Raw genomic sequence first — 55,264 nt, forward strand, 5'->3', positions numbered from 1 at the left:
TAAAGGGCAGCTGGTAGTAATCGCCGGCGCCCGACACGCCATAATCGACCAGCGGCGTGTGCTGGATTTTGTCGCCACTGCGGACCCAGTAGGGCACGTAGCGGCCGGTCGTGTCGTGGCCTTCCTTGCCGACAAAATCCTTGTCCTTGCCGTCGAAGGCATTCGGCTCCCAGCCGGTCCAAACACCGAGCGCCATCGGATTATCCTGCAGCATGTTCTTCAGCAAGTCGTCGGCAGTCGCACGATTGGCGTTTCCGCCGTCCTTCATCGTCGACAGCGACGTTTCCAGCGTATTGACGATGCCGAGTGCCACGCTCATAGATTTCTCGACGTTGAGCGCATTGGTGGCGGCGATCTGGAGCATCTGATCGAGGCTCGATTTGCGCATATCGTTGTAGGCGATGTAAAAAAGAACGCCCGATGCCGCGATCGTGGCGATGACACCGCAGGCCGCCACGGAAAAAATGTTGCGTCCGGTAGCCGATTTGAACTGCATGCGCTTAACCTCCTCAAGCGGGCAGGTCGTCGATCGCGCACCGATCTATTCCGTCCCGGCTTCCCCCAGACCGAGAACTGATTTCAGGACGTGGCTGCACGTCACGGAAATCGTTCGCAATTTAAAGAAAATACGGAGCGGCTGTTAATTTACGGTGTATTGCGGCAGCTTTCACTGCTGCGCCTCTTTTAAGACGCGCAGATGCGGTGCGGCTGCCGTTGGCGAAACTGTCACATCAAGACGCTATAAGAATTTTCGCCCGGCGCCTCTTGCGTCGGCACTGTTTCACCGTCAAAATTGCGACATGCCTGACAGCGACCCATCCAGTACAAGCTCCGCCCCTTCCAACCGGGATCTCCCGGCCGAGGAAGCAGGCGACCCTTGTAGACGGTGCGATGACCTCCGCCTCGCCTCAAGCATATCACGGCTCCCGCAGAGAGCAGCCGCTTTCCACATCATTGAGAATGACGGGCGGCCACATGCCGGCCCGCTTGTACCGACGGCATATGACTTTCACTTCAGAGGAGCGGTCCGCCATGACGACGACCGCCTTTGATGATTGATGTTCTCCGACTGGATTTCGACCCTTCCGCATGGGTCGGCGTTGTCACTCACGGATTTCTGAAAACTGATGGAACCTACACTGATGTAACGCGATGATAGAAAGACGATAGGCGATGGGTCTATAGTAGCGTCCCTTCGAATGCCTCGCCGCGTCGCCTGATGAATTCGGTATGACAACCTCAACGAATAGGGTCCCTGTGTTTCTGGAAATTGGAATTGTGGCGTTTCTCACCATCCTGAATGGTGTGCTCGCCATGTCGGAGCTGGCCGTTGTGTATTCTCGAACAGCTCGCCTAAAGGTTCTCTCCGACAATGGAAGCAAGGGTGCAGCTCAAGCGATCAAACTTGCCGAAAACCCCGGTCGTTTTCTCTCTACGGTGCAGATCGGCATCACGCTGGTCGGCGTTCTATCCGGCGCTTTCTCCGGGGCCACGCTCGGCGGCCGCCTGAGCGGATGGCTAGAAGCCCAGGGAATGTCATCGACGGCCGCTGATGCCATTGGCGTAGGTTCAGTCGTCGTGGCAATCACATATCTTTCGTTGATCGTCGGCGAACTTGTTCCAAAGCAGATCGCATTGCGGGAACCCGAAGCGGTTGCGGCCAGGGTCGCACCCGCTATGGCGGTACTTTCAAAAATTGCGCTGCCGCTCGTGTGGCTTCTGAACGCCTCCGGAAATCTTGTGCTTAAGCTCTTGGGCCAAACAGGAAAAGGTGGCGACAATGTCTCCGACGCAGAGATCAAAACTGTTCTGGCCGAGGCGCAGTCGGCTGGAGTGATCGAAAGCGAAGAGTCCGCGATGATATCAGGTGTCATGCGGCTGGCCGACCGCACTGCCCGAGCGCTTATGACGCCCCGGCGGGACGTTGAAATCATCGATATCGACGACAGCCTTGATGAAATTCGGACCCAGTTGCACAGGACGAAGCGGTCGCGGTTGCCGGTTCGAAAAGGCAGTTCGGACGAGGTGATCGGCATCCTTCCGGTCAAGGACTTCTACGACGCGATGTCCGAACACGGCAGTGCCGACATTACGGCTCTGACGCAAGACGTCCCGGTGGTTTCAGACCTTTCAACTGCCATCAATGTGATTGAAGCAATCAGGAAATCGCCCGTTCACATGGTGCTGGTTTTCGACGAGTACGGCCACTTCGAGGGGGTTGTCTCGTCAGGTGACATTTTGGAAGCAATCATGGGGGCTCTGCAGGAGGGACCGGTCGATGAACAGGCCATCGCTCGTCGAGACGACGGCTCTTATCTCGTGTCGGGCTGGACGCCAATTGACGAGTTCGCTGAATTCTTAAACCTCAAGCTCGATGGCGACTTGGAATATCAGACTGTCGCCGGCCTGGTGTTGGAAGAGTTGAAACATCTGCCGGAATTGGGCGAGAGCTTCACGAGAGATGGATGGCGCTTCGAAGTCGTCGATCTCGACGGGAGGCGCGTGGACAAAATACTTGTGTCGGCTGAGTGAAGACCGGCGGGCGCCCTCTTCGCCAGCGACTTCGCCGATGAGGTCGTCAATCTCGACGGCCGCAACATCGACAAGATCCGCATCCACCACTTGGACGATGTGGCCTGACAGCAGGAGTGAACGCCATGGCATGGTCCGCCAATCAATATGTGAAATTCGAGGATGAGCGCACGCGACCGGCGCGCGACCTGTTGGCACAGGTGCCGCTGCAAAACATTCGTCATGCCATCGATCTCGGCTGCGGCCCGGGCAATTCGACCGAGCTGATCATCGAGCGCTACGGGGCGCAGGGCGTCTCGGGCGTCGACAGCGACATGAACATGCTGGAGGCGGCGCGCAAGCGGCTTCCGGGCACTGCCTTCGTCGAGGCCGATCTCACCCGCTGGCAGCCGGCCGAACCCGCCGACCTGCTGTTTGCCAATGCCGTCTTCCAATGGCTGCCCGATCATCTCGATATCTTCGACCGGCTGATGGACGGGCTTTCCGAAGGCGGCGTGCTGGCCGTGCAGATGCCCGACAATCTCGGCGAACCCTCGCATCTGGCGATGGAGGAGACGGCGCATGCCGGCCCGTGGAAATCCGCCTTCGAGGCGAAGAGCGTGCGCCGCAAGGGGCTGCCCCCGCCGTCCACTTATTACAGCCGGCTGATCGCCAAATCCTCTCGCGTCGATATCTGGCACACCATCTACAATCACCCGATGGCGGATGCTGCAGCGATCGTCGAATGGGTGAAGGGAACCGGGCTGATGCCCTATCTCGCCCATGCCGGCGAGGAGCATCGCGAGGCATTCCTGGCCGATTACCTCAAGCAGGTGGAAAAGGCCTATCCCAAGATGTCGGACGGGCGGGTGCTGCTGCGGTTTCCGAGAATTTTCATGGTGGCGGTGAAACGGTAAAGCCCGCCGCGCCAAGCAAGGTGACGCGAGCTCGGGCGCCCCGGATGGTGTCAAATGCTTGTTATCCCTCGCCCGCATGGTGCTTGCGGCGAGACCGGCACGCAGTATAGTCGGCCGGAAAATCCAAGGAGATGACACATGGACGCTGTCCCTACCCCGCCGGTCACCCTCGTCATCTTCGGCGCCACGGGAGACCTGACGCGCCGCCTGCTGGTGCCGGCGATCATCAATCTGACGCGCAGTCGCCTTGTCGGCGAGGATCTCCACATTCTCGGCATCGGCATCGAGCCGGGTGACGACGAGTTCCTGCGCGGGCGGCTCGACCAATTCCTCAGCCATCTGAGCGGTGAAGAGCCGCCGGTGAAGGACGAGACCTGGGAAAGCCTGCGCCGGCGCATTTCCTACACGTCTGGGGATTTCACCAAGGACGATATTTTCGTCGAGATCGGCAAGCGGCTGGGGCCGCATGCCAATGCCGCCTTCTATCTCGCGGTGCCGCCATCCTTTTTCGGGACGATCGTCGAGAAGCTCGCCGCCCATGGTCTGACCAATGAAAGCGACGGCGTCTTCCGCCGCGTCGCGATCGAAAAACCGTTCGGCACCGATCTCGCCTCGGCGCAGGCGCTCAATGCACAGATCCTCGCGCAGGTCGGGGAAGGCCAAGTCTACCGGCTCGACCATTTCCTCGGCAAGGAGACGGTGCAGAACCTGATGACGGCGCGTTTCGCCAACATGATGATCGAGTCCTTGTGGAACAGCCGCTACATCGACCATGTACAGATCACCGCCGCCGAAATCGTCGATGTCGGCAGCCGCGGCAAATTCTACGATGCTACCGGCGCGCTGCGCGACATGGTGCCGAACCATCTCTTCCAGCTGCTGGCGATGATCGCCATGGAACCGCCGAACAGCTTCGATGCCGAGGCAATCCGCAACGAAAAGAGCAAGGTGCTGAAGGCGCTGCGCGTCTATACACCTGATGAGGCCAAGACGCATGGCGTGCGCGGCGCCTATGCTGCGGGCCCGCTCAATGGGGCTCAGCTTCCGGCCTATCGCGATACCAAGGACGTCTCGCCCGACAGCAGGACCGAGACCTTCGTGGCGCTGAAGCTCTATGCCGATACTTGGCGCTGGGCCGGCGTGCCCTTCTATCTCAGGACCGGCAAGGCGCTGACGGCGCGCGACACCGAGATCGTCATCACCTTCCAGCCGGTGCCCTTCGCGCAGTTTCGCGAGACCGACGTCAAGCGCCGCCTACCGCCGAACCGGCTGGTGATCCAAGTGCAGCCGGACGAGGGCATGAGCATGGAAATCTCGATCAAATCGCCGGGGCTTTCGGTCGACACCGTGCCGGTCTCGCTCGATTTCCGCTATTCCGACAAATTCGATATTGCCAAGACGACCGGCTATGAATCATTGCTCTACGATCTCTTCATCGGCGACCAGACCCTGTTCCAGCGCGCCGACGGCATCGAGGCCGGATGGGCGGCGGTGCAACCCTTCCTCGATATCTGGGCCAAGGATGAGAGCGTGCCTGACGCCTACGCGCCGGGCAGCATGGGACCGGCCTCAGCCGACGAACTGATCCAGCGCGACAGACGGCAGTGGCATGAACTCGGCGTCATACTGCACGGAAACGACAAATAGCCGGTCCTGCTTGCTGATCTGGGCCTATCCCGTCAGCGGCAGGCGTCGCCTAGCGTACCGTCGCGCTCGGCCGCGCGGTACTGACGCGTTCCGGGCCGCGGGCAGACGGTCCGATCGGACGGAATGACGACGGTGATATCACCGGTTTCGACTGGATCCAGCGGAATCATGAGTCCGCCATTGGATTCCGCCCCCGGCACCGTGCCGGGTGGCATGCCGCCGAAGCGGCCGCTAGAATCCATATCAGCAAGGGCCTGGGAGAAAGCCGGAGCGGCGAAGCCGAGGAGAATGATCGAGGCTGCTGCAAGAAACACACGCATGATGCTATTTCCTATGTTTTCAGCGATGCGACAGAAACAGCAGGACGACCTCATTGTTCCCCCGGAAGCGGGGGCGAACGATCAAAGTTTAGCGATCGGAATATGGCGCCTCAGAGCGGGCGATCTCCGGCTCAATCGCGCCAGCGCGACAGCAGCCTGTCGAGACCTGTCGGATAGAGATCGATGCCGGCGTCCCGCAGCCTGTCGCGGCCGAACCAGCGCGCCGTCGCCGCCGTCTCGTCGAGTTCGCAGTAGCGGATTTCATCGCGCTCATAGAGAGATGCATCGGCCAGTTCGATGTCGGCGGCGAAGATGTATTCGTGACCGATTGCGCCATGATGCTCGTAGATGTTTTCAAGCAGATGCCAGGGACCGACGATGCGGATATCGGTCTCGAGCTCCTCGCCGAATTCGCGGTGCAGCGCCTCTTCGCGGCTTTCGCCGAATTCGATCGCGCCGCCGAGCGGGCGAACGCCCTTGATGCGACCGCTGTCATCCTCCACTTCGGCGGCAAGCAACTGGTCTTTCCGCCAAGCGAGGCCGATCACCTTCACCCTGATCTGCTGCGATGGGCGCCAGATGGTCATAAGACTCTCCTTCCTTCCAATGGGGCAGCCGTTAACTAGTGAGCAGAGGCTGCGATGCAAGGGCGATCAAAGCCAGCGCGCCGATGATCATGTTAGGTCAATCTTTGACATCTATTGCCATAGGGGGCCGACTGCCCCATATTCGTGACAACGAAAGGAAAACCATGCCCAACGTCGCGCTCGGAAACCACTACGAGGAATTTGTCCGGAAGCAGTTGGACTCCGGCCGCTATAACAATGCCAGCGAAGTTGTTCGGGCAGGACTGCGGCTGCTGGAGGATCATGAGGCGGCCCGCGAACGCTGGCTCAATGAGGAGATCCCGGCGCGCTACGACGACCTAGTGAACAACCCGAGCCTTGGCATCCCGGCCGAGACAGTACGCGCCCGCTTTGAAACCAAGCGCCGGATTGATGCGGCGAAAGCCAAGTAGGGCATGGCCTACCGCATTATTTATCATCCGAAGGCGGAAGCCGAACTCGACAAGCTCTATGCCGATATCGCCGTTGAGGCGGGAACGGGCATCGCCGGCGACTTCGTCCACACAGTGATCACTTTCATCGAGGCCCTGGAGATGTTCCCGGAACGGGGCACGGTGCGGGAAAGCCGGATTCCCGGCCTTCGTGTTATCGGCTACCGGTGCAGCGTCAGCGTGGCGTTCTCGGTCAGTGGCGGTGACGTCAACATATTGGGCGTGTTTGCGCGTGGGCGTGATATCACTGACGAGATTCTGGAAGAGCGACAAGGGGTAAGCCGACAGGCGAGCCTCCTCCGCATGGACGGTAGGTTGCGGGCCCCTTCGGTTCAGCTCGCCTGCCGCCGACCGGCCATTTCTTCAAGTTGGACGGGCCTTTGTCCCGGCGATTTCAGGACAAGATATAATGAGCCCCGCAACGACGCGAGGCTCTTGCCGATCCCTCGTCTCAGACGAACTGGCTGAGGCCCGGGACGGAAGCGACGACCTCGTCGACGACCCCTTCGCCGGCATATTGCTTGGCGATCGCGATGGTTTCCTTGGCAAGCGAGGTGATCTCGCCCATGCCGAGGCCTTCGCCCATCAGTTGCTGGCCGAGCCCCATGATGCCACCGCCGCCGAGCGAACTCATCAGCCCGCCGAGCAGGCCGCCGCCGCCGGCGCCTGCGCCTGCGCCGTTGAACTGGGCAACGAGATCGGCGCCGCCAGGGATCGCTTCGATCATCTTGGCAACCGGACCATCGGCGGCCTCGCGCTGCAGAAAGCCGAGCATCATGCCGAGCGCCTTTTCGGCGAGGTCTGGCGCGATACCCACGCGATCGGCGATCTGGGTTACAATTTCATTCATGTCAGCCTCCTGTTTTTTGACGTTAACGTCAACGTTAATCGAGATTCGACCGCAACTCAAGCCGGCCCCTCCCCGGGCCGCACTTTGTCCGGTTTTGCTTTCAATGCAAACAGTTGTCGGCATGCACCTGCCTGCTTATAACAAGAAAACGATGGTTCGATGAAGGCGGCAGAAGCACGCCTTCTCATACAAATGGCGGCAGAGCCCCAAGGGAGCATTCCGAATGATCGAGGATGGCAAGATTTTCATCGGCGCGAGCCGCAATCCCGATGACAGCATCAACAAGCCGGAATATCTCGACCTGAAATTCGGTAATCGCCACGGCCTCGTCACCGGCGCCACCGGCACCGGCAAGACGGTGACGCTGCAGGTGCTGGCCGAAGGTTTCTCGCGGGCCGGCGTTCCGGTATTTGCGGCCGATATCAAGGGCGATCTTTCCGGCATCGCCGCCAAGGGCGAGCCGAAGGATTTCCTGACGAAGCGCGCCGAGCAGATCGGTTTCACCGACTATGAATTCGACCAGTTTCCGGTGATTTTCTGGGATCTGTTCGGCGAGAAGGGCCACCGGGTGCGCACCACCATCGCCGAGATGGGACCGCTGCTGCTCGCCCGCCTGATGGATGCCTCCGAACCGCAGGAAGGCGTCATCAACATCGCCTTCAAGATCGCCGACCAGGGCGGGCTGCCGTTGCTCGACCTCAAGGATTTCAGCTCGCTGCTCAACTATATGGGCGAGAACGCCAGCCAACTTTCCAACCAGTACGGGCTGATCTCCAAGGCTTCGGTCGGCTCGATCCAGCGGGCGCTGCTCGTTCTCGAACAGCAAGGCGCCGAGCATTTCTTCGGCGAACCAGCGCTGAAGATTTCCGACATCATGCGCACCAGCAACAACGGCTACGGCCAAATCTCGGTGCTGGCCGCCGACAAGCTGATGATGAACCCGCGGCTCTACGCCACTTTCCTGCTCTGGCTGCTTTCCGAGCTCTTCGAGGAATTGCCCGAGGTGGGCGACCCCGACAAGCCGAAGCTCGTTTTCTTCTTTGACGAGGCGCACCTGCTCTTCAACGATGCGCCGAAGGTGCTGACCGAACGTGTCGAGCAGGTGGTGCGGCTGATCCGTTCCAAGGGCGTCGGCGTCTATTTCGTGACGCAGAACCCGCTCGACGTGCCGGAAACGGTGCTCGCCCAGCTCGGCAACCGGGCGCAGCATGCGTTGCGCGCCTATTCGCCGCGCGAGCAGAAGGCGGTGCGGACGGCGGCCGATACCTTCCGTGCCAATCCGGCCTTCGATTGCGCCACCGTCATCACCAATCTCGGCACCGGCGAGGCGCTGGTCTCGACGCTGGAGGCCAAGGGCGCGCCTTCGATCGTCGAGCGCACGCTGATCCGCCCACCCTCCGGCCGCGTCGGCCCGGTGACCGATGACGAGCGCCGGCAGATCATGGACAGGAGCCCGGTTCTCGGCGTCTATGACGAGGATATCGACCGCGAATCCGCCTTCGAACTGCTGGCGGCGCGGGCGAAGAAGGCGGCCGATGCCGAGGCCGCCAAGCGAGCCCAGGAAGAAGCACCACAGCAACAGGGCAACACGACCTCCGGCTGGAGCCTCCCAGGCTTCGGCGGCGGCAATGACGACGACAACCAGGGCCGCGGCCAATCGCGCGGCCGGACGTCCGGCTATCAGCGCGAAACGGTGGTGGAAGCGGCGATGAAGAGCGTGGCGCGCACGGTGGCGACACAGGTCGGCCGGGCGCTGGTGCGCGGGATATTGGGGAGCTTGAAGCGGTAGGCGTTTCGCAGCAGAGTGCCACCTGCCCCTCATCCGCCTGCCGGCACCTTCTCCCCGCTCGCGGGGCGAAGGGGGAATAGCCGCAACCTCTCCTTTCCTCGCTCACCTCTCGTAGGGCACGTCCCCTCGCCCCGTTTACGGGGAGAGGGTTAGGGTGAGGGGCAACTTCCCACGGCCTTCCCCCGAAGAATGCAAGATCGTTCTCCTTCTTGAACCTGATGCCTTTATCTCCTAAATTACCTGCCATCGACCATTTCAACAGGATGTGTGCCGCAATGGATTTCAACCCGATCGCAACGCCAGTTCGCCTTGCCAACCGGGACATCCATATCCATGCCTGCATCCATCACTCTCTCCCAAGTTTCGTGGTCCGCTCCTGACGGGCGACCGCTTTTTTCCAGTCTCGACCTGAGTTTCGGGGCCGAGCGTACCGGTCTTGTCGGGCGCAACGGCGTCGGCAAGACGACGCTGCTCAAACTCGTCTTCGGTGAAATCCAGCCGCATTCGGGCACCGTATCCGTCAACGGCAGCCTCGGCGTGCTGCGGCAGAGCGTTCAGGTGGCGCCCGAGGAAACGGTCGCCGATCTCTTCGGCGTGACCGATGCGCTCGCTATTCTTCGCCGTGCCGAAGCCGGCGAGGCAACGGCCGACGAGCTTGCATCGGCGGACTGGATGCTGGAGGCGCGCGTCGCCGCAGCGCTCAATCGGACGGGGCTCGACGCACCGCCGGAGACGCCGCTTGCCGTGCTCTCTGGCGGGCAGCGCACCCGTGCCGGGCTTGCCGCGCTTGTTTTCACCGAGCCGGATTTTCTGCTGCTCGACGAACCGACCAACAATCTCGATCGCGAAGGCCGCGAGGCGGTGATCGCGCTGATGTCAGGCTGGCGGGCCGGCGCCATCATCGTCAGCCATGACCGCGAACTGCTCGAAAGCGTCGATGCGATCGTTGAACTGACGTCGCTCGGCGCCACGCGCTATGGCGGCAACTGGAGCCATTACCGCGAGCGCAAGGCTCTTGAGCTCGCGGCGGCACAGCATGATCTCACTGAAGCCGAAAAACGCATGGCCGAGGTAGCGCGGAAGGCGCAGGCGACGGTGGAGCGTCAGGCGCACAGAGACAGCGCGGGCCGGAAGACGGCCGCCAAAGGCGGCATTCCACGCATCATGCTCGGCGGCATGAAGGAGCGGAGCGAAACGACGGGTGGCGACAATGCCCGTATCGCTGAACGCCGGCGCGCCCAGACACGGGAAGAGGCAACAGCAGCGCGCGAGAAGATCGAGATCCTGCAGCCCTTGTCGGTCACCCTGCCGCCAACCGGGCTGCCTGCCAGCAAGATCGTGCTGAAGATGGATGGCGTGACATCGGGCTACCAGCCTGATGATCCCGTCATCCGCGATCTCTCCTTCGATGTGACGGGACCCGAGCGTATCGCCGTCACCGGCCGCAACGGCTCGGGCAAGACGACCTTGCTGGCGCTCGTTACCGGCGCACTGAAACCCTGGGCCGGCACGGTCGGCGTCATGACCGCTTTCTCTATGCTCGATCAGAAGGTGAGCCTGCTCGATCCTTCGGCCTCGATCCGCGACAATTTTCGCCGGATCAATCCGCAGGCCGATGAAAATACTTGCCGGGCGGCCCTTGCCCGCTTCATGTTCAGGGCGGACGCTGCGCTACAGACCGTATCGACGCTAAGCGGCGGGCAATTGCTGCGGGCGGGCCTTGCCTGCGTCCTCGGCTCGGCACCGCCGCCGCTGTTGATCCTCGACGAGCCGACCAACCATCTCGACATCGACTCGATCGCCGCGGTCGAGGCAGGACTGCGCGCCTACGACGGCGCGCTGCTGGTGGTCAGCCACGACGAGACATTCCTCAGGAGTATCGGGATCACGCGGCGGTTGGAACTGTCGCCAGCCGACCCGGGATAATTCCGGCTCATGCCTGCTGCCGGCCTCCGACGCGACGGTTCCGACAGACGGCGACGATCAACGCGGTGACGCAGATCAGGAGTTCAAGAGCGAAGGTCCAATGCAACATGAAACTCACGACCCAATTGCTGTAGGTCGCCGGCACCGTCGTCAGCTCGAATTTCGACCAATCGAATGGCGCGAGCCAAAGCATCGGCGCAGCGACGGTATCCATAACCATGTGAAGCATGACGGCTGCGAAAAAGACGGCGGCCGTGGGAAGCCAGTCCGACGCCAGTCGACCGATCGCCGGCAGGGCCGTGGCGGCGAAGCCGAGCCAAAAAAGCGGCCAGTGGGAGACATAGTCGTGATGGTGGACTTTGCCGCCGGTCAGGAAGAAATAGACCATGTCGAAATCCGGCAATACGCTGCCGATCAAGGCTGCGGTCATGATGCCGGGTGCGGCGGACCGCTGCCGCGCGGCGCTCCCGAGAAGGTAGCCTGCCGGCAAATGGGCAATGAGCATGCGTCTTATTCTCCCGGGCGGTCCCGAAGAATCCTCTATGCGCGGTTTATGGCTAGAATCGGCACAGGTCCGGCTCTCTTGCCTCTTTTTGCGGGCAATGTTATTGGAATCCCGCAAGCTTTCGAGAAAGGAGGATCACGCAATGCAATATTATTTTCGGTTTAATCGCCAGCGTGGTCCCGTCAACGCCCTGCAAATGCGTTTGCAGGGCTGACCAGAGACCGTTTCTCGACATCTCTTCCTGGTCTGCCCTTCGTGGCCAATGCGGCGCCGTAGCTGACAGCGCGCATTCCTCTCATTTCCCGGGTCCGAATCGCGCAATCCCGTGATGGCTGAACGCTCCGGATCGCACTCGAATACCCGGTCAAGACCAGAGAACGATCATGACACTCATCAATATCCGCAATCTCGGCGTGACGCTGGGCAATCCCTTGTTTTCCAAGCTCAATCTCGTCGTCAATGCCGGCGACCGCATCGGTCTCGTCGCCGCCAACGGGCGGGGGAAATCGACGCTGCTTGCCTGCATCACCGGCGCGCTGGAGCCGAGCGAGGGCGAGATCACCAAGGCGCGCGGGCTGACCGTCGGCCATGTCGCGCAGAATGTGCCACCTGCCCTTTTCGACACGCCGTTCTACGATGCGGTGCTGCAGGCGTTGCCGGCCGATCAGGCCGAAAGCGAGAGCTGGCGGGTCGACGTGGTGCTGGAATCGCTCGACGTGCCGGAGGCCATGCGCAGCCGGCCGCTGAAGCAGTTGAGCGGCGGATGGCAACGGCTTGCCATGCTTGCCCGCACCTGGGTGAGCGAACCCGACGTGCTTCTGCTCGACGAGCCGACCAACCATCTCGACCTTGAAAAGATCGCGCAGCTGGAGAACTGGCTGAATGCGCTGCCGCGCGACGTGCCGGTCATCCTCTCCAGCCACGATCGCGCCTTCCTCGATGCGACGACCAACCGGACGCTGTTCCTGCGGCCCGAGCAATCGCCGGTCTTCGCCCTGCCCTATACCCGGGCGCGCGCTGCCCTCGACGAGGCCGACGCTTCCGAAGCCCGGCGCTACGAGCGCGACATGAAGGTGGCGGAGCAATTACGCAAGCAGGCCGCCAAGCTCAACAATATCGGCATCAACTCCGGCAGCGATCTGCTCGTCGTCAAGACGAAGCAGCTCAAGCAGCGGGTGGAGAAGCTGGAGGATGCGGCAAAACCGGCGCATCTGGAGCGCTCGGCCGGCGCTATCCGGCTTGCCAATCGCGGCACGCATGCCAAGGTGCTGATGACGCTTGAGGATGCGGCGGTAACGACGCCGGATGGAACGCTGCTGTTCAAGACCGGCCGGCAATTCATCTGCCAGGGTGACCGCATCGTGCTGCTCGGCCTCAACGGCGCCGGCAAGTCGCGGCTGGTGTCGATGCTGAAGCAGGCAATCGAAAGGCCGGAGACGGCGCGCGACAGCATCAAGGCGACGCCTTCGCTGGTGCTCGGCTATGGCGATCAGGCACTTGCCGATCTTGCCGACACCGACACGCCGATCGGTACGATCATCCGCCGCTTCGATGTCGGCGATCAGCGAGCGCGGGGCTTGCTGGCAGGCGCCGGCATGACGATCGACATGCAGGCAAAACCGATCGGCCAGCTTTCCGGCGGCCAGAAGGCCAGGCTCGGCATGCTGGTGCTGCGGCTGACGGAGCCGAACTTTTACCTGCTCGACGAACCGACCAACCACCTCGACATCGACGGACAGGAGGCGCTGGAGAGCGAGCTGATGGCGCACGAAGCGAGCTGCCTGCTGGTCTCGCATGACCGCAGTTTCGTGCGGGCGGTGGGAAACCGGTTCTGGCTGATCGAGAGGAAGCGGCTGGTGGAGGTGGAGAGCCCGGAGGGGTTCTTTGCTTCGGTGGGATCAGGCGTGTAATGGGCGACGGGGCGTGCCGCGTCGCCCCGTCCTTTGCGAGGGTTCGCAACAAATCTCAATGTTAAAGGACACTCCGCAACATCGGCGCGGGGCATGGTTTCTTGAGAGCCGGGCGGTGTCGCGATCGCCTCTCGACTTTTCTTCCCATGAACACGAGGCATCTCCATGCATATCAGATTAGTCGCCTGCGCCGCCCTGACGCTTTCGGTTGCCGTTCCTGCCGTTGCCGCCGATCTTACCTATGAAACGCCGTCGGCACCGTCCGCCGAGCAAGTATCTTCGGCCTATGACTGGTCGGGCTTCTATCTCGGCGCCCAGGGCGGATATTCCTGGAGCCAGGCAAAGATCCTCGGCTCGGATCAGGATATCGACAGCGGCACATCCGGCCTGCATGCCGGCTATAATTTCCAATCCGGAAATATCGTCTACGGCATCGAGAACGACTTTAACTACAACTTCGAGAAAAATGACAATGCGAACCTCGAATGGGATGCTTCCGGCCGAGCCCGGGTAGGTTACGCCTGGGATCGAACCCTGTTCTTTGCAACGGCAGGCGTGGCAGCCGGCGGCGGCAAGGTCGACATTCCCGCTGCCGGAAAGAAGGATGGCATCCTGATCGGCTGGACGGCCGGCGGCGGCATCGAACATGCGGTCACCGACAATATCCTGGTGCGCGGCGAGTATCGTCATTCCGATTTCGGCAACAAGGACTTCGGCTCGACCATCGGCGATGTCGGCGCCACGCAGGACAAGGTCCTCTTCGGGACCAGCTACAAGTTCTGACGGAAAGGCGGCGGCAGCCGTATGAGGGTCCTGCCGCACGCTGCCACGCCTAAAAACCTACCGCTTCGGTGCGACCAGGCAGAAGAAGGCGCCTTGCGGGTCGGTGGCCTGGATGATCCAGCTGCCGCCGGGGACTTCCATCGGGCCGTTGACGACCTTGCCGCCGCCTGAGGTGACGCGTTCGATCGCGGCGTCGAGGGTCGGCACGATGAAATAATAGCACCAGAAGGTCATCGGCATGTTTTCCGGCTTGGTCATCATGCCGCCGATCTGCCGACCGTTATGGGCGAAGAGGTAGTAGACGCCCATCGGACCCATGTCCATTTCGCTGTCCTTCGTCCAGCCGAACAGCTTGGAATAGAAGGAAACAGCGTCTTTGCCGTTGCCGGCATAGAGTTCGCGCCAGCCGATATTGCCGGGCGCGTCGAAGGCCAGTTCCGGCATGGGCTTCTCCATCGGCGCCGGCGTCATGATGCAGAGCACCGCGCCATGCGGATCGGCAACGACGGCGAAGCGGCCGATGGTCGGGATGTCTTCCGGCGGACGGCGGACCGAACCGCCATTGGCGGCAAAATCCTTGGCAGTCTGGTCGACATCGTCGACGTCGACATAACCCGTCCAGTTCGGCGGAATGCCCTTGCCTTCGAGTTCGGCCGGAAATTCCATCAGGCCGGCGACGCCGATGCCGTTCGCTTCGAAGATCGTGTAGGTGGGCATGCCCTCCATTTTCATTTCGGAGGTGGTCCAGCCGACGACCGAGCTGTAGAATTTCGCGGCAGCCGATGTGTCGGGGGTCATCAACTCGCACCAGATGAACTTTCCATGCGTCTCAGACATCATACTCTCCCTTTTTCGACGCCCCTCTTCGGAGGCCTCTTTGCGAGGCCCCTTTCTCGAGGTTGAACGCCGTGATTGTCAGATCTTGCGGGCGTAATGTGCTTCCATGAACTGCTTCCAGGAGCCGTCCGGCTGCTTGGCGCTGGAGACGAAGGTGCGGTGATCGGCGTCGACGAAGATGATCTGCTCGCGGTAGTCGGCAAGCCCCTCGCCATTGAAGTCGGGGCCTGTGGTATAGAGGTCCAGCACATTGCCTGACGCGTCGACCGCACCCTCATAGACCCACATATAGTCCATCATGCTGCCGATCCAGCTGCCGACATACTTGCCTTTTGCGTCGTTGTAACCGAGCGTCAGGATGCTGGTCGCCTCCTTACCATCAGGCATACGGCCGGTCCCTTCGGCGACGAACCAGATGCCGTGCAGCGAGCGGACGGTCTCCGTCCAGGGCTCGCCGCCACTCATGTCGGGTGCGGTGACGGTCCAGTCGCCGACCAGTCTTTCCAGGAAGGAATGTTCCTTCAGCACTTCAGCGGTCTTCATCATCCTCTTCTCCCTTGAGTGATGGTGGTGTTTGTTTTCCGCATTCCGGACGCAAAACCGCTTACACTTTTCGGCATCATGCTCCGGCTCAGTGACAGCAGGATGGCGCCTTGGCGGCCTCCTCATATTCGTCGTGGCGGCGCACGAAATTCATCGTGCTGTCCTCGTTGCGGCCCTTCGGCGCGCGGTCGAGGATCATCAGGGTGCCGATCAGTTCTTCCGGCCCGCGGGCATAACTCGAATAGGTATGGAAGACCTCGCCCTTGTCGTTGCGGTAGAAAGCGCTGAGGCCCGGCAGTTCGTCATTGGCATCAGCCGGCTGCATCGGTGTGAAATTGTAAAAGACCTTGTCTTTGGCAAGATCCTCGGGGCTGAAAGAAACGTGATAATCGAAATTGAAATCGCTGCCGAAGGAAGAGACCCAGGGAAATTGCCAACCCATGCGCTGTTTGTAGGCGGCGATCTTGTCGAGCGGCGCGCGTGAAACGGCGACCCAGGTGACGTCGTGATGGTTCAGATGCGGCAAGGCGCCATCGACATGATCGGACAGGAAGGAGCAGCCGGTGCAGCCGGCATCCCAATCCGGGCCAAGCATGAAATGGTAGATCAGCAACTGGCTGCGGCCGTCGAAGAGATCGGCGAGCGACTTCCTGCCCTCCGGCGTTTCGAAGACATAATCCTTGTCGACCTTCACCCAGGGCAGCGCCAGACGGGCGGCGTTGACACTGTCGCGCAGCCGCGTCTCCTCCTTCTCCTTTGCCAGCAGGGCACGGCGGGCTTCGAGCCACTCTTCGCGGGAAACAACCTCGTTCTGCATGAAATGCGCCCTCCTCCGGCGCCTGCCGGTGAAGCCGGCTCATCTCCTTCTCCTTGACTAAATACATTGATATCAATAGAAATGGAGCATGTCAAATTCGATCGAGATTCCCTTTTCCACGACGCTGATGGTGCGAGACACCTGCCTATGCCTGCATGTGCAGCGGGCAGCACGCGCGCTTGCCCGACTGTTCGACGATGCGCTGAGGCCGGCCGGCCTGACCAATGGGCAGTTTTCGCTGATGATGTCGCTGAACCGGCCGGAGCCGCCGCCGATGGGGCCGGTCGCAGCCCTGCTCGCCATGGATCAAACGACGCTGACGGCGGCGCTGAAGCCGCTGCAGCGCAAGGGCTGGGTAACGGTGATGGAGAACCCCAGAGACAGGCGCGGCCGGCTGCTGAGCCTCACCCCTGAGGGCAAGGCGGTGCTGGCAAAAGCGCTGCCGATCTGGAAAAGCACACATGCGATGATCGACGGAAAGCTGCCGGAAGGCGGCTCCGCCCGGCTGCGACAGGATCTGCAGGCGCTGTCATGAATGACGATAGAAACGCCGAGGCCGGCCGGGCTGAACGCCGCCCGGCCGGCAGATGACGGCAGCCGATACGGCTACCAAGTTTTAAGCCGATCAGGCGACGGTGACCGGGACCTCGGTCGAGGTGCGCATCGCGTGGCTGTAGGGGCAGACGATGTGGGCTGCGGCTGCGAGCTTTTCAGCGGTTTCGCGGTCGAGACCCGGGATGTTGACCGTCAGCGCCACTTCGATGCCGAAGCCGCCGCCATCTTCACGCGGGCCGATGCCGACCTTGGCGGAGACCGTCGTGTCCTCGGGAATCTTGACCTTCTGCTGGCCCGCGACAAATTTCAATGCACCGAGGAAGCAGGCGGAGTAGCCGGCAGCGAAAAGCTGTTCGGGATTGGTGCCGGTCGCGCCGTCGCCGCCGAGTTCCTTGGGAACGGTCAGCGTCACGTCCAGAACGCCATTTTCGGAAACGGCGCGGCCCGCGCGGCCGCCGGTGGCAGAGGCTTTGGTCGTATAGAGAATAGGCATGACGATCTCCTTTGGTTGGCCCTTCGATCGGGTTGGATTTTTATTATCGCACAATTAAATTGTACGCAAGTGAATTTTGCAAATTGCATTTCGGATTCGAAAAGAGGACAATCGGGCTTCAGGGATAATAGATATGAAAGCGCAAACGACGAAGACGATGGAGATACCGCAAGAGGAGAAGCGGCTGGAAAAGCAGTTGTGCTTCGCGGTCTACGCGACGGCGCATGCTTTCACCCGCGCCTACAAGCCGATCCTCGACAGGGTCGGCCTGACCTATCCGCAATATCTGGTGATGCTGGTGCTGTGGGAACGCGGCGAACTGCCGGTCAAGACGATCGGCGAGCAGCTGGATCTCGATTCCGGCACGCTATCGCCGCTGTTGAAACGGCTCGAACAGAGCGGGCTGCTCAAGCGCATCCGCGACCTGCGCGACGAACGGCAGGTGATCGTGTCGCTGACCCCGCAAGGTCAGGCAATGAAGGGGGAGATCGATACGATCATGACGGCGATCGGGCAAGCCGCAGGCTGCACGCTTGAGGAAATGGCCGAGATGCGCGACATGCTGCATCGGCTGCGGGGCAATCTCGGGCGGGCCGGCGCGGGCGGCTGAACGCACTCACCCGGTAGAGCGGGCACCCGGTAGAGCCGGCGTACGCGCCGAGAGATCAGGACCGCGGCTTAGCGGGCGACCGGCGCTTCTTTGCAGGCGCCGCCTTAGGTTCGGCCTCGGCCTCCTGCTGCAAACGCAGCGCCTTCAGCTTCTCCGTCTTCTTGTCACGGGCCGTTGCCTCGGCGGCGATAATGGCGCGCGCCGTGTGATCGGTCGCTTCCGCCTTGTCGCGAGACGAAAGCTTGGCGGGATTGAAGAATTCTCCCTTGGTGGCGGTCATGTGCCCCTTTCCCAGGTGATGGCGGCGTTACCGCATAGTTCCTCAAATCGAAATCGGTTCAAGGAATTATGCTGAAATACAAGTGTTACAGCCCCCTTGCGCGTCTGGAATAGGCGCGCGGCGCTGTAAGCCATGGCTCCACGGCAGAAACCATGATTCACGGCTGAACCGTGATTCCACGGTAGGCCGTGATGCCACGCCCGGGATTAGCGGGTGGGACGGAGAACCTTCTTCGGTGCCGGCAGCAGACCTTCGCGCTGCAGCTTCTTGCGAGCGAGCTTGCGCTGGCGGCGAATGGCCTCGGCCTTTTCGCGGGCGCGCTTCTCGGACGGCTTTTCAAAGGCGCTGCGAGCCTTCATTTCCCGGAACAGACCTTCCCGCTGCATCTTTTTCTTGAGCACGCGGAGCGCCTGATCGACATTGTTATCTCTGACGAGTACCTGCAAAACGATATCCTTCCTGTTGCGGCGGCGAAGCCGCACTGTCCAAAATTAAAAACCCGGGCCAAAATAAAAAACCCGGAACTACTTCCCGATTTTGATGCTCGAAAACTTCAGCCAGGGCTCGGCGCCGTCGGACTTGGCCACCGCCTCGGGGGAAGCCCTCGACGGCGATTCACCGGTATCGATGTCGGCCTCAGTGATGCGGCGCTCGAAATTCTCCGCGTCGAACTGGACGCGATATTGCACATGCCCGTGGTCGTTGGGCAGGATGCTGGAGATCCGGCACCGCTTGTCGGCTTTCGCCGTGCGGGTGAGGCCGGATTTCAGCACGATCATGTCGCCGACTTTATAGTTTGGTCTGCCCATTTCAGCGTCCCTTCGACTCTTCGGCTGCTCAATCGGTCAATCAGAACGACCGGGGGTCATTCAGGACCGACCGGGGCATTCCGGAAAAGCCTGCGATCAAAGCAAAAAGGCCGGGCTGGTACCCGACCTCTTCCAGTCACTCAGCCCGCCGCCGGTATCGGTAGCTCGCTGCCAGTACATCCGTGGTCAGCTTGCTGCCAGCACATGGCCAGCCCGCTGCCATATTCATGGTCAGCAGAGGCGAATGACAAATCATGCGGCCTGAAGGTTGTCGGCCGAATTCTTGCCGGACTTCTTGTCGCGGACGAGATCGTAGCGGATCTTCTGACCTTCAACGAGTTCGCGCATTCCGGCGCGTTCAACCGCTGAGATATGGACAAAAACGTCCGTAGAACCATCATCAGGCTGAATGAAGCCAAAACCCTTGGTGCCATTGAACCACTTTACGACGCCTGAATTCATAACGATCTCCTTTTCAACCGTTTGTGTTCGCCTGCGGAAAGATATCCGACAAGCCGTATCGATGTTGAGAGGATATCTGACGGAGCGCTCAAGCGCGTGGACAAAGGTCGCAAGCAATTCGATACGCACCATGTAGGATATTTACCGAATTAAGCAATGGTATTTCGGAAAATAATTCTCTCGCGGGCACAAAATGAAGCTCTTGCCCCAGGGGCAAAGCACCCTTTTCCCCGGGGCAAAGCACTCGCTCGCCCGGGGCAAAGCAACCGCTTGCCCGAGGCAAAGCGCCAGCTTGCCTGGGAAAAGCGATCGATCCGAGGCGGCCGGATTGCGGCCGCCTCGATGACGATTACTGCCAGACGACGATGGGCGCCTTGGTGGGAACGCGGTCGTAGAGATCGATGATATCCTGGTTCATCAGCCGCACGCAGCCTGACGAGACGGCCTTGCCGATCGAGCGCCAATCGGGATTTCCGTGCAGGCGGTAGAGCGTGTCCTCTCCATTCGAGAAGATATAGAGCGCGCGGGCGCCGAGCGGGTTCTTCAGACCCGGCTCCATGCCGCCGTTCTCGATCGAATATTTGACGAGTTCGGGCTGGCGGGCGACCATCTCGTTCGGCGGCTTCCAGCGCGGCCATCTCTGACGCCACTGGATGACGCCCGACCCCTGCCAGGCGAAACCCTCGCGGCCGATGCCGACGCCGTAGCGCATCGCCATGCCGTCACCCTGGACGAGATAGAGGAAGCGCGACGGCGTATCGACGACAATGGTGCCGGGAGGCTGACCGGTGGGATCGACGACGCGCTGGCGATAATAGCGCGGATCGATCTGCTCGTAGGGAACGGCTGGAATGAGAAAGCCGCCGTCTTCGATGGGGCCATACATGACGGCAAGCTCAGCCCCACTCGGCACGCTCGACGCACCCGGGGACTGGAACAGGCGCATTGGCGAACGGTAGGTGATCGTCGTATCGCCTGATGTCACGGTGTTGGCTGAGGAGGCGCAGCCGGCGAGCGCGGAGGCTGCGGTCAACGCCGAAAAGGAAAGAAAGCTGCGGCGGGAAAGATGTCTATCGAAGCTCATGACGCGGGACTGATTTCCTCTGATGCGGGAAGCCGGACGGGACGCCGGATAAACCGGTGATTCGTCCAATGCCGATAACAACATCAAAAGATCTATCGGCTTGCGCCAAATAAACCATAGCTTCACGCAGACGTGTCCAGCTCGGAGCGGACGATATGGGAAGCGCTGTTGCAGCGCTACATCACAACGATCTCGGCCTTGGCAGAAACGCGGTCGTAAAGATCGATGACGTCCTGGTTCAGCATGCGCACGCAGCCCGACGAGGTGGCCTTGCCGACCGACTGCCAGTCGGGTGTGCCGTGGATGCGATAGAGCGTATCCTGCCCGTCCTTGAAGATATACATGGCGCGGGCGCCGAGCGGGTTCATCAGCCCTGGATTCATGCCTCCATTCTCCGCTCCGAACGGGCGGACTTCAGGCTGGCGCGAGACCATTTCGACCGACGGCGTCCAGCGCGGCCATTTCTGCTTCCACTGGATGACGCCCCGGCCGGACCAGGCGTAACCGTCGCGGCCGAGGCCGACGCCGTAACGCATCGCCTTGCCGTTGCCCTCGACGAAATAGAGGAAATGCGCCTTGGTATCGATGACCACGGTGCCGGCACGCTCGGTCGTCTGATAATCGACCTCCTGGCGCAAGAACTGCGGCTGCACGCGGCTGACCGGGATCGCCGGCAGGGTGAAATCTTCGTCACGCTGCTGTCCGTACATCGCCATGTGCACGGGGTTGGTGACCGGCAGGCCATAGGTCTGGTGGAACTGGGTCTTGTAGAGCTCGCGCGTCTGCGGCACCGGCTGATCGGGGATCGGCCGCACCCGGCGCGGATCGACGCCGGGCGGCTGATAGAAGACCGGCGAGGTTTCCTGGACGAAGCGGGCGGGCGAATCGGCGGCGACATCGGGAATGAGGATGTTGCAGCCGCTCAGCGACGCAACCGCAATCACGAGCCCGGCAAGCGGGAAGACCCGGCGCAGAAAATTCATGGAACCACCCTTATCAACGATCGGCAGACAGCGATATCTGCCGGAACGATGGCATTCGCGGCTGGCGCGAGGCTGGCGTTGGGGTGGAAAATCAGGAAACGAGCAGGACGCCATTGCCATAGGCGGCGGCCAGATCGCGGATCAGCTGCGTCTCCCGCTCGGTCAGCTTGCCAGATCGACGAAACGCCAGTTGCGCTCATAAAGCGCGAAGGCCTCGCCGGCGGGCATGGCGCGCACGGGATCGCGATTCCAGGCGAGCGATTTCAGCTCGGGGAAGTCGTTCGGCACAATCATGCTCTCTGGCATGCTCTTAGCGTTCGTCGTCATTCCAGCAATATAGGGCTAATGGCCCTCATTTGAAGCGGCTGGAATTCAGGCCGCCACTCCGTGAAAGAAGCGGATGCTCTGTTCGATCTCGGCCGGCAGCGCCGAGGTGTGATTGCCGGCGACGGTTTCCGTTTCGATATGAACGCCGGCGCCGCGGGCGCGGCGGGCCAGCAGATCGGCGCGGTCGTTGAAATGCGGCTCCTCGGTGCCGTGGACGACACGGACCGGGCATTTGAAGCTGTGGGCGTAACACAGCGCCGAACGCACCTCGAATTCATGCGCGTTGCTATCGTCGAAACGGATGTCCTGGGGATAGCGGTTGAAGAAGCGGAAGGCATCGGGGTTGCCTGAAATCGGCGCGGCGGCGCGGAATTTGTGGGTGGTCATCGCCGTCAGCATGGTCAGCGTGCCGCCGATGCTATGGCCGGCGATGAAGAGGCGCTCGGGATCGACACCCGGCAGATGCGCCAGGCGCTCGGTGGCGGCGAGAACGTCGTCGACCTCGTCGTAGAAGCCGGAGAAATTGCCCATCTGGCCGTTTTCGCCACGCAACGACGGCATCATCACGACATAACCGGCATCCATATAGGGCTTCATCAGCTGCCAGTGGCCGATGCCCATGGCATTGCCGCCGTGCAGGAAGAGCACGGCCGGCCTCGCGGCGCGCTCGCGCTTGTATTTCGAGACCCAGGCCGCCAGCTCCAGCTCGCCGTAACCGGAGCGGTAGAAGATCTTGTCGGCATCGGCAGGCGCATTCAGCGGTTCGTATTTGTCGGGCGCCGGCCCCTTCTGCAGCAGCTTGGTGCGGAAATGGTGGCGGACCTTGGCGTAGTCGTGCTTGGCAAGGCGTGGCTCGTCCGGGACATCGAACGCGGCCGCCATGCGCGGCAGGATAAGTGCACCGGCGAGACCCGCCAGCACGGCACGGCGCTGGAGGAAAAGGGAATTTCGTTCACGCGAGCTCATAACGCAGCATCCATCATTTCCCCGGCCAGTCCAAATTAAACAGAGCATGATGTCGTCCGAAAACCGCTTACACTTTTCGACACCATGCTCGGGAAAATCTGCACCGGAAGATCGTTGCCGCCAATACACATGCTGTTGAAAAAATTGCCCTGCGTCATTGTTGCGCAGGGTATGCAACTTCACGCCGGCTTGGCCTCGATCATGGCGATCAGCGTACGCAGCCGGTCGGCCTCGTAGGAGGGTTTGTCGGGGCGAAGGCGGGCGATGCGGGGGAAACGCATGGCGACCCCCGATTTGTGCCGGGTCGAGCGGTTGATGCCTTCGAAGGCCACTTCGACGACGAAGCCGAAATCCTTGTCGGCGCGCACGGCGCGCACCGGGCCGAAACGCTCGGTGGTATTGTTGCGCACGAATTTGTCGAGCACCTCGAGCTCGGCATCGGTGAAGCCGAAATAGGCCTTGCCGACGGGCACCAGCTGTTCGCCGTCCTCGTCATCGGCCCAGACGCCGAAGGTGAAATCGGAATAATAGCTGGAGCGCTTGCCGTGGCCGCGCTGGGCATACATCAGCACCGCATCGACATTATAGGGGTTGCGCTTCCACTTGAACCAAGGCCCCTTCATGCGGCCGGCCTGGTAGACGCTGTCGCGGCGCTTGATCATCACGCCTTCGATGACCGGATCGGGCGGCGCGGCGCGCAGAGTATCGAGCTCTTCCCACGACGAGAACGGCACGAGCGGCGAGAGGTCGAAACGGTCGTGCGGGGCGCGGTCGATGATCTCGGTCAGCCGGTCGCGGCGATCGACATAGGTGCGGCCGCGGACGTCGTCGTCGCCATCGAAGAGCAGGTCATAGGTGCGGATGAAGGCGGGGTAATCGCCAAGCATCTTCGCCGTTACCGTCTTGCGGTTCAGGCGCTGCTGCAGGTCGGAGAAGGTGCGGGGCGGGCTGTTGGAGCGGGCGGTGCCGCCGACCAGCAGCTCGCCGTCGACGACGCCAGAAAAATTGATCGCGTCGAGAATATCGGGAAAGGCGCCTGATATGTCGTCGCCGGAGCGGGAATAGATCTTGCGCCTGTCGCCGGAGCGGGAGAGCTGGACGCGGATGCCGTCCCACTTCCATTCGGCGGCATAATTCACCGGATCGAGACTGGTCAGATCGCCCTCCTCCACCGCATTGGCGAGCATGACGGAATGGAAGATCGCCGGTGTGGCCAACACCGGCTTTTCGCCGCCACTCGCCAGCCATTCGAACAGCGTCTCATAGGGCGGCTGCAGGCCATGCCAGAGGGTTTCGATCTCGGTGACGTCCTTGTCGCCGAGATCGGCGAGCGCCTGCTTGGCAAGGCGGGCGGAAACGCCGATGCGCATGGCGCCGGTGGCAAGCTTGATGAAGGCGAAACGGCCGGACGAATCCAGCCGGTCGAGAAGATCGCGGACATAGCTGCGTACTTCAGTTCGGCCGAGCGCATTCATGCTGGTGACGACCTCGCCGAGACGCGGCTGGGCAAGGGCCGAGCGGTCGATATCCCTCTCATTGTCCCAGACGAGCGAGATGGTTTCGGCAAGATCGCCGACATAGTCGTAGGAATAGCGAAACAGCACCTCGTCCATGCGCTCCAGCACCAGCTCGCGCAGCATTGCGGGCTTGACGTTGCGCACCTCCAGCGTGCCGGCGATGGCGGCAAGGCCGTAGCCGCGGTCCGGATCCGGCGTGTCGCGGAAATAGTCGGTCAGCAGCTTCAGCTTGCCGTTGCGGCTGGGGGTGAGCACCAGGCGGTCGAGGAGATCGGCGAAGGCTTTCATGGGTGCCTCCCGACTCTTGAGGAAGACCCCTCCCCAACGGCATATGGAAAAGACCCCTCCCCAACCCCTCCCCACAAGGGGGAGGGACTAAGCCGTGGCACCGCCTCGCAAACCAACAAGCCGGCCGCATACTCTGCGCTGAAAGAGGAATGCAGCGAGGGCCGCGGGTTAAGCCCCTCCCCCTTGTGGGGAGGGGTTGGGGAGGGGTTTGGACGCAGGATGCTGCTCATCTCCTCAATCCCCCTCGTCCTCGTAACCCACCAGATGCAGCGGTTTTGCCTTGATGCCCTGCAATTGGCACCAGCGCACCAAGGCCTCCTCGCGGCCATGCGTCACCCAGACCTCGGCCGGGTGCAGTTCCCGGATCGTTTCGGTCAGTTCCGGCCAGTCGCAATGATCGGAGATGACAAGGGGCAGTTCGACGCCGAGCTGTTTGGCGCGCTGGCGCACCATCATCCAGCCGGAGGCGAAGGCCGGCAGCGGCTCGTTGAAGCGCCGGGCCCAGCGATCGGCGAAGGCCGATGACGGGCCGATGACTACCGCCCCCTTGAAAGCGGACTTGTCGCGGCTTTCGATCGTCGCCGGCAGCAGCTCGCCGAGATCGATGCCCTGCTCGATATAATAGTCGCAGAGTTTTTCCATGGCGCCGTGGATATAGATCGGTTCGGCATAACCGGCATCGCGTAGCAGCCGGATGACGCGCTGGGCCTTGCCGAGCGCATAGGCGCCGACGAGATGCGTGCGCTCGGGAAATTGCCGCAGCGATGCCAAGAGCTTGGCCGTCTCGTCCATCGGATCGGGATGATGGAAGACCGGCAGGCCGAAGGTCGCCTCGGTGATGAAGACATCGCAGGCAACCGGCACATAGGCCGCGCAGGTCGGATCGGGGCGACGTTTGTAGTCGCCGGAGACGACGATGCGGGTGCCGTTCTTCTCGATGGCAATCTGGGCGGAGCCAAGCACATGGCCGGCCGGGTGAAAACTTACCTTGACGCCGTTGACCAGCAGCTCCTCGCCGAAGGCTGCCGCCTGCTCGCTGGCGCAGAAACCGTCGCCGTAACGCAGGCGCATGATGTCGAGCGTCTGGCGGGTGGCAAGCACGTTTACATGGCCCGGGCGGGCATGATCCGAATGGCCATGGGTGACGAGCGCCTGCTCGACGGGCCGCACCGGATCGACATAAAAGCCGCCTTCCGGGCAATAGAGCCCCTCCGGGGCGGGATAAAGCAGCGCATCAGGTCTCATGAAACGAGAGATAGCGGGAAATGGGCGCGAGGCCAGAGGGCAGGAAGAAGGGACTGGCGAATGCGCCGCGGCTCAACGCCGGCGATCGTCACGACCCAATTCCATCGAGGAAGGATTCCACCGCGGCATTAAATTGCGACGGCCGCTGCAGCGGCGCGAAATGGCTGACGCTTGTGAGATAGATCATCTCAGCGTTCGGAATGCTGCGGGCAAGATATTCGGCATGGTCTGGCTTGATGAATTCGTCGTGCTCGGCGATGACGATCGCGACCGGCACGTGGATCAGGCCCAAGTCGGCGGCCTGATAATTCGGCTCTGTCCGCATCATCAGACTGACCGCCTCGACGAATGGATTAAAATCATCCGGCGTGGTGGACAATGCGGCGTAATCCTTGGCGTGCCGGCCGAAGCATCGGTCGATGACCGGGGTCGGAACGAATTCCAGCGTGCCGCTCGGATCCATGTTGCAGGCGAAGAAAAAGACGCCCTCGACGCGCGACGGCGCCGTCATGGCGAGGATCAAAGCGATGCAGGCGCCGTCGCTCCAGCCGACAATGGCCGCCTTGTCGAGATGCAGTTGGTCCATGACGGCGAGCACATCGGCAGCCATCAGCTCATAGCTATAGGGGCGTGAATCGCGGGTGCTTCTTCCATGGCCGCGGCTGTCGATCAGCACGACGCGGCGGCCGCGGTGCAAGAGTGCCGGGACCTGATAGCCCCAGTTGCCGCTGTGGCCGAGGCCGCCATGGAGCAGAATGACGGCTGGGCCAGAGCCATAGCTCGCATACCATATACGGGCGCCGTCATGGGCGACATGACCGTCGACTGCCGCCGGCGGCAACGGAGCGGCGCCATGCGCTTCGAAATGGATGAGCTCGTCGTCGTCAAATTCCATAGCGATCAGACTCATTGTTGCCGCAGCATAGAAAAGCCGGAAAACAGCCCAAGAACAACCGGAATCGCTCTCTAGCCCTTGCGATGCAACCAGGAGGATCAGCATTGGGCAGGAAGCTTGTCTATTGTGCGGCGGTGATAGCCATTGCCGCGGCTGGCATTTACCTCAACAATACCAGTATGCTAGCGCAGCATCGATCCGGAAACCCGGTGCTGCTTGCCCATCGCGGCATCGCCCAGCGGTTCGACGAAACCGATCTGAAGAACGACACCTGCACGGCGAGCCGGATGCTGCCGCCGAAACACGATTATCTCGAAAACACCATCAGATCGATGCAGGCTGGCTTTGCCGCCGGCGCCGATATCGTCGAGATCGACGTGCATCCGACGACCGATGGGCAATTCGCCGTCTTTCACGACTGGACGCTCGACTGCCGCACCGACGGGCATGGCGTCACGCGCGCGCATTCGATGGCTGACATGAGGAAGCTCGACATCGGCTATGGCTATACCGCCGATGGCGGCAAGACCTTTCCCTTTCGCGGCCGGGGCATCGGCATGATGCCGACGCTTGCCGAGGTGCTGTCCACCTTTCCGGATCGGCGCTTCCTCATCAACATCAAGAGCCGCGATCCTTCCGAGGGTGAAAAGCTCGCCGCCGTGCTCAACGGGCTCTCCACTGAGCGACGGGCCGAGATCATCGTCTATGGCGGCGACGAGCCGATCGACCTGCTCCGCCTGATGGCACCTGATATCAAGACCGCCTCGCGCAAGAGCCTGAAGGGCTGCCTCACCGGCTATATCGGCTATGGCTGGACCGGCCTGCTGCCGGACGAATGCAAACATGCGATGATGCTGGTGCCGATCAATATCGCGCCGTGGCTTTGGGGCTGGCCGGATCGTTTTCTCAACCGGATGGCGGATGCGGGGACCGAGGTTTTCGTGCTCGGGCCCTATCGCGGCAGCGATTTTTCCACCGGCATCGACGACCCCTTGCAACTGGCGCGGCTGCCGCCAAACTATGCGGCGGGCATATGGACCAACGAGATCGAGGCGATCGGCAGGCTCGTGAAATGAGTTTGAAAGACGTCACATCGACCAGATCGATGCGAGGTCTTTCAATGTTTCCTTTTGTGCATGTCGTACTCCCAAAACCGCTGCACAGTTTTGAGCGACCTGCATCAGAGACTGCCAGTCTGCAGCAATGCCGGGATCTCCTCCGGGGAGACCGGCTTGGAGAAGCGGAAGCCTTGCGCCTCCTCGCAGTGGGCCTGGCGCAGGAAATCCATCTGGGCGTCGGTTTCGACGCCTTCGGCGAGAACCGAGAGCTTCAGCGTCTGCGCCAGCGAAATGACCGCCGAGGCGATGGCAACGGCGGTCTTGTCGCCCGGCAGGGCCTCGACCAGCGAACGGTCCATCTTCAAGCGGTCGAAGGGGAAGGTCTTCAGCGCCGCCAGGCTGGAATAGCCGGAGCCGAAATCGTCGATCGACAGGCGCACGCCAAGCCCCCGCAGCGTTTCCATCATGGCAAGCGCGCGTTCGGCATTCTGCATCACCACGCTTTCGGTGACTTCCAGCTCCAGCCAGCGGGACTGCAGGCGGTGGCGCTCCAGGGCCTCGGCGACGTGGGTTGCGAAGTCAGGATCGGCGAACTGTTTAGCCGAGACGTTGACGGCAATCGTCAGCGGCGCCAGGCCCATGTCCTGCCAGTGGCGCGCCTGGCGGCAGGCCTCGTTCAGAACCCAGAGGCCGAGGGGAACGATAAGGCCGGTCTCTTCGGCGAGCGGAATGAAATTGACCGGAGGCACCCTGCCCTTTGCCGGATGGTTCCAGCGCACCAATGCCTCCAGCCCGGTGATGCGGCCGGTGGCGACGTCGACCTGCGGTTGGTATTGCAGGAACAACTGCTGGCCAGTGATCGCCTGATGCAGTTCCTCCTGCTCGCCGAGCGGCATTCCCACAGGCGTGCTGCCGCCATCGTGATGCTGCAATGTGTTGCGGCCGAGCTCCTTGGCGCGGTACATGGCGCGGTCGGCATTGGCGAGAAGCTCTTCCGAGGTCGCGCCATCGAAGGGGAAGGCGGCAACGCCGATGCTGGAGGTGACGGTGATTTCGCCATGCGCCCCGCGGATCGGCCGGTTGATCGCCTTCTGCAGCTCGCGAAGGCGGCGCGTGATGCCGGCATCGTGGCTCGACTGGTGAACGAGCACCACGAGGAATTCGTCGCCGCCGAGACGCACCACCATATCGGACGCCCTGACGCTGTTGGCCATGCGGGCGGCGATCTCTTTCAGCACCTCGTCGCCGGCGGCGTGGCCGCGGCCGTCGTTGATGTCCTTGAAATTGTCGAGATCGATATAGGCGACGGTCACCTTGCGGTTGTTGCGCCGGGCCTGGTCAAGAATGCTCGCCAGCCGTTCCTTGAGGAAGGCGCGGTTCGGCAGGCCCGTCAGATCGTCATGATGGGCCATGAAATGTATGCGGTCATCGACACGCTTGCGCTCGATGGCGATGCCGGCGATATGGGTGGCGAGCGCCACCAGCGTCATCTCGTGCTCGGTGGGACGGCGGACTTCCCGGGAATAGAGCGCAAACGTGCCGAGCACATTGTTCTGCGAGGTGGCGATCGGCGTCGACCAGCAGGATCGGAAGCCGAACGGCGCGATCATCGCGCGAAAATCCTCCCAGAGCGGATCAATCGTCACGTCCTCGACGATCACCGTCTGGCCGCGCCAGACGGCGGTACCGCAGGAGCCGACCTTGGGGCCAATCGTGACGCCATCGATCAGGCGGCTATAGCCGCCGGGCAGATTGGGGGACGCGCCGTGATAGAGCCTGGTGCCCTCGCCGTCGAGTAGCAGCACGGATCCGTCAATCCCATCCAGCTGCGCCTCGATCATCAGCACGAGCGCCTCGAGGATCATCGGCAACGGCTCGTTGCGGGCGATCATTTCCAGCAGGCTCGCCTGGCCGCGATGCAGATCCTCCTGGCGCTTGCGTTCGGTGATATCACGGGAAACACCGATCAGGCCGACGATCTCGCCGCGATCGTTGCGCAGCGGTATCTTCGAGGTCAGCCGGCATATCGGCTTGCGGGCGCCTGGAAGGGTGTAGGATTCCTCCATGTCGATGCGGGCTTCGCCGGTCGCCATGATCTGCTGTTCGATGTCGAAATGGCGGCACGCCGTCTCGAAATCGAACAGGTCGAAATCGCGCTTGCCGGTGATCAGCGCGGCGCTCTCCAGGCCAAGGCTGCTGGCGGTGACGGCGTTGGCGAAGACGAAGCGGCTGTCACGATCCTTGACGTAAAGGAAATCCGGCAGTTCGTGGACGATCGCTTTGAGGCGCAGGTTCTCGATACCCTCGGAAAGGTGATGAGCGGTCGATGCCATCATTGCCTCCGTCGCGGCGACGATGCGTCGCGTTTCGGCCGTCAGGGCATCGGTCGATTCCCATCGCCTGGCACCCAATTCGTGCATGACGCCATTCTCCCCGCCGGCCGAAGGCCGTATCCCGCAATCGTCATCATTGAAATTCCCTTCAAAGTAGTCCTCATTTCCTTCGGCTTGCTTAAATGAAAGGGTGAACAAGACGACAATATAAGCGGCGATATCCTGCCGTCGCGCTCGGCCATAGCGGCAATTTCGCCGGCCTTTGCCAAGCTTGTGCCAAAACAATTCATGCGGGTTTGGCACGTTTCCTGCTACGGCGCGTTATGACAAGTGATCCCCGGATGCGCTCACGCCGCGACATGCTTTTCTTTCTTGCCGCCTCGGCCGTTGCGGGAGGGGCATCGCGCGCACTTGCCTCGCCGCTGACGGCGGCCGCTCAGCCCAATCTGCGCGGGGCGATCGACGCGGTGGACTATCGCGCCATTCCCGACAGCGGCGATCGCAAGACCCGCAACCTGCAGCAGATGATCGAACAAGCGGCGCGCGAGAACGTGCCGGTCTTCCTGCCGCCCGGCACCTACCGGGTCTCCAATCTCACTTTGCCCGACAATACGCGTATCACTGGCGTGCCGGGCGCCTCGCGGATCGTCTATACTGGCGAAGGCCATCTGTTTGCGGCCGAGAACGTGCGGCGGATCGAGCTTTCCAATCTCGTCATCGACGGCGGCAACCGCTGGCTTGGCGACTATGCCGGCGGGCTTTTGCAATTTACCGGCGTCGACGAGGTGCTGATCGACAATTGCGAGATCGGCGGCAGCCGCAAACACGGGCTGCAACTGGAGCGCTGCGGCGGGCGGATCGAGCGCAGCCGCATCTCGGGGGCTGCCCAATCCGGGCTTTACGCGGTGGATTCCAGCACCCTCTCGGTCACCGGCAATACGGTCTCGGATTGCGGCAATGGCGGCATCCTGGTGCATCGCTGGAAGAAGGCGGAGGACGGCACTGTCGTATCAGGCAACCGCATCTCCAACATCCGCGCCAATGACGGGGGCACCGGGCAAAACGGCAACGGCATCAACATCTTCCGCGCCGACGGCGTGATGGTGGTGAATAACCAGATCTCCGATTGCGCCTTTACGGCGATCCGCGCCAATTCGGCTTCGGACATCCAGATCAGCAGCAATCAGTGCCGGCGGTCCGGCGAGACGGCGATCTATGTCGAATTCGCCTTCGAAGGCGCCGTCGTTTCCGCCAACATGATCGACGGGGCGGCGAACGGCATCTCGATCGCCAATTTCGACGAGGGCGGCCGGCTGGCGAGCGTCACCGGCAATGTCGTGCGCAACCTGACGCTGCGCGGCCCATACCAGCACGAGGTCGGCTTCGGCATCGGCATTGCGGCCGAGGCCGATACGCTGATTTCAGGCAATGTGATCGAGGGCGCGCCGCGGTGGGGCCTTCAGATCGGCTGGGGACCGTATCTGCGCAACGTCGTTGTGACAGGCAATGTGGTGCGCAAGGCGCCTGTGGGATGCGCCGTCTCGGTCGCCGATGGCGCAGGCACTGCCGTCATCACCGACAACATCTTCCAGGAGACCGCCGAAGGGGCGGTGCTCGGCTTCCAATGGGAAAAGAAGGTCTCCGGCGAGATGGCGGGCGGCGGCTCGCCCTATGCACAGCTGACTGTCGAGCGGAACCGCGTCTCCTGAGGAGAGCATTTGCTTTCCCCAGAGACGAAAATGCTCTATCTCTTTGTTTTTGTGGCATAAAGTCAGCTTATGCCGAAGGCGGCATTGCTTGGTTTCGCGCGCGGATAGCATTCCTGACAAGGGCATTCGTTCCGTGAGTGGCTCCTTCGCCCGCCCCTTGCTCCGTCATGCTCGGCCTTGTGCCGAGCATCTGCACCGTATCGATCAATCGCCACGGGCATAGATCCTCGGCACAAGGCCGAGGATGACGGAGGGTGGGGGCGCGTTTCCGCCAAACTCGCACCGGCCTACAGAGGCCCCCCGACTTGGTGTCTGTCAGGCACTCGACTCTCTTCCGGCCTGTGAAAACCACCGCGCGGTTTGTACAACTGAGCACTTTTTTACCGGAATTGCTTGGCGCATCAAAAGCTTTCATCATCCCATAAGCGCCAGGGACTTCTCGCAGCCTGATCCGGCATTTACGGTCTTTGGACATATCGAGGGGATATCGTTCATGCTGACAATCTACGGGGTCTATCGATCGCGCGCGTCTCGCGTTTACTGGATGGCGGAGGAACTCGGGCTCGAATTCCGCTCGGTGCCGGTGCTTCAGGCAAGGCGGCTGGCAGAACCGCTCGCAACGGATGCGCCCCTCAATACGCATTCGCCTGATTTCATCGCCGTCAACCCGATGGCGCAAATCCCCAGCATCAGGGATGGCGATCTCGTCATGCACGAGTCGCTGGCCATCAATCTTTACCTGGCACGCAGACATGGCGGGCCGCTTTCCGGCCAAACCGTCGAAGAAGACGGATTGCTGACGATGTGGACGGTCTGGGCGGCGTCGCAGGTCGAACCGCTTACGGTGAAGATCGTGCTCACCTATGATAACGGGCTCGAAAACAGCGAAGGCGGCCAACAGACGATCGCGGTTTCCTGCCGGTCGCTGCGCAAGCCGTTGGCGGTTCTCGAAGGCCACCTTGCCGGAAGGCAGTGGATCGTCGGCGACCGATTTACCGTCGCCGATCTCAACCTCGCCGAAGTTCTGCGCTACGCCCAGAGCGAAGAGAAGCTTTTCCAAGCCCATCCCAATGTCAAAGCCTGGATCGAGCGTTGCCAGTCCCGCCCGGCCTATAAGGCGATGCAGGCGACCCGCGGCAAGGAGCCGATCGAGGTGTGAAAATCACTGGAAAAGCGCGAGCGTGCCGGCCATCTCTTCGCGAATCCAGGCCTTGAAATCCTTGACCTTCTTCGGCTCGCGTATGCCTTCGGCGGTGACGAAGTAGTGGCCGAAGCCGGTACGGGCGCGAATGCCGAAGGGGGCGGCCAGCCGGCCTTCGGCGAGCGCAAAGCCGGAAAGGGTCTGCCAGGCCAGCATGACGCCCTGGCCGGCGATCGCCGCATCGAGGCAGAGCGAGGCATCGTTGAAGACGTGGCGGGTTGAAAGCGTCGCGCCTGATAGTCCGGCCTCGCGCATCCAGACCTCCCAGGTGAACATGGCATGGCCGTCGATGATGGCCGGCAGGGCGAGGATATCGGCGGGTTCTTTCAACTTCGCCGCCATCTCAGGCGAACAGACGGGAAAGACCTCCTGTTCCAGGAGCAATTCGGCCTTCACGTCAGGCCATTTACCGGTGCCGACGCGGATGCCGATATCGACATCGCAAAGCGCCGGACTGACGAGATTGGTCGTTGCATCCAGCCGCAGCTTGATGTCGGGATGACGCTCGGCGAAACGATCGAGCCGGCAGACCAGCCAGCGGGCGGCGAAGACCGGCGCCACCGATATGGTCAGGATCGTATCATCCTTGCGGCTGGCGATCGATACCGCCGCCGAAAGACGGGCAAACCCCTCGTCGAGCGCCAGGAGTACCGGCCGAGCGGCTTCGGTGACGATCATTCCCCGGGCTGTGCGCTCGAAGATCACCTGGCCAAGCTGGGCTTCGGCCTTGATGACCTGCTGGCTGACGGCGCCGACCGAGACGCCGAGTTCGTCGGCCGCTGCCTGCAGCGAGCCGAGACGGCCGACGGCTTCCAGCGCCCGCAGGCCGTTGAGATGGACCATGTTCAGGTTCTTCATATAGTTTTTCTATACCGCCTCAGCGTTATTCTCAATTGAAAATCTGCCTGTTGAGGCCGACATTGCAAGCATAGGCAATCCATTCGAACGCAGGGTGTGGGCGGGTGGGACGGCTCAGCAGGCGCCAGCCGCTTGCGATCATCCTTCTACGCCACTGAGAAAGCGAGGCATGCCATGTCGTTGCTGAAGTTTTTCTTGAGACCTGCCCTTCAGGTGGGAGGCGCAGAAATTGCCCCGGCCTGGAAGGACGATCCGCTGCGGCATCCCGAGGTCGAGCGCATGTCGATGCGCGAAATCGCCGATCTGCCGCTCGGGATGCAGACCGGCTTTCAGGCGGAGGCCAAGCCGCCGCTGGCGAAATGCGCCTGAAAATATGCGAGAGCCTTTCCGGGTTAGATTGAAGCATTCTGCCGGAGCAGGTTTTCGTCAGGGCAAAGGCGATTGGCGACGGGCATACCCCACGGTACGTCCGAGCCGATCGCCTTTGATCCTGGCGGAAAGATGCCCGGCCCACCGGGTTGGCTGAAACGGGCCGGCTGATCGACCGGCCGGCTTGGCCGTAGAGCCGGGCTACGACGCGCGCCGGCCGGTCGACCATCCGACTCCGTTTGAGCCAACAGAATGCTTCAATCTAACCCGGAAAGGCTCTAGGTTTCGCCCTGGCAGAAAGGGCGGAACCATGGCCGGCGATGTCGATGCGATCTTCGAACGCCTGAAGCGGCTGGCGGCGGAAGCCGGGCTGCCTGATGTCGAGAAGAGCACCTCCTACGGCAATCCGGCGCTGAAGGTCGGCGGCAAGAGTTTTGTGGCGGTGAAGAACGCCGAGACGATCGTGATCTCGATTTCGCTCGACGACAAGGATCACCTGCTGGAAATGGCGCCCGACGTCTATTTTCAAACCGATCATTATGTCGGCTGGCCGTATCTGCCGTTGCGCGCCGCCATGATCGGCGACGAGGAATTGCGGCTGCGGCTGATCGGCGCCTGGCTGTTCCGGGCGCCGAAGAAGCTTGCCGCCCGTTTTACCGCATAATTCAAAGTGTCACGGCGTCCTTTGCGCGTCTGAAAAGACGCGCCGGTAGAGATCAGGCCCGATCGTAGGCCAGCGCCCGCTGGACGGCGGGGCGCTGCAGCATGCGGGCATGGTGATCGCTCGCCTTTTCGAACCGGGCGGGATCGACGCCGTCCGACGGTAGCCAGTCGGTCATGACGAAGAGATAGGGATCGGCGAGCGAATAGGCTTCACCCATCACCCATGGGCCTTCGAACATCGTCTGCTCGATCAGCGTGAAACAATCGGCCATATTCTGCGGCACCTTCGCCTTCATCGCCTCGATTGCCGCCGGCTCGTCGGCCCAGCGCGAGCCGCGCGGGCGATGGGCATGGTTCACATGCACGGTCGAGCAGATATAGCTGTTGAAGGACTGGAGCCTGGCAAATTCGAAAGGATCGTCAAGCGGCGCCAGCTTGGCGGCCGGCGCGCTCTGGGCGATATAGGCCAGGATCGCCGGCGTTTCCGTCAGCACGCCGTAATCGGTGACCAGTGCCGGCACCCGGCCCTTCGGGTTGATCTTCAGATAGTCCGGCGCGCGCTGCTCGCCATCGCGGAGGCTGATCTTCTTTACTTCGAAGGCCAGGCCGGATTCTTCCAGGGCAATAAGGCTTGCGAGCGCGCAGGTTCCCGGCGCGTAATACAGTGTCAGCATGGTTCTCGACTCCCTTTCGGCAAGGGTTATAGCGTAGCGATGCGCGGGCTGGAACGGGTGAGATTGGGTTTTGACGCCCATCGGGAAGTCGAGTGCGAAGACATAATAGACGTGCCGTGTGGCCCCCTCATCCGACCCTTCGGGCCACCGACCAGGGTCGAGCCACGGGTCTCGACCCGTCCTCCGGACCCCCGCTGGGGAGAAGAGGGCGCAAGCCGGGCGCCCTCTTCTCCATTGCAACGCTTCAGAGGAGCGAGGCGCCGCCACGAGTCCGCTTCTCCCCAGCGGGGAGAAGATGTCGGCAGGCAGATGAGGGGGTGAGCGGCAAGGCCGCGAATGCGCTGAGCGTAAGCGAAGGGCAACGAGAGCGCCGCCGACGCCAAAACCCGATCAGCCGCAGCCCGGCACATCCTCCAGCCGGTGCCAGACCGGGATGCCGCGTTCCCGGGCGATGCGGACGTCGTTGTCCGCTCCCTTGGAATCGCCCGGCAGGCGCAGCACGCCCTCGCAGAGTTCCAGCAGCCGGCCGGCGACCGGGTGGAAGATCTCTTCGTAGAGCGCATCGCCGACCGACCGGCCGCCGGCGGCGTGCCAGATCGGCAGGGCCACCCATTCGCCGATCATCGGCACGTGGCCGGCCTGAAACAGCGCGTGCGAAGGCGCTTCCAGCCGCTTCAGGTTGGCGGCCATCTTTTCCGGGTCGTCGCCCGTTCCGGACCGATAGGGCCCGGCAATCAAAATCAACATGATCCACTCCTTCGCTCCGCTTTATGCGTGAGCACTTTCCCGGCCTTATGCACGGGATTTCGTGAAAATGCACGATATTTCTTGAATGTCGAGTCACTTCGTGCAATATCGGGCTATTATGTTTAATTTCGTGCAGAGAGACGATGCTGACAACGCAACGCAAGACCCTCATACTCGACATCCTGCGCCGTGACGGCCAAGTGGTCGCCAAGCGCGTCGCCGAGGATTTCGCGCTTTCCGAGGACACTATCCGCCGCGACCTCAGGGAAATGGCGGCGGAGGGGCTGTTGAAACGGGTGCATGGCGGGGCAATGCCGCTGGCGCCAGACCTGCCTGATTTCACCGCGCGGCGCAGCGTCTCGTCGCAGATCAAGGCGCGGCTGGGAGCAGCGGCGGCGGCGATGGTGAGGCCCGGTCAGATGATCTTCCTCGACGGCGGCACGACGACGGCGGAGATCGCCAGGCATTTGCCGCGCGACATGCCGCTGACGGTTGCGACCCACAGCCCGACGATCGCCGCCGAGCTGGAACACCACCCGACAGCCGAGGTGATCCTCACCGGCGGACGGCTCTACAAACATTCGATGGTGGCGACGGGGGCAGCGGCGATGGCGGCGATCTCGCAGCTTCGCCCCGACCTCTTCTTCCTCGGGGTGACGGCGGCGCATCCGGTGCACGGGCTTTCCACCGGCGATTTCGAGGAGGCGGCGATCAAGCGGCATATCGCCCGCTGCGCGGCCGAAACGCATGTGCTGCTGACCGAGGAGAAGTTCGACCTCGTCTCGCCCTGCCCGGTGCTTGGCATTTCCGAGGTGGCGGGGCTGATCGTGCCCATGGAGATGACGGCCGAACAGCTGAAACCCTATCGCGATCTCAACGGCGCAATCGCCGCAGCATGATGGTGCTGCGGGAGGGCTGCGGTGCTGCAGCATGCGGCAAGAGGCTTGCGGCAAGGGCCGCGATGAAGGCCGTCAGCACGGCATAGGCCGGCGCCATGCTGCCGGCTCCAAGGGTAAGCACCGTCTGCAGATATGGCTGCGCCAGCGCGATGATGACGGAAAGAGCCGGCATATCGAGCAGGGTCCCGGCGATCCGCGACAGTTCCGGCATGAAGGCTGCACCGGCAAGCGCGCCATAGACCGCCGTCAGGCGGAGTGCGAGGCGCAACGGCGCCGAGGCTGCGAGCGGCGGCATGTCGCCATCCTCGACGGCAATCATGAGATAGGCGACGAAAGCCGCCAGAAACAGCAAGGCGACGGGCAGCGCCGCCAGGGTGGCGGGTCGCGTCAGAGCCGCCGCATCCGCCGCCAGGAAGAGCAGGATCGGCGTGGAAGCAACGAACCAGATGGCGACGATCGGCCCCCAGAACCAGATGAGCGAGAGAGCGTGAAGACGGAGCAGCGTCGCCATGAAGAGCACGGCGATCGCAGCCCAGATGCAGGCGGGTTTGAGCACGCCCGATATCAGCCGGAGGGCCGGTTCGCAGGCGCCGGCCATATCGCCGCAGCCGGACAGCTGGATGGTGAGCCAGGTGATATAATCGAGGCTCAGCGCGGCGAACATGAAGATGCCGATACCCATCAGCATCCACCAGAGATAGCGGCCTGCAAACATGCCCTGCCCTCATGGCTTGGACTGTGCTCACGTCGCCGCGAAGGGGTGCATCCGCGATCGCGGGGCGCACCTCCTTTATATTAGATAATTCTTATTTTTTAGTAACTTATATACGTGGGATCGAACTCATCCGGCCAAGGCGGAGGTGACCCTGATATCGCCGACATGGATGCCGTTCCAATTGCGCATCGGCGTTGCGGCATGGGCCATCAGGCCCGCATGAACCTCGCTCTCCGTCTCGAAGAAGCGGGCGAGGGTCGCCGCCACCATGGCTTCGGCGGCGCGGGTCATGCCATCTTCGCATTTGAGGGCGATGGCGATGCCCTTTTCCGGGATCGCCGCACAGAAGACGCCCTCGGCGCCGGTTTTGACGAAGATCCGGCCGGGGGCGATCTGCATCAACTCCGTGCAGGCGCGGCCGGAGCCGGCGACGTAGAAGGGTTCGGCCATGCAGGCTTCGATCAGGCGGCGTGATGCCTTTGCACGCAGGGGTTCGAGGCCGGTGCCGGTCGCCATTTTGGCAAAACCGTGGGCAAGGCTGCGCAGCGGCACGGCATAAGTTGGAATCGAGCAGCCATCGGTGCCGCAGCTTTCTGCTCCGAGCACCGCGCCGGTCAGGCTTTCCATCGCCGCGCGAATCTCGACCTGCAGCGGGTGCTGGTAGCCGACATAGCCCTTTGGATCGATATCCTGATGGCAGCAGGCGCAGATAAAGCCCGCATGTTTTCCCGAGCAATTGTTGTGCAGCGCGTTCGGCGCATCGAGCGCGCGGACCTGACGGATCAGGACCTTTTGACTCATCGACCAATGGGCGCCGCATTCCAGCGCCTCGGCATCGCGACCGGCCCGCGACAGCATGGACGCGGCAAGCGTCACATGCTCGTCCTCGCCATTATGCGAGGCGCAGGCCAGCGCCAATTCCTTGTCGCCGAAGCCATAGGCATCGGCAGCACCACTCTCGACCAGCGGCAGCGCCTGCATCGCCTTGCAGGACGAGCGCGGGAAGATCGCAGCCTCGATGTCGCCCAGCGAGAAGACAAGCTTGCCGTCGCCATCAACGACAGCCACCGCGCCGCGATGGCGACTTTCGACGAGCAGGCCGCGGGTGACTTCGACGGTGACGGGATTAGTCATGAGCTTTTGTCCGGATGCTGGCGGGGGTAGCGCAGTCCATAACGCGTCACGCGGGGAAAGCCAACGGGGTTGACGCTTTGCAAGGGTTAGGCGGCCGCGCGAGTGCCTGCCTGATGGAGCACCTGGCGCGCCTGCGGCGAGTTTGGCGAAGACGTCACCGCACATTCCGTCTTCCTCGGCCTTGAGCCGAGGATCCATGCCCGGTGCTGATGGATGCCAGCGTGGGTCCTCGGGTCAAGCCCGAGGAAGACGGAGGCTGGGGTGAGCGTCTGCGCTTTCTATTCTCTTTCAACAACGATTTTCCGGAGGGCACCGCCACTGTCAGGAACCTGGACTTCGATGGCTTTGCTCTTATTTCCGGGTTTCGCCTTGCCGCAAATTGCAATCGCAGCTCTCATGAGGCCTCTGTCAGTCATGCGTTCTCTGTCAGTCGGTATAACTGGCTTAAAGGTATCTGTGGCTTGTCTCGCCGATTCCCATGTCATCTGGAAACCACATCCCCTCATCACAAGATCCCGAAAGAAGTGTTGAATGAGCGGCCGACCGTCAGGAGCAACGCTACTGCAACCTGCAACGGCAAAAGAAAGCGCCACAGCGCCAACAAAGCGAAATTTCATTGTCCCCATCCAATTGATCAACCCCGGCGAGCACTAAGGGCAGAAGATTGATAGAGTCAATCGGCTGCGGGCACGGCGAGCATTTACCGGGCGAGCTAGGCGCTCAGCCTCGTTGCGGGCTCTTTCGGCGATCACATCGTCCAAATATTCATCACATAAATTGACCGAGGCGATCGAAAACTATCGTTTCTCTGATGGATCCGATGCGGCTAAGAGTGGTGCATCAGGAACCGCTCCCCATGCCATCCACCTTTTCCTTGATCCTTCGCGACAACAGGATCCGTATTCCGACCGTGACACTCGTCGCGCTCGCCTTCACCTATGCGTCGACCGCGCCCTATCAGTCGATCATCGGGATCAACGAACTCGGCATGAGCAACGGCGCCTATTCGGCACTGGTGTTCTTCTCTTCGATCGTCAACGTCACGACGAGCCTGACGCTCGGCATCTGGTCGGACAGGCTGAAGGAGCGCCGGCCGCTGGTGCTGGGGCTTTGCGTCGCCGGCATGCTCGGCTTCGGGTCGATCGCGCTCATTCATAGCCCCGCGGTCTTCATCTTCTCCACGCTTTTGCTGGTGCCGATGAGCAATTCCACCTATTCGCTGCTGTTTGCCAGCCTGCGCGCCAGGACCAACCAGATGGACCGTGGCCAGGGGGCGGCGATCACCGCAACGGTGCGGGCGCTCTTTTCCGGCTCATGGGCGCTGGCGCCGGGGTTGATCGGCCTCTATCTCGTCAGTTCGCCGTCGATGACGCCGGCCTATGGGATCGCGGCATTGGCAAGCTGCACCTGCTTCTGCCTGTATTTTTTCTTCGCACCCGGAAATGGCGCCGGCGGCCCTGCCCCCGATCCAGTCGGCTTCTTTGCTTCGTTGAAACGGATTTTCGTGCCGCATGTGCTGTCGCGCGTCATCGTCATGGCGATGCTGTTCGGACTGCAGCGGCTGAACGCCATGCTCCTGCCGCTGATCATCACCCATGCGGCCGGCGGCACCGTGGTCGATGTCGGCTTCATGGCAGGTTTGACGGCCTTGCTCGAGATGCCGTTCATGATGATGTGGGGTTTTGCGCAGCGCCGCTTCCGAAGCGCGCACGTGCTCGCCTTCGGCGCGCTGATCTATTGCGTCTATCTGCTGCTGCTCGGCTTTGCTTCCACACCCTGGCATGTCTATGCACTCCTCCTCTTCAATGCCTGCGGGGCGGCAGCGATCCTCAGCGTGCCGATCACCTATCTGCAGGACCTGATCGCGGACCGGCCGGGGCTCGGAACCTCGCTGATCTCGCTGAACACGTTCATTGGGGTTGGCATCAGCGCTGGTCTCTTCGCCTTCGGCACCGCGATCACCGATTATTCCGGCACCGCCTTCGTCGGCGCGGCCGCGGGTCTCGCATCAATCGGAGTGCTGCTCTATCTCGAAAGCAGCAGGCGGCAGGCGCGGCAACCGGCGTGAAGTGCAAGCCGCTTGCGAGCGATGTCGGTCAACCTGGCGTGATACGATAGGCGCAGCGGCGGGCGCCGGCGAGGATGTGTTCGCTGCGTTCGACCTCGGCGCTAAGGACGGCGCGGAAGGTTTCGAGTTCGGAGCGGCAGAAGCCGGCGCAGGCGGTGGCGGCCGCACAGATCGGGCAGTGGTTTTCGACCAGCATGAAGGAGCCGTCCGCTTGTCTCCAACAATCGGCCATATAGCCCTCGCGGGTGCGGATGCCGGCAAGGGCCTCGACGCGCGCGGCAAGGCCATGCGCCTGGCTGAGTTCCTGCCGATAACGCTGCAGCGTCTCGGCCTCGCGGGCGGCAATGACCTTATCGAGGGCTGCGGGGCCGAGCTGTTCGACGAGCGTGCCGAGGAGGTTTGCCGTCAGTTCGGCATGGCCATCCGGGAACTGGCGGTTGCCCGCGGCTGTGAGGTGCCAGAGCTGGCGCGGCCGGCCACGGCCGGCAGCAGCAACGGTGACCGGTTCCACCAGCCCCTCCTCCGCCATCTTCGACAGTTGCTGGCGGGCGGCCTCGCCCGATATGCCAAGCGTATCGCCGATCGCGGCGGCGAGCTGCGGCCCGTCGGTCTTTATCAGGATCAGGATCCGGTTGGCTGGGGACTGGCGCATATTTTCCAAGTCAAGTCTTGTTTAATTCGAGACGGCATGCAATTTTCCAATTTATAACTTGGAAAATAATCCTTCGCCAGTAAAAATCTCGGGGTCCTCCCATGTCGAATATCGACCAGACAGCAGCCATTCCCAGCGCCAGCTCCGTCTTCCGCCTCTTCCTGCCCGAGCACCTGCCGGCAACATTGATGCTGGCCGGCGGCGTGACGCTTTATGCGGTGGAGAGTTACATCATGGCGACGATCGCGCCTTCGATCGTGCGCGATATCGGCGGGCTCGCGCTGTTTTCCTGGGTCACCAGCCTGTTCGTCGCCGCCGCCGTGCTCGGCTCGATCTTCGTCGCCATGCGGCCGCGCGGCATCGGGCTTCGATCCGTCTATGTGATCGCAGCACTGGTCTTCGGCGCCGGCAGCCTGATTGCCGCAGCCGCACCGTCGATGCCGGTGGTGCTGATCGGACGTGCGGTGCAGGGTCTCGGAACAGGCGCACTTGCAGCGCTCGGCTATGCCTTCATCCGCTTCGTTTATCCCGAGCCGCTATGGCCGAAGGCATCGACGCTCTACGCGGCAATCTGGGGGGTCTCGACCGTCATCGGGCCGACGCTCGGCGGCTTCTTTTCTGCGGGCCACGCCTGGCGCTATGCTTTCATCGTGCTCGTGCCACTCGGCCTGCTGATGGCGCTCTTGGCGCCGCGGCTGTTGCCCGACGTCGAGGACGACCGCGAGCAGGCAAAGACGCCGGTTGCTCAGATCGGACTGCTGCTTGCCGCCGTTCTGATGGTCAGCACGGCGGGCGCGATCGAGGCGACAGCGATGAAGGTCGCGCTGATCGCCGCTTCGGTCGTCGCGGTCGCCGGCATGATCTTCATCGAGGGCCGAAGCCCGAACCGGCTGCTGCCCTCCGGCGCCGTCAGCCTTTCCCAGCCGATTTCACGGGTCTACCTGGCGATGCTCGCCATGACCGTCGTTCTCGTCAGCGACGTCTTCATTCCCTATTTCCTGCAGACCCTGCATGGGGTGCCCGCGATCGTCTCGGGTTATCTCGTGGCGCTCGTCGCCCTCGGCTGGACCTTCGCGGCCTTCCTCAGCGGCTCGTGGACCGGCGGTCGAGCCTATTGGGCAATCGTCATCGGCGCCCTCATCGAGGCGGCGGCGACCGCTTGCCTCGCCCTCTTCCTCGCCAAGGACAATCCCGAGGGGCATATGCTGATCATCGTGCCGGCGGCGATCGGCATGTTCATGATGGGCTTCGGCATCGGTCTCGGCTGGGCGCATCTCGTCGCCATGGTGCTGAAACTCGTCGCCGACAACGAGAAGGACAAGGCTTCTGCCGCGATCCCGACGATGAGTTCGCTAGGTGGGGCGTTCGGGGCCGCCTTTGCCGGCGTCATCGCCAATGGCGCCGGCCTCGTTCATCCCGGCGGCATATCAGGCGCGCTGTCGGCGGCGCACTGGCTCTATCTGCTCATGGCGTTGCCCGGTGTTCTCGCGGTCGCGGTGTCGCTGACGCTGAGAGACAGCCGAAATTGAAAAAGGCGCCTCGGGTTCGGGGCGCCTTTTCATAAGTGGACGCTCAAGCGTGCGGCGATCTTTCAGATTCGCTTGTCACGCTTTAGGTCTTTGTTTTTATGCATGTCTTTGTCGCAAAACCGCTGCACACTTTTGCGCGACATGCTCTTGCCGTGCCCTCAGGCGACGTTGCGTTCCGGCTCCTGCTGGACGGCCTCCTGCTTCACGCCGAGATAGAGGACGGAGCTGCGGCCGATGCCATAGGTATCGCAGACATCGGGGGCCAGGAATTCGGTGACCGGAACTTGCTGCACCGCCAAACCGGCGCGCCGGATCACATCGATGAACCCGGACCTTGAGAAGAGGCGCACATGGTCGTCCTGACCGAAATGCGCCCAGCGGCCTTCCGGCGTCGTCACTTCGGGATTTTCATGGGTGTGCTCGATCGACAGGCAGATCGGCGCCATCAGGATGGCGATGCTGTGCTCCTTGAGAACACGCCGGATTTCGGCGGTGGCACGCACCGGATCCTCGACATGTTCGAGCACATGGGAGCAAAGCACGAAGTCGAAGGTCTCGTCGGCGTAGGGCAGGTTGTGGATATCAGCTTTGTCGTCTGCCTCGGGCATATACATGTCGCAGCTGCGGTAGAAGATATGCGGGTGGCTCTTGAGCCAGAAGCTCAAGGCCCGGCCCGGGGCAATGTCCAGGAACCGGAAGGCCTGCGCCGGATTGAGGCGCTGGAACACCGGCGTCAGGAACAGCGCGAAGAGCCTGTCGCGATCGGTCGAATGACAATTGGGGCAGCTGTAAGCCTGATGGTTGATCGTCTCGAATTCATCGACGCGATAGGGAAAGCCGTGCTCGACCGCCTTGTCGATGTAGTAGCGCGGAAGCGGTTCGAAATGCGGAATTCTGCTGCGGCAGATGGGACAGGCGTGGAATAGAGCCATTGCATTCCTCGTAGGGACCGTACAACGCGCAAGCAAAGCCACATCAAGATGCGCAGTTTCGGGGCCGGGTTTCGATCAGACGACTGTTCAACGACCCCGTAGACTCACAAACGGCCGGGATCAGCTTCATCTTGCGCAGGAATGCTGGTCCGAAGCTGACCTCAGACGGTGAGCATGATCTTGCCGACATGGCTGCCCTCTTCCAGCAGCCGGTGCGCATCGACGACCTCTTCGAAGGCAAAGACCTTGTGGATGACGGGGGCGACGATGCCGGCTTCCAGCAGCGGCCAAACCTCCGAGAGCAGGTCGTCGCGGATGGCGCGTTTTTCTTCCGCCGTGCGCGGCCGCATGGTGGAACCGGTGACCGTCAGGCGCTTGACCATGATCGGCGAGAGATTGACCTTTTCGGCGAGCGCGCCGCCGAGGAAGGCGATGATCGAAAGACAGCCATCCCTCGCCAGCGAGGCAATGTTGCGCTCGAAATAGGAAGCGCCGATCATGTCGAGGATGATATCGACGCCGTGGTCGGTCTCGGCCTTGATGACCTCGGCGAAATCCTCGCTCCTGTAGTTGATCGCGCGTTTGGCGCCGAGCCTTTCGCAGGCCTCGCATTTTTCCTTCGAGCCCGCCGTCGCGTAGACCTCGGCGCCGAAGGCGCGGGCGAGCTGGATCGCTGTCGTGCCGATGCCGCTGGAACCGCCATGAATCAGCACCGTCTCGCCTTCCGTCAGCCCGGCCATCTGGAAGAGATTGGCCCAGACGGTGAAGAAGGTTTCAGGCAAAGCTGCCGCCTTCACTGCATCATAACCTTTGGGGAAGGGCAGGATCTGGCCTGCCGGCAGCAGGCAATATTCGGCGTAGGCGCCGCCATTGGCGAGCCCGCAGACCTTGTCGCCGACGGCATGGCCGCTGACGCCCGGGCCGACGGTAACGATTTCGCCCGACAATTCCAGGCCGAGGATCGGGCTCGCACCCTTCGGCGCGGGATAGTTGCCCTGGCGCTGGGCAATATCCGGGCGGTTGACGCCGATCGCCTCGGCGCGCACCAGGACCTCTCCGTCGCCGGGCACAGGAAGCGGACGCCTGCCGATCGTCATCACCTCCGGCCCGCCGAAGGACGGCAGATCGACGAAACGCATATCCTGAGGCAATGGCATGACCGGCTCCTCCCTGGAGCGGTTCAGCTTTTGATGGAAGTGGGCGGAACCGCTCTTGCTTTTTGTCTGAAGCACAGGAAGTAAATCAGGCCCGCGGGCTTGGGAAGGCTTGATGTGGCAGAGGCGTCAATTCGCCTCGCCCAGCAGGTGGAAGACCAGGCCTTCCTCGCTGTCCTTGGCGGCCGATTTGATGATGGCGATTTCGGCGCTGACGCGGTTGATATCGTCGATGACGAGGCCTTCCGGCAGTTCGATGACGCCGATCGAGCAGCGCATCAGCGGGAACAAAGCTTCGGCGCCGGTGCGGTCGTGACCGAGGATGCGGCCGGCGGCGCGGTCCTCGTCGGAATAGAAATCCCGCACGTCGTCATGGAAATCGCTGATCAGCCGGTCGAGGATCTCCGTCAGCTCTTCCTTGGTCCAGCCGACGACGCCGATGAAGAAATCGTCGCCGCCGACATGGCCGAGGAAATGGCGCTCGGCGAAAAAATAGCGGCGCATCAGCGCGGCAAACAGCGAGATCGCGTGGTCGCCGAGATGGAAGCCATAGGTATCGTTGAACGGCTTGAAATTGTCGAAGTCGCAATAACAGAAGTGGCGGAGCTCATCGCCGTCGCGGCCGGACTGACGCATGAAATCGCGGATGGCACGATTGCCCGGCAGGCCGGTCAACGGGTTCTGGTCCTGCGCGGTCTTCAGCTGCTTCTCGTTGATGACCTTGATCAGCGAGGCGGCGGAGACGACACCGGCATAGCGCATATTGTCGGTCAGGATCAGGCAGTTGCTGCCCTCCATATTGGCGAAGATCGCCATCAGCTGCTCGGCGTCGCTGTCGAGGCCGACGATCGGCGCCATCTCGACGAAATGCGAGATGCTACGCTCATACATTTTGTTCTTCAGGAGATCGCGGCCGAAGGGCTGGTAGATATATTCCTTGAGGTGATGCTCGTGGATGATGCCGCGCGGCTCGTCATTGGCGTTGAGGACGGGAAAGAAGGCCTGGCGTGGATTGCGGCGGAAGAGTTCGAAGACGCTGTCGATGCTGTCGTTCTCGTAGACCGTCGGCAGCATCTCGATCTGCTTGCGAATGAGGATTTCGTCGAGCGACTGGCTGCCCCTCTTGCTCTTGCCGAGCTCCTGCAGATGCGGGAAGGACGCCGCCAGCTCCGATATATGCGTCGTCGGGCGAGAGATGAACCAGCCCTGGACGAGGTCGACGCCATATTCGCGACAGGCGATGAATTCGGCCTCGGTCTCGATGCCTTCGGCGATGACGCGCGTGCCGAGCACATGGGCGATGTTGACGATGCTCTTCAACAGATGGCGCTTGCGCGGGCTGCGGTCGATCTCGGCGACGAAATGGCGGTCGATCTTGAGATAATCGACGGCATAATCGCAGAGCAGCTTCATCTCGCCGTGACCGACGCCGAAATCGTCGATCGCCAGCTTGAAACCGGCCTTGCGCAGCCTGGAAACAAGGCCGGAAAATTCCGGCACACTGGTATTGTCGAAACGCTCGGAGAATTCGAAGCAGACGGAGGACGGCGGAATATTCGCCTTCCGCAAATGCTGCAGCAGGCTCTCGACCAGGTGTTCGCCGTGCGGGATGAGCCGGACATCGAGGTTGAGGAACAGCGTCGAGGTGAAGAAATTCGACAGCGTCGAAAATTTGGCGAGAGCGCGGCTGGCGACCATCTGTTCGAGCTGCAGCAGCTGGCCGGCCTGGTGAGCCTCGTCGAGGATGTCGACCGGCGTCTCGTAGCCGATGCGATCCTGGCCGCGCATCAGGGATTCGTAGCCGAAGACCGTGCCGGTGCCCGCCTCGACGATCGGCTGGAAGGCATTCTCGACCACGAGCTTGGCAAGGGTTACGATCTGATCGCTGGCGTAGCGGCGCAGGACATCCGGCGCGACGGTGGCAGCCAAGGACACCCCAGTCTTCACGTGGCCGGTCTTCATTGGGGCTGATCTCCACTGTGACTTGTTCTTTTTCGTCCGGAACATGCCGCAGAAGGGTCAATGAACTCTTTCGCCAATGTGAAAGTTTTATGAAACGCGCAAGGGTCTTGCACGCGCTCCGCGTTTATTCAATTTTTCCAATGCAATCAAACGCTTGTTCAGGCGGAGCGACGGCGCTCCGCCTCATGATCGGCGAACATGTCGGCGACGCATCTGCCGCCTGACGGAACGCCCTCGTCGTCGAGAACATCGTCCCGGAACTCATTGAGCTTGCGGGTGGTATCCCACAGGCGGAGCGCCTCGCGGACGACCTCGCTGCTCGATGCATAACCGCCATTGTCGACGGCGGCGCGGATGCCCGCTGCTTGTTGCGGAGAGATGGAAACGGTGACCATCGGCATGAACTTCCTCCCTTTTCTGATCAGGCAGAACCCTGCCTCTGGGGGACGCATGACCATTTTTAGCATTCTCGGCGATTTCGCCGGTGCCTTGGTGCATTCGCACTCAGACCGTTCGCTTGCGCGGGACCGGCCTGTAACCCGTTAAGTCTAATCCCCTGTCCTAGTCTTGTCAAAAAAGAACGGGGCTTGTCAAAAAAGAACGGTCAGCGGCATCAGTTTGAACTGCGGATGCCGAGGCCGAAGGCGATCAACGTCGAGCCTTGGACGATGAGATCGGCGGCCAGGAACAGGCCGAGGATCCACAGGCTGTTCACCGGCCAGCCGAGCGCGATGACGAAACCCGCAAGAGCGGTGATGACGCCGCTTGCGACGATCCAGCGCCAGCCCTTGACCGGCTTCATGCGCATGCCGACCCAGGTGCGGAAGACGCCGGCGACGACGAGCGCCAGCGACAGAAACAGTGTCAGCGCCGCCGAAGTCAGGATCGGGTTGATGAAGGCGCAGATGCCGGCAAGCACATAGAGCAGGCCGCTCAGTATCCAGAACAGCACGTGATCCCAGCCGCGCACCTGGAAGGCATGGACGAGATAGATCACGCCGCCGAACAGCATCAGCATGCCGACATAATAGACCGAGACGACGGTGGCGAGCATCAGATTGCCGAGCGCGATCAGACCGCAGACGAGCAGCAGCACGCCGAGGCCGGCGAACCAGATCCATTTCGACTGCAGCGAAGATGTCGGTGTTCCCTCAAAGACATCGGCCATGATCCACCTCCTGAGATTCAGAATATGTTGCAGCAATTTTTCAGGGAAAGACCTGCGCCGGGCCAAATCGAGAAAGATTTTTATTGATTGATCAGTCAATCAAAAATAACCTGTCGCTGATTTCAAGGAGTGGTCTGTTGCCGAAGGTCGGAATGGAGCCGGTGCGCCGCAAGGCGCTTGTCGATGCGGCGCTGCGGGTGATCGGCGATCACGGCTCGCTTGCCGTCACCATGTCCGACATCGCCCGGCAGGCCGGCGTGTCGCCAGCCCTTGCGCATCATTATTTCGGCAGCAAGGAACAATTGCTGATCGAAACGATCCGCTCGCTTCTAAGACAATTGCGCAGCGATACGGTGGCCGCACTCAGGACCGCCAGGACGCCGCGCGCCCGGCTTTCGGCCGTCATCCGCGTCAGCTTCCATGCCGACCAGTTTGCGCCGGGCACGATTGCCGCCTGGCTTGCCTTTTACGCCGAAGCGCAGCGTTCGGAAGAGACGCGGCGCTTCCTGGTGATCTATGCGCGACGGCTGCGCTCCAATCTGCTGGCCGATCTGAAAGTGCTGCTGCCCGCTGACGCCGCAGAACGCATCGCCGAAGGCGCTGCGGCGATGATCGACGGGCTCTATATCAGGCAAAGTCTGAAATCCGCGCCGATCGGCATTGAAGCCTCGATCGCGCTGACTGAAGATTATCTGAATGCGCTTTTGGCCACCGCCTCCCCCTCTCCCCGGAGCGGGAAGGGACGACCACATCGAACCACCCAAGGACAAATGACATGAAAGCCCAGCCGAAAGCCTCGCACTTCATCGATGGCGAATATGTCGAGGATACCGACGGCACAGTCATCGAGAGCCTCTATCCGGCGACCGGCGAGGTGATCGCCCGGCTGCATGCCGCAACGCCCGCGATCGTCGAACGGGCGATCGCAGCCGCCAAACGTGCCCAGCCGGAATGGGCGGCGATGAGCCCGATGGCGCGCGGCCGCATCCTGAAACGGGCAGCAGACATCATGCGCGAGAGAAACCGGGCGCTCTCCGAACTCGAAACACTCGATACCGGCAAGCCGATCCAGGAGACTGTTGTCGCCGACCCGACATCGGGTGCTGATGCCTTCGAATTCTTCGGCGGTATCGCGCCGGCCGGCCTCAACGGTTCGCAGATCCCGCTCGGCCAGGATTTTGCCTATACCAAGCGGGTGCCGCTCGGCGTCTGCGTCGGCATCGGCGCCTGGAACTATCCGCAGCAGATCGCCTGCTGGAAAGCTGCGCCGGCGCTTGTCTGCGGCAATGCCATGGTGTTCAAACCGTCGGAGAACACGCCGCTCGGCGCGCTGAAGATCGCCGAGATCCTGCATGAGGCAGGACTGCCGAAGGGGCTCTTCAATGTGATCCAGGGCGACCGCGACACCGGGCCGCTGCTCGTCAACCATCCCGATGTCGCCAAGGTGTCGCTGACCGGCTCGGTGCCGACCGGGCGCAGGGTGGCGGCGGCTGCCGCCGGCAATCTCAAGCACGTGACGATGGAACTCGGCGGCAAGTCGCCGCTTGTTGTCTTCGACGATGCCGATCTCGATTCGGCGGTCGGCGGGGCGATGCTCGGCAATTTCTATTCGACCGGCCAGGTCTGCTCGAACGGCACGCGCGTCTTCGTGCAGAAGGCGATCAAGGACGAATTCCTGAAGCGGCTGAAGGCGCGCACCGAGGCGATGCTGATCGGCGATCCGATGGACGAGGCGACGCAGGTCGGGCCGATGGTCTCCTGGGCGCAGCGCGAGAAAGTGATCTCCTACATCGAGAAGGGCAAGGCCGAGGGCGCAACACTGATTGCCGGCGGCGGCATTCCGAACAACGTCTCCGGCGAAGGCTATTACGTGCAGCCGACGGTGTTTGCCGATGTCACCGACGACATGAGCATCGCTCGCGAGGAGATCTTCGGGCCGGTCATGTCAGTGCTCGATTTCGACTCGGAGGACGAGGTGATCGCGCGGGCCAATGCCAGCGAATTCGGCCTTTCCGGCGGCGTCTTTACCGCCGACCTCACCCGCGCCCACCGCGTCGTCGACCGGCTGGAAGCGGGCACGCTGTGGATCAACACCTATAATCTCTGCCCGGTGGAAATCCCCTTCGGCGGCTCGAAACAATCCGGCTTCGGCCGCGAAAATTCGCTTGCGGCGCTGGAGCATTACTCCGAACTGAAGACGGTTTACGTGGGCATGGGGCCGGTGGTGGCGCCTTATTGAAGAACATCTGGTTGCCCCTCACCCTAACCCTCTCCCCGCTTGCGGGGAGAGGGGACGTGGCATACGGGGCGCTTAAGAATGCCGAAACGGTGCGGCATATCCCTTCTCCCCGCGAGCGGGGAGAAGGTGGCGGCAGCCGGATGAGGGGCAGGCTCTAGGAAAGACAAGACTATGCAAGCAGATTTCGTCATCATCGGCTCGGGCTCCGCCGGTTCCGCCCTCGCCTACCGCCTGTCGGAAGACGGCAAGAACAGCGTTCTCGTCATCGAGGCGGGCGGCAGCGATTTCGGGCCGTTCATCCAGATGCCGGCAGCGCTTGCCTGGCCGATGAGCATGAAGCGCTATAACTGGGGTTATCTGTCCGAGCCGGAGGCGAACCTCAACAACCGGCGCATCACCGCGCCGCGCGGCAAGGTGATCGGCGGCTCCTCGTCGATCAACGGCATGGTTTATGTGCGCGGTCATGCCGAGGATTTCAACCGCTGGGAAGAGCTCGGCGCCAGCGGCTGGGCCTATGCCGACGTGCTTCCCTATTTCAAGCGGATGGAACATTCGCATGGCGGCGAAGAAGGCTGGCGCGGCACCGACGGGCCGCTGCATGTCCAGCGCGGCGGCTTCACCAATCCGCTCTTCCAAGCCTTCGTCGAAGCCGGCAAACAGGCAGGCTTCGAGACGACGGAGGATTATAACGGCAGCAAGCAGGAAGGCTTCGGTCTGATGGAGCAGACCATCTTTTCCGGCCGCCGCTGGTCTGCCGCCAACGCCTATCTGAAACCGGCGCTGAAACGGGACAATGTCAGCATCGTCTACGGCTTTGCCCAGAAGATCGTGATCCAGGACGGGCGGGCGACCGGCGTCGAGATCGAACGCAACGGCAGAATGGAGGTGGTGAAGGCGAACCGCGAGGTGATCGTCTCGGCCTCCTCCTTCAATTCGCCGAAGCTCTTGATGCTGTCGGGCATCGGTCCGGGCCAACATCTGCAGGACATGGGCATTACGGTGAAGGCCGACCGGCCGGGCGTCGGCGCCAACCTGCAGGACCATATGGAATTCTACTTCCAGCAGGTGAGCACCAAGCCGGTGTCGCTCTATTCCTGGCTGCCATGGTTCTGGCAGGGGGTGGCGGGCGCCCAATGGCTGCTCTCGCGCGGCGGGCTCGGCGCCTCCAACCAGTTCGAGGCCTGCGCCTTCCTGCGCTCGGCACCCGGGCTGAAGCAGCCGGATATCCAGTACCACTTCCTGCCGGTGGCAATCAGCTATGACGGCAAGGCGGCGGCGAAGAGCCACGGCTTCCAGGTTCACGTCGGCTACAACCTTTCGAAATCGCGCGGCAGCGTCAGCTTACGCTCCGCCGACCCCAAAGCCGATCCGGTGCTGCGCTTCAACTATATGAGCCATGCGGAGGATTGGGAGAAATTCCGCCACTGCGTGCGCCTCACCCGCGAGATCTTCGGGCAGAGCGCCTTCAACGACTATCGCGGGCCGGAGATCCAGCCGGGCGAAGGCGTGCAAAGCGACGAGGAGATCGACGCCTTCCTGCGCGAACATCTGGAAAGCGCCTATCACCCCTGCGGCACCTGCCGGATGGGCGCCAAGGACGATCCGATGGCGGTGGTCGATCCGCAAACGCGGGTGATCGGCGTCGAGGCCTTGCGTGTCGCCGACAGCTCGATCTTCCCGCACGTCACCTACGGCAATTTGAACGGGCCCTCGATCATGACGGGAGAGAAGGCGGCCGACCATATACTCGGCAAACAGCCGCTGGCGCGCTCGAACCAGGAACCCTGGGTCAACCCGCGCGCGGCGGTCAGCGATCGCTGATCCGGTTATCCGGTTTCAGAGAAAACCGATCCACCGTCCGGCTATGACGGCGGCGATCCACAACGCGGCCGACAGGGCGGCGGAGAAGCGCAGGCCGGGCCGGACGATGCCTGTCGACACCGCCGTTTTCCAGCCTCGCCCGAAATGAACGATCGATAGGTTGAGAAGGCCGAGGGCGATCAGGCAAAGCTTGGCAAGGAAGGCGGGATTGCCGGCATATTCGACCGCCCGGACGCTGAACAGGCAGAAGCCGGTGACAATGGCCGCGGCAAGGCCGACACCGGCGGCGCGGGAGAGAAACGGCGCGACAATCTCAACCGGCACCTTGCGGAAGAAGCCGGCGAGCCTCAGATCAAGCGGCAGGATGGCGCCGACCAAAAGGCCGATCGCCAGGATATGGGCTGCGTTGACGAACATGTAGAGTGTTCCGGAGCGCCGGAGCGCGAGCGCAGGTGTCGTTGCCGACAGCCATTCGAGAATGTCGATCACAGCTCAGTTCGCCCAGAGGTCAGTTCGTCTTGATGCGGTCGGGATAGATATCGTAGCGCTTCTCGCCGATGGTGAGGCGCACGGCCTTCAGCCGCTTCTCTTTTGGATCCTGCGAACGGTTTCCAAGGACCACCACCTGGTCGCCGGGCTTGGCCACACCTTCGACGAAACCGGAGCGTTCCGTCTGGCGCGGATTGCCGAGTTCGACGAGCCAGACGCCGTCATCGGCGGTGGCGACATCGAGCGTCGGATGCGGTCCGCCCATGGAGATCTTCTCGATGGTGCCGCGAAGCTCGATCTGATCCGCCTCGGCCCAGGACCAGCCGTGATGGGCAATTGCGCCGGTGGCGAAAGCCATCGAAAGCATGGCCGCAGCCACTACTTGCCGTGCTGAAATTCTAAACATGATGTCCTCCCTACCCGTATGGACAGGCAGGTGGAGCATCGAAGCCGGAGGAAAAGGGATTTCACCAAATCTTGAAGAAAGAGGCCGGCGTACGTTCAGGCCAGCAGCCGGGTGACTTCGGCGCTGTGCTTTGGGGCGATGGCATCGGCGATGGTGGTGGAGAACAGCACTTTGCGGGTGGCATCCGCCACCTTGGCGAAGACGTGGCGGATTTGGCAGTTCTGTTCGCCGTCACAATCGTCGCACCGGCGGTAGGCGGTGATCGACAGACACGGAAGCGGCGCGATCGGACCATCGATGATGCGCAGGATCTCGCCGAAGGTGATGGTGTGGGCGGGCTTCAGCAGGAGATAACCGCCCTGCTTGCCGCGGCGGCTGGCGACGACGCCGTGATGTTTCAGGTCGAGCAGGATCTGTTCGAGGAACTTCTTCGGGATCTTCTGCTGCGCCGCGATATCGGAAATCATCACCGGTTCGTCGGCATCGGCATCAGCCAAGACCGTGAGCGCCCGCAGCGCATATTTCGCCTTTTGCGTAATCATTTTTGACCATCGACACACACAGGCGGCACGAATCTTCGCACCGCTACGGAAGTTCTTTTGCCTCTATGGCACAACCAGCATGAACGGAATTTGAACGCACCGGAGAAAGCCTTGAGAGACAAGCGTTTTGGCCTTGTTTTTCGCCCTCGGCCAAGCTCTCTTAATCTATGCCAAAACCGCGCCTTCTGCACCATTTTCGGCATCAATTCAGATTTCGGATTGACAGGCTGCGTGTAACTCTACTATTTCTATAGACTTTCGAGTTGCCGATGTGGATTTTCATCCGCAGGCGGCTGCTTTTCTGCATCGCGGCAGCTTCGGAGAGATATTTGCTCCTCCGGCCGCAGCTTTCGAAATCCCTTTTCCTGTCCGATCCATGCGTGAACTGCGATACTCCTGACAACAAAGGACAGGATTCTCATGACTGCTATCAATGCGATTGCGGAAGAAGGGCCGATTGCGGAAGCCCAGGCGCTGAACGACAGGCTGGCAGGCCTCGACCTTGCCGGACGTCTGTCGCTGGTCTCCGGCCTTGGCGGCCGCGTGGTGTTCACGACGTCACTCGGCATCGAGGACCAGGTAATCACCGCCGAGATCGGCACGCACCGCCTGCCGATCGATATCGCCACGCTGCAGACCGGCCGGCTGTTCGCCGAGACGCTGTCGCTGATCGAAGAGACCGAAAGCCAGTACGACATCCATATCCATCGCTTCGAGCCCGAGAAGGCCGATATCGACGCCTATGCGGCGCAATACGGCCTCAACGGTTTCTACGAGAGCGTCGAAGCCCGGCATGCCTGTTGCGGCGTGCGCAAGCTGAAGCCGCTTGCGCGGGCCCTCGACGGTGCTGCGATCTGGATCACCGGCCTGCGCCGCGGCCAATCGGCCAACCGCGCCGAAACGCCGTTTGCCGAATATGACGCCGAACGCCACCTGCTGAAGGTCAATCCGCTCGCCGACTGGGACCTGGAGGCGATCAAGGCCTTCGTTTCCGCAAACGGCGTGCCGGTCAATCC

The 55,264-nt window shown here is 62.0% G+C and carries 57 protein-coding genes and 2 pseudogenes (2 of these 59 running past the window's edge); 24 read left to right on the top strand and 35 right to left on the bottom strand.

Annotated elements, in window-relative coordinates; genetic code table 11:
• Positions 1-496 carry the 5' portion of a methyl-accepting chemotaxis protein gene (locus HX899_RS30005; protein ID WP_181294071.1) on the bottom strand. The gene continues 1,886 nt to the left of window position 1, outside the view, so 496 of the gene's 2,382 nt are visible here — the first part of the coding sequence; the start codon lies at positions 494-496; its stop codon lies off the left edge, out of view.
• A gap of 761 nt (positions 497-1,257) precedes the next feature.
• On the opposite strand from HX899_RS30005, the gene HX899_RS30010 reads away from it, so the two are divergent.
• The 3 genes from HX899_RS30010 to zwf all read left to right on the top strand — a co-directional run bounded on the left by HX899_RS30010 (position 1,258) and on the right by zwf (position 5,075).
• On the top strand, positions 1,258-2,532 hold the full coding sequence (locus tag HX899_RS30010; protein WP_138328578.1) for a hemolysin family protein: 1,275 nt from the start codon (positions 1,258-1,260) through the stop codon (positions 2,530-2,532).
• 125 nt (positions 2,533-2,657) lie between these two features.
• Positions 2,658-3,428, top strand: a complete 771-nt coding sequence (gene tam, locus HX899_RS30015; protein WP_181294072.1) for a trans-aconitate 2-methyltransferase — start codon at positions 2,658-2,660, stop codon at positions 3,426-3,428.
• A 138-nt stretch (positions 3,429-3,566) separates the two neighbouring features.
• Positions 3,567-5,075, top strand: coding sequence for a glucose-6-phosphate dehydrogenase (gene zwf / locus HX899_RS30020; protein WP_138387785.1), 1,509 nt, complete (start codon positions 3,567-3,569; stop codon positions 5,073-5,075).
• Positions 5,076-5,107: 32 nt separating this feature from the next.
• Here zwf and HX899_RS30025 read toward each other — a convergent pair whose 3' ends face one another.
• Together HX899_RS30025 and HX899_RS30030 are read right to left on the bottom strand one after the other, a co-directional pair.
• Positions 5,108-5,449 (bottom strand): hypothetical protein, encoded by a 342-nt coding sequence (locus HX899_RS30025; protein ID WP_181294073.1) that lies wholly within the window; start codon positions 5,447-5,449, stop codon positions 5,108-5,110.
• 77 nt (positions 5,450-5,526) lie between these two features.
• Positions 5,527-5,982, bottom strand: coding sequence for an NUDIX hydrolase (locus HX899_RS30030; protein WP_138328582.1), 456 nt, complete (start codon positions 5,980-5,982; stop codon positions 5,527-5,529).
• A gap of 164 nt (positions 5,983-6,146) precedes the next feature.
• Here HX899_RS30030 and HX899_RS30035 point away from each other — a divergent pair, with 164 nt between their 5' ends.
• Complete coding sequence (locus tag HX899_RS30035) at positions 6,147-6,413, top strand: type II toxin-antitoxin system ParD family antitoxin (protein ID WP_138328583.1); 267 nt, start codon at positions 6,147-6,149, stop codon at positions 6,411-6,413.
• A gap of 3 nt (positions 6,414-6,416) precedes the next feature.
• Positions 6,417-6,725: pseudogene (locus HX899_RS30040) on the top strand (type II toxin-antitoxin system RelE/ParE family toxin); the annotation flags it as partial.
• A gap of 178 nt (positions 6,726-6,903) precedes the next feature.
• Here the strand turns inward: HX899_RS30040 and HX899_RS30045 are convergent.
• Positions 6,904-7,302, bottom strand: coding sequence for a hypothetical protein (locus HX899_RS30045; RefSeq protein ID WP_181294074.1), 399 nt, complete (start codon positions 7,300-7,302; stop codon positions 6,904-6,906).
• A 223-nt stretch (positions 7,303-7,525) separates the two neighbouring features.
• On the opposite strand from HX899_RS30045, the gene HX899_RS30050 reads away from it, so the two are divergent.
• Positions 7,526-9,091 carry a helicase HerA-like C-terminal domain-containing protein gene (locus HX899_RS30050; protein ID WP_181294075.1) on the top strand — a complete coding sequence of 522 codons (1,566 nt, stop codon included), beginning with the start codon at positions 7,526-7,528 and terminating at the stop codon, positions 9,089-9,091.
• Between the two features lie 333 nt (positions 9,092-9,424).
• A complete protein-coding gene (locus tag HX899_RS30055) occupies positions 9,425-11,017 on the top strand; it encodes an ABC-F family ATP-binding cassette domain-containing protein (RefSeq protein WP_181294076.1) in 1,593 nt (530 codons plus the stop codon).
• A gap of 7 nt (positions 11,018-11,024) precedes the next feature.
• Here the strand turns inward: HX899_RS30055 and HX899_RS30060 are convergent, their stop codons facing one another.
• On the bottom strand, positions 11,025-11,522 hold the full coding sequence (locus tag HX899_RS30060) for a metal-dependent hydrolase (RefSeq protein WP_138328588.1): 498 nt from the start codon (positions 11,520-11,522) through the stop codon (positions 11,025-11,027).
• Positions 11,523-11,905: 383 nt separating this feature from the next.
• On the opposite strand from HX899_RS30060, the gene HX899_RS30065 reads away from it, so the two are divergent.
• Both HX899_RS30065 and HX899_RS30070 read left to right on the top strand, forming a co-directional pair.
• Positions 11,906-13,432 (top strand): ABC-F family ATP-binding cassette domain-containing protein, encoded by a 1,527-nt coding sequence (locus HX899_RS30065; protein WP_181294077.1) that lies wholly within the window; start codon positions 11,906-11,908, stop codon positions 13,430-13,432.
• 165 nt (positions 13,433-13,597) lie between these two features.
• A complete protein-coding gene (locus HX899_RS30070) occupies positions 13,598-14,215 on the top strand; it encodes an outer membrane protein (RefSeq protein ID WP_164054815.1) in 618 nt (205 codons plus the stop codon).
• A gap of 57 nt (positions 14,216-14,272) precedes the next feature.
• On the opposite strand, the gene HX899_RS30075 is transcribed toward HX899_RS30070, so the two are convergent.
• The 3 genes from HX899_RS30075 to HX899_RS30085 form a co-directional block, all read right to left on the bottom strand.
• Entirely contained in the window at positions 14,273-15,052 is a 780-nt protein-coding gene (locus HX899_RS30075) for a VOC family protein (protein ID WP_171599310.1), read from the bottom strand.
• A 78-nt stretch (positions 15,053-15,130) separates the two neighbouring features.
• Entirely contained in the window at positions 15,131-15,598 is a 468-nt protein-coding gene (locus HX899_RS30080) for a DUF1579 domain-containing protein (protein ID WP_138328592.1), read from the bottom strand.
• An 85-nt stretch (positions 15,599-15,683) separates the two neighbouring features.
• Positions 15,684-16,412 (bottom strand): thioredoxin family protein, encoded by a 729-nt coding sequence (locus tag HX899_RS30085; protein ID WP_181294078.1) that lies wholly within the window; start codon positions 16,410-16,412, stop codon positions 15,684-15,686.
• 88 nt (positions 16,413-16,500) lie between these two features.
• Between HX899_RS30085 and HX899_RS30090 the strand changes: the two genes are divergently transcribed.
• Positions 16,501-16,947 carry a MarR family winged helix-turn-helix transcriptional regulator gene (locus HX899_RS30090; RefSeq protein WP_062940776.1) on the top strand — a complete coding sequence of 149 codons (447 nt, stop codon included), beginning with the start codon at positions 16,501-16,503 and terminating at the stop codon, positions 16,945-16,947.
• A 90-nt stretch (positions 16,948-17,037) separates the two neighbouring features.
• Here HX899_RS30090 and HX899_RS30095 read toward each other — a convergent pair whose 3' ends face one another.
• Positions 17,038-17,460 (bottom strand): organic hydroperoxide resistance protein, encoded by a 423-nt coding sequence (locus HX899_RS30095; RefSeq protein WP_003546481.1) that lies wholly within the window; start codon positions 17,458-17,460, stop codon positions 17,038-17,040.
• Positions 17,461-17,584: 124 nt separating this feature from the next.
• Here HX899_RS30095 and HX899_RS30100 point away from each other — a divergent pair, with 124 nt between their 5' ends.
• Complete coding sequence (locus HX899_RS30100; RefSeq protein ID WP_138328979.1) at positions 17,585-18,070, top strand: MarR family winged helix-turn-helix transcriptional regulator; 486 nt, start codon at positions 17,585-17,587, stop codon at positions 18,068-18,070.
• 55 nt (positions 18,071-18,125) lie between these two features.
• On the opposite strand, the gene HX899_RS30105 is transcribed toward HX899_RS30100, so the two are convergent.
• From HX899_RS30105 to HX899_RS30155, 11 genes and pseudogenes are all read right to left on the bottom strand, one after another.
• Positions 18,126-18,350: a hypothetical protein gene (locus HX899_RS30105; protein ID WP_138328594.1), complete on the bottom strand. Its 225-nt coding sequence runs from the start codon at positions 18,348-18,350 to the stop codon at positions 18,126-18,128.
• Positions 18,351-18,556: 206 nt separating this feature from the next.
• Positions 18,557-18,796, bottom strand: a complete 240-nt coding sequence (gene rpsU / locus HX899_RS30110) for a 30S ribosomal protein S21 (RefSeq protein WP_003546477.1) — start codon at positions 18,794-18,796, stop codon at positions 18,557-18,559.
• Positions 18,797-18,874: 78 nt separating this feature from the next.
• Complete coding sequence (locus HX899_RS30115; protein WP_094086441.1) at positions 18,875-19,159, bottom strand: cold-shock protein; 285 nt, start codon at positions 19,157-19,159, stop codon at positions 18,875-18,877.
• A gap of 252 nt (positions 19,160-19,411) precedes the next feature.
• Positions 19,412-19,621, bottom strand: a complete 210-nt coding sequence (locus HX899_RS30120) for a cold-shock protein (protein ID WP_003546468.1) — start codon at positions 19,619-19,621, stop codon at positions 19,412-19,414.
• Positions 19,622-19,970: 349 nt separating this feature from the next.
• Positions 19,971-20,705, bottom strand: coding sequence for a L,D-transpeptidase (locus HX899_RS30125; RefSeq protein WP_003557650.1), 735 nt, complete (start codon positions 20,703-20,705; stop codon positions 19,971-19,973).
• A gap of 176 nt (positions 20,706-20,881) precedes the next feature.
• Positions 20,882-21,688: a L,D-transpeptidase gene (locus tag HX899_RS30130; protein ID WP_138387797.1), complete on the bottom strand. Its 807-nt coding sequence runs from the start codon at positions 21,686-21,688 to the stop codon at positions 20,882-20,884.
• Between the two features lie 91 nt (positions 21,689-21,779).
• Positions 21,780-21,982 (bottom strand): annotated as a pseudogene (locus HX899_RS35320) (hypothetical protein).
• Positions 21,983-22,060: 78 nt separating this feature from the next.
• Positions 22,061-22,981, bottom strand: coding sequence for a S9 family peptidase (locus tag HX899_RS30140; protein ID WP_138328596.1), 921 nt, complete (start codon positions 22,979-22,981; stop codon positions 22,061-22,063).
• A gap of 179 nt (positions 22,982-23,160) precedes the next feature.
• Positions 23,161-24,786, bottom strand: coding sequence for a cisplatin damage response ATP-dependent DNA ligase (locus HX899_RS30145; protein ID WP_181294079.1), 1,626 nt, complete (start codon positions 24,784-24,786; stop codon positions 23,161-23,163).
• 234 nt (positions 24,787-25,020) lie between these two features.
• Entirely contained in the window at positions 25,021-26,031 is a 1,011-nt protein-coding gene (locus HX899_RS30150) for a ligase-associated DNA damage response exonuclease (protein ID WP_113546459.1), read from the bottom strand.
• Positions 26,032-26,119: 88 nt separating this feature from the next.
• Positions 26,120-26,926: an alpha/beta fold hydrolase gene (locus HX899_RS30155; RefSeq protein ID WP_181294362.1), complete on the bottom strand. Its 807-nt coding sequence runs from the start codon at positions 26,924-26,926 to the stop codon at positions 26,120-26,122.
• Positions 26,927-27,030: 104 nt separating this feature from the next.
• Between HX899_RS30155 and HX899_RS30160 the strand changes: the two genes are divergently transcribed.
• Positions 27,031-28,002, top strand: coding sequence for a glycerophosphodiester phosphodiesterase family protein (locus HX899_RS30160; RefSeq protein WP_181294080.1), 972 nt, complete (start codon positions 27,031-27,033; stop codon positions 28,000-28,002).
• A 104-nt stretch (positions 28,003-28,106) separates the two neighbouring features.
• Here the strand turns inward: HX899_RS30160 and HX899_RS30165 are convergent, their stop codons facing one another.
• Positions 28,107-30,404 carry an EAL domain-containing protein gene (locus tag HX899_RS30165; RefSeq protein WP_138387800.1) on the bottom strand — a complete coding sequence of 766 codons (2,298 nt, stop codon included), beginning with the start codon at positions 30,402-30,404 and terminating at the stop codon, positions 28,107-28,109.
• Positions 30,405-30,658: 254 nt separating this feature from the next.
• Here HX899_RS30165 and HX899_RS30170 point away from each other — a divergent pair, with 254 nt between their 5' ends.
• Together HX899_RS30170 and HX899_RS30175 are read left to right on the top strand one after the other, a co-directional pair.
• Complete coding sequence (locus HX899_RS30170) at positions 30,659-32,026, top strand: TIGR03808 family TAT-translocated repetitive protein (RefSeq protein WP_138328601.1); 1,368 nt, start codon at positions 30,659-30,661, stop codon at positions 32,024-32,026.
• Positions 32,027-32,519: 493 nt separating this feature from the next.
• Positions 32,520-33,185 (top strand): glutathione S-transferase family protein, encoded by a 666-nt coding sequence (locus HX899_RS30175; protein WP_138387801.1) that lies wholly within the window; start codon positions 32,520-32,522, stop codon positions 33,183-33,185.
• A gap of 3 nt (positions 33,186-33,188) precedes the next feature.
• Here HX899_RS30175 and HX899_RS30180 read toward each other — a convergent pair whose 3' ends face one another.
• A complete protein-coding gene (locus HX899_RS30180) occupies positions 33,189-34,085 on the bottom strand; it encodes a LysR substrate-binding domain-containing protein (RefSeq protein ID WP_171599302.1) in 897 nt (298 codons plus the stop codon).
• A 174-nt stretch (positions 34,086-34,259) separates the two neighbouring features.
• On the opposite strand from HX899_RS30180, the gene HX899_RS30185 reads away from it, so the two are divergent.
• Both HX899_RS30185 and HX899_RS30190 read left to right on the top strand, forming a co-directional pair.
• Complete coding sequence (locus HX899_RS30185; protein WP_138328604.1) at positions 34,260-34,454, top strand: hypothetical protein; 195 nt, start codon at positions 34,260-34,262, stop codon at positions 34,452-34,454.
• 310 nt (positions 34,455-34,764) lie between these two features.
• Complete coding sequence (locus tag HX899_RS30190) at positions 34,765-35,118, top strand: MmcQ/YjbR family DNA-binding protein (RefSeq protein ID WP_181294081.1); 354 nt, start codon at positions 34,765-34,767, stop codon at positions 35,116-35,118.
• A gap of 52 nt (positions 35,119-35,170) precedes the next feature.
• Here HX899_RS30190 and HX899_RS30195 read toward each other — a convergent pair whose 3' ends face one another.
• Positions 35,171-35,791 carry a glutathione S-transferase family protein gene (locus HX899_RS30195; RefSeq protein WP_027685509.1) on the bottom strand — a complete coding sequence of 207 codons (621 nt, stop codon included), beginning with the start codon at positions 35,789-35,791 and terminating at the stop codon, positions 35,171-35,173.
• Positions 35,792-36,181: 390 nt separating this feature from the next.
• On the bottom strand, positions 36,182-36,538 hold the full coding sequence (locus HX899_RS30200; RefSeq protein WP_171599299.1) for a DUF4406 domain-containing protein: 357 nt from the start codon (positions 36,536-36,538) through the stop codon (positions 36,182-36,184).
• A gap of 143 nt (positions 36,539-36,681) precedes the next feature.
• Here HX899_RS30200 and HX899_RS30205 point away from each other — a divergent pair, with 143 nt between their 5' ends.
• Complete coding sequence (locus HX899_RS30205) at positions 36,682-37,437, top strand: DeoR/GlpR family DNA-binding transcription regulator (RefSeq protein ID WP_138387804.1); 756 nt, start codon at positions 36,682-36,684, stop codon at positions 37,435-37,437.
• On the opposite strand, the gene HX899_RS30210 is transcribed toward HX899_RS30205, so the two are convergent.
• Together HX899_RS30210 and HX899_RS30215 are read right to left on the bottom strand one after the other, a co-directional pair.
• On the bottom strand, positions 37,412-38,152 hold the full coding sequence (locus tag HX899_RS30210) for a hypothetical protein (protein WP_181294082.1): 741 nt from the start codon (positions 38,150-38,152) through the stop codon (positions 37,412-37,414). The genes HX899_RS30205 and HX899_RS30210 overlap by 26 nt on opposite strands.
• A 126-nt stretch (positions 38,153-38,278) precedes the next feature.
• Complete coding sequence (locus HX899_RS30215; protein WP_171599295.1) at positions 38,279-39,286, bottom strand: asparaginase; 1,008 nt, start codon at positions 39,284-39,286, stop codon at positions 38,279-38,281.
• Positions 39,287-39,489: 203 nt separating this feature from the next.
• Here HX899_RS30215 and HX899_RS30220 point away from each other — a divergent pair, with 203 nt between their 5' ends.
• Both HX899_RS30220 and HX899_RS30225 read left to right on the top strand, forming a co-directional pair.
• The gene (locus HX899_RS30220; RefSeq protein WP_181294083.1) at positions 39,490-39,954 is read left to right on the top strand and encodes a hypothetical protein; all 465 of its coding nucleotides are present in this window, start codon (positions 39,490-39,492) and stop codon (positions 39,952-39,954) included.
• 188 nt (positions 39,955-40,142) lie between these two features.
• The gene (locus HX899_RS30225; RefSeq protein WP_138328611.1) at positions 40,143-41,354 is read left to right on the top strand and encodes an MFS transporter; all 1,212 of its coding nucleotides are present in this window, start codon (positions 40,143-40,145) and stop codon (positions 41,352-41,354) included.
• Between the two features lie 28 nt (positions 41,355-41,382).
• On the opposite strand, the gene HX899_RS30230 is transcribed toward HX899_RS30225, so the two are convergent.
• On the bottom strand, positions 41,383-42,006 hold the full coding sequence (locus tag HX899_RS30230) for a metalloregulator ArsR/SmtB family transcription factor (RefSeq protein ID WP_181294084.1): 624 nt from the start codon (positions 42,004-42,006) through the stop codon (positions 41,383-41,385).
• A gap of 101 nt (positions 42,007-42,107) precedes the next feature.
• Here HX899_RS30230 and HX899_RS30235 point away from each other — a divergent pair, with 101 nt between their 5' ends.
• A complete protein-coding gene (locus tag HX899_RS30235; RefSeq protein ID WP_181294085.1) occupies positions 42,108-43,535 on the top strand; it encodes an MFS transporter in 1,428 nt (475 codons plus the stop codon).
• A 158-nt stretch (positions 43,536-43,693) separates the two neighbouring features.
• On the opposite strand, the gene HX899_RS30240 is transcribed toward HX899_RS30235, so the two are convergent.
• From HX899_RS30240 to HX899_RS30260, 5 genes are all read right to left on the bottom strand, one after another.
• Complete coding sequence (locus HX899_RS30240) at positions 43,694-44,467, bottom strand: class I SAM-dependent methyltransferase (protein ID WP_138328614.1); 774 nt, start codon at positions 44,465-44,467, stop codon at positions 43,694-43,696.
• Between the two features lie 161 nt (positions 44,468-44,628).
• On the bottom strand, positions 44,629-45,624 hold the full coding sequence (locus tag HX899_RS30245; protein WP_181294086.1) for an NAD(P)H-quinone oxidoreductase: 996 nt from the start codon (positions 45,622-45,624) through the stop codon (positions 44,629-44,631).
• Between the two features lie 126 nt (positions 45,625-45,750).
• A complete protein-coding gene (locus HX899_RS30250; protein WP_181294087.1) occupies positions 45,751-47,628 on the bottom strand; it encodes a bifunctional diguanylate cyclase/phosphodiesterase in 1,878 nt (625 codons plus the stop codon).
• 113 nt (positions 47,629-47,741) lie between these two features.
• The gene (locus HX899_RS30255) at positions 47,742-47,984 is read right to left on the bottom strand and encodes a type II toxin-antitoxin system ParD family antitoxin (RefSeq protein WP_138328617.1); all 243 of its coding nucleotides are present in this window, start codon (positions 47,982-47,984) and stop codon (positions 47,742-47,744) included.
• Positions 47,985-48,196: 212 nt separating this feature from the next.
• The gene (locus tag HX899_RS30260) at positions 48,197-48,751 is read right to left on the bottom strand and encodes an HdeD family acid-resistance protein (protein ID WP_171599291.1); all 555 of its coding nucleotides are present in this window, start codon (positions 48,749-48,751) and stop codon (positions 48,197-48,199) included.
• 152 nt (positions 48,752-48,903) lie between these two features.
• Between HX899_RS30260 and betI the strand changes: the two genes are divergently transcribed.
• The 3 genes from betI to betA all read left to right on the top strand — a co-directional run bounded on the left by betI (position 48,904) and on the right by betA (position 52,811).
• The gene (betI, locus tag HX899_RS30265; protein WP_181294363.1) at positions 48,904-49,530 is read left to right on the top strand and encodes a transcriptional regulator BetI; all 627 of its coding nucleotides are present in this window, start codon (positions 48,904-48,906) and stop codon (positions 49,528-49,530) included.
• Positions 49,527-50,990: a betaine-aldehyde dehydrogenase gene (betB, locus tag HX899_RS30270; RefSeq protein WP_181294088.1), complete on the top strand. Its 1,464-nt coding sequence runs from the start codon at positions 49,527-49,529 to the stop codon at positions 50,988-50,990. The genes betI and betB overlap by 4 nt, the downstream gene beginning before the upstream one ends.
• A gap of 171 nt (positions 50,991-51,161) precedes the next feature.
• Positions 51,162-52,811 (top strand): choline dehydrogenase, encoded by a 1,650-nt coding sequence (gene betA / locus HX899_RS30275; RefSeq protein ID WP_181294089.1) that lies wholly within the window; start codon positions 51,162-51,164, stop codon positions 52,809-52,811.
• A gap of 15 nt (positions 52,812-52,826) precedes the next feature.
• Here betA and HX899_RS30280 read toward each other — a convergent pair whose 3' ends face one another.
• The 3 genes from HX899_RS30280 to HX899_RS30290 form a co-directional block, all read right to left on the bottom strand.
• On the bottom strand, positions 52,827-53,300 hold the full coding sequence (locus tag HX899_RS30280; RefSeq protein ID WP_181294090.1) for a DUF6644 family protein: 474 nt from the start codon (positions 53,298-53,300) through the stop codon (positions 52,827-52,829).
• A 19-nt stretch (positions 53,301-53,319) separates the two neighbouring features.
• Entirely contained in the window at positions 53,320-53,706 is a 387-nt protein-coding gene (locus tag HX899_RS30285) for a DUF6152 family protein (protein WP_138328625.1), read from the bottom strand.
• 95 nt (positions 53,707-53,801) lie between these two features.
• Positions 53,802-54,248, bottom strand: a complete 447-nt coding sequence (locus HX899_RS30290) for an Rrf2 family transcriptional regulator (RefSeq protein ID WP_003546399.1) — start codon at positions 54,246-54,248, stop codon at positions 53,802-53,804.
• A gap of 420 nt (positions 54,249-54,668) precedes the next feature.
• Here HX899_RS30290 and HX899_RS30295 point away from each other — a divergent pair, with 420 nt between their 5' ends.
• A protein-coding gene (locus HX899_RS30295) for a phosphoadenylyl-sulfate reductase (RefSeq protein ID WP_180195696.1) crosses the window boundary here: on the top strand, positions 54,669-55,264 show its 5' portion. The gene runs 163 nt beyond the window's last position; only the first 596 of its 759 coding nucleotides appear in the window; its start codon is at positions 54,669-54,671; the stop codon falls past the right edge of the window.

It is taken from the genome of Rhizobium sp. WYCCWR 11146 (genome assembly GCF_013591995.1).
Lineage (GTDB): Bacteria > Pseudomonadota > Alphaproteobacteria > Rhizobiales > Rhizobiaceae > Rhizobium > Rhizobium indicum.

What these genes read in the sequence shown, in the direction of transcription:
- HX899_RS30125 (WP_003557650.1), bottom strand. Translation starts at nt 20,705, where the DNA reads ATGAGCTTCGATAGACATCTTTCCCGCCGCAGCTTTCTTTCCTTTTCG.
- HX899_RS30140 (WP_138328596.1), bottom strand. Translation starts at nt 22,981, where the DNA reads ATGAGCTCGCGTGAACGAAATTCCCTTTTCCTCCAGCGCCGTGCCGTG.
- HX899_RS30290 (WP_003546399.1), bottom strand. Translation starts at nt 54,248, where the DNA reads ATGATTACGCAAAAGGCGAAATATGCGCTGCGGGCGCTCACGGTCTTG.
- betB (WP_181294088.1), top strand. Translation starts at nt 49,527, where the DNA reads ATGAAAGCCCAGCCGAAAGCCTCGCACTTCATCGATGGCGAATATGTC.
- HX899_RS30255 (WP_138328617.1), bottom strand. Translation starts at nt 47,984, where the DNA reads ATGCCGATGGTCACCGTTTCCATCTCTCCGCAACAAGCAGCGGGCATC.
- HX899_RS30075 (WP_171599310.1), bottom strand. Translation starts at nt 15,052, where the DNA reads ATGTCTGAGACGCATGGAAAGTTCATCTGGTGCGAGTTGATGACCCCC.
- HX899_RS30240 (WP_138328614.1), bottom strand. Translation starts at nt 44,467, where the DNA reads ATGGCTCTATTCCACGCCTGTCCCATCTGCCGCAGCAGAATTCCGCAT.
- HX899_RS30210 (WP_181294082.1), bottom strand. Translation starts at nt 38,152, where the DNA reads ATGTTTGCAGGCCGCTATCTCTGGTGGATGCTGATGGGTATCGGCATC.
- HX899_RS30130 (WP_138387797.1), bottom strand. Translation starts at nt 21,688, where the DNA reads ATGAATTTTCTGCGCCGGGTCTTCCCGCTTGCCGGGCTCGTGATTGCG.
- betI (WP_181294363.1), top strand. Translation starts at nt 48,904, where the DNA reads ATGGAGCCGGTGCGCCGCAAGGCGCTTGTCGATGCGGCGCTGCGGGTG.
- HX899_RS30230 (WP_181294084.1), bottom strand. Translation starts at nt 42,006, where the DNA reads ATGCGCCAGTCCCCAGCCAACCGGATCCTGATCCTGATAAAGACCGAC.
- HX899_RS30055 (WP_181294076.1), top strand. Translation starts at nt 9,425, where the DNA reads ATGCCTGCATCCATCACTCTCTCCCAAGTTTCGTGGTCCGCTCCTGAC.
- betA (WP_181294089.1), top strand. Translation starts at nt 51,162, where the DNA reads ATGCAAGCAGATTTCGTCATCATCGGCTCGGGCTCCGCCGGTTCCGCC.
- HX899_RS30195 (WP_027685509.1), bottom strand. Translation starts at nt 35,791, where the DNA reads ATGCTGACACTGTATTACGCGCCGGGAACCTGCGCGCTCGCAAGCCTT.
- HX899_RS30180 (WP_171599302.1), bottom strand. Translation starts at nt 34,085, where the DNA reads ATGAAGAACCTGAACATGGTCCATCTCAACGGCCTGCGGGCGCTGGAA.
- HX899_RS30150 (WP_113546459.1), bottom strand. Translation starts at nt 26,031, where the DNA reads ATGAGACCTGATGCGCTGCTTTATCCCGCCCCGGAGGGGCTCTATTGC.
- HX899_RS30120 (WP_003546468.1), bottom strand. Translation starts at nt 19,621, where the DNA reads ATGAATTCAGGCGTCGTAAAGTGGTTCAATGGCACCAAGGGTTTTGGC.
- HX899_RS30105 (WP_138328594.1), bottom strand. Translation starts at nt 18,350, where the DNA reads ATGACCGCCACCAAGGGAGAATTCTTCAATCCCGCCAAGCTTTCGTCT.
- HX899_RS30250 (WP_181294087.1), bottom strand. Translation starts at nt 47,628, where the DNA reads ATGTTCCGGACGAAAAAGAACAAGTCACAGTGGAGATCAGCCCCAATG.
- HX899_RS30155 (WP_181294362.1), bottom strand. Translation starts at nt 26,926, where the DNA reads ATGGAATTTGACGACGACGAGCTCATCCATTTCGAAGCGCATGGCGCC.
- HX899_RS30145 (WP_181294079.1), bottom strand. Translation starts at nt 24,786, where the DNA reads ATGAAAGCCTTCGCCGATCTCCTCGACCGCCTGGTGCTCACCCCCAGC.
- HX899_RS30185 (WP_138328604.1), top strand. Translation starts at nt 34,260, where the DNA reads ATGTCGTTGCTGAAGTTTTTCTTGAGACCTGCCCTTCAGGTGGGAGGC.
- HX899_RS30175 (WP_138387801.1), top strand. Translation starts at nt 32,520, where the DNA reads ATGCTGACAATCTACGGGGTCTATCGATCGCGCGCGTCTCGCGTTTAC.
- HX899_RS30060 (WP_138328588.1), bottom strand. Translation starts at nt 11,522, where the DNA reads ATGCTCATTGCCCATTTGCCGGCAGGCTACCTTCTCGGGAGCGCCGCG.
- HX899_RS30165 (WP_138387800.1), bottom strand. Translation starts at nt 30,404, where the DNA reads ATGCACGAATTGGGTGCCAGGCGATGGGAATCGACCGATGCCCTGACG.
- HX899_RS30035 (WP_138328583.1), top strand. Translation starts at nt 6,147, where the DNA reads ATGCCCAACGTCGCGCTCGGAAACCACTACGAGGAATTTGTCCGGAAG.
- HX899_RS30235 (WP_181294085.1), top strand. Translation starts at nt 42,108, where the DNA reads ATGTCGAATATCGACCAGACAGCAGCCATTCCCAGCGCCAGCTCCGTC.
- HX899_RS30215 (WP_171599295.1), bottom strand. Translation starts at nt 39,286, where the DNA reads ATGACTAATCCCGTCACCGTCGAAGTCACCCGCGGCCTGCTCGTCGAA.
- tam (WP_181294072.1), top strand. Translation starts at nt 2,658, where the DNA reads ATGGCATGGTCCGCCAATCAATATGTGAAATTCGAGGATGAGCGCACG.
- HX899_RS30205 (WP_138387804.1), top strand. Translation starts at nt 36,682, where the DNA reads ATGCTGACAACGCAACGCAAGACCCTCATACTCGACATCCTGCGCCGT.
- HX899_RS30190 (WP_181294081.1), top strand. Translation starts at nt 34,765, where the DNA reads ATGGCCGGCGATGTCGATGCGATCTTCGAACGCCTGAAGCGGCTGGCG.
- zwf (WP_138387785.1), top strand. Translation starts at nt 3,567, where the DNA reads ATGGACGCTGTCCCTACCCCGCCGGTCACCCTCGTCATCTTCGGCGCC.
- HX899_RS30245 (WP_181294086.1), bottom strand. Translation starts at nt 45,624, where the DNA reads ATGCCATTGCCTCAGGATATGCGTTTCGTCGATCTGCCGTCCTTCGGC.
- HX899_RS30045 (WP_181294074.1), bottom strand. Translation starts at nt 7,302, where the DNA reads ATGAATGAAATTGTAACCCAGATCGCCGATCGCGTGGGTATCGCGCCA.
- HX899_RS30030 (WP_138328582.1), bottom strand. Translation starts at nt 5,982, where the DNA reads ATGACCATCTGGCGCCCATCGCAGCAGATCAGGGTGAAGGTGATCGGC.
- HX899_RS30170 (WP_138328601.1), top strand. Translation starts at nt 30,659, where the DNA reads ATGCGCTCACGCCGCGACATGCTTTTCTTTCTTGCCGCCTCGGCCGTT.
- HX899_RS30115 (WP_094086441.1), bottom strand. Translation starts at nt 19,159, where the DNA reads ATGGGCAGACCAAACTATAAAGTCGGCGACATGATCGTGCTGAAATCC.
- HX899_RS30080 (WP_138328592.1), bottom strand. Translation starts at nt 15,598, where the DNA reads ATGATGAAGACCGCTGAAGTGCTGAAGGAACATTCCTTCCTGGAAAGA.
- HX899_RS30090 (WP_062940776.1), top strand. Translation starts at nt 16,501, where the DNA reads ATGTCAAATTCGATCGAGATTCCCTTTTCCACGACGCTGATGGTGCGA.
- HX899_RS30260 (WP_171599291.1), bottom strand. Translation starts at nt 48,751, where the DNA reads ATGGCCGATGTCTTTGAGGGAACACCGACATCTTCGCTGCAGTCGAAA.
- HX899_RS30095 (WP_003546481.1), bottom strand. Translation starts at nt 17,460, where the DNA reads ATGCCTATTCTCTATACGACCAAAGCCTCTGCCACCGGCGGCCGCGCG.
- HX899_RS30285 (WP_138328625.1), bottom strand. Translation starts at nt 53,706, where the DNA reads ATGTTTAGAATTTCAGCACGGCAAGTAGTGGCTGCGGCCATGCTTTCG.
- HX899_RS30200 (WP_171599299.1), bottom strand. Translation starts at nt 36,538, where the DNA reads ATGTTGATTTTGATTGCCGGGCCCTATCGGTCCGGAACGGGCGACGAC.
- HX899_RS30225 (WP_138328611.1), top strand. Translation starts at nt 40,143, where the DNA reads ATGCCATCCACCTTTTCCTTGATCCTTCGCGACAACAGGATCCGTATT.
- HX899_RS30070 (WP_164054815.1), top strand. Translation starts at nt 13,598, where the DNA reads ATGCATATCAGATTAGTCGCCTGCGCCGCCCTGACGCTTTCGGTTGCC.
- HX899_RS30050 (WP_181294075.1), top strand. Translation starts at nt 7,526, where the DNA reads ATGATCGAGGATGGCAAGATTTTCATCGGCGCGAGCCGCAATCCCGAT.
- HX899_RS30065 (WP_181294077.1), top strand. Translation starts at nt 11,906, where the DNA reads ATGACACTCATCAATATCCGCAATCTCGGCGTGACGCTGGGCAATCCC.
- HX899_RS30025 (WP_181294073.1), bottom strand. Translation starts at nt 5,449, where the DNA reads ATGAGGTCGTCCTGCTGTTTCTGTCGCATCGCTGAAAACATAGGAAAT.
- HX899_RS30085 (WP_181294078.1), bottom strand. Translation starts at nt 16,412, where the DNA reads ATGCAGAACGAGGTTGTTTCCCGCGAAGAGTGGCTCGAAGCCCGCCGT.